Source organism: Paenibacillus silviterrae (assembly GCF_030167925.1).
In the GTDB taxonomy this organism is placed as follows: domain Bacteria; phylum Bacillota; class Bacilli; order Paenibacillales; family NBRC-103111; genus Paenibacillus_G; species Paenibacillus_G silviterrae.
Genome location: NZ_JASKUT010000001.1, coordinates 3,742,501 through 3,799,940, shown reverse-complemented (window position 1 = coordinate 3,799,940; position 57,440 = coordinate 3,742,501). Strand labels below are relative to the sequence as shown.

51 protein-coding genes, 2 rRNA genes, 1 other RNA gene and 1 riboswitch (2 of these 55 only partly in view) are annotated in these 57,440 nt (G+C 54.7%); of the genes, 37 read left to right on the top strand and 17 right to left on the bottom strand.

The window, feature by feature from the left end:
* Positions 1-1,738, bottom strand: partial view of an ATP-binding protein gene (locus QMO62_RS17430; RefSeq protein WP_284642874.1) — the 5' portion only. It extends 1,148 nt beyond the left edge of the window; the window shows 1,738 of its 2,886 coding nt (coding positions 1-1,738); its start codon is at positions 1,736-1,738; its stop codon lies off the left edge, out of view.
* Positions 1,739-1,767: 29 nt separating this feature from the next.
* On the bottom strand, positions 1,768-2,217 hold the full coding sequence (locus QMO62_RS17425) for an Lrp/AsnC family transcriptional regulator (RefSeq protein ID WP_284642873.1): 450 nt from the start codon (positions 2,215-2,217) through the stop codon (positions 1,768-1,770).
* A gap of 118 nt (positions 2,218-2,335) precedes the next feature.
* Here QMO62_RS17425 and QMO62_RS17420 point away from each other — a divergent pair, with 118 nt between their 5' ends.
* Together QMO62_RS17420 and QMO62_RS17415 are read left to right on the top strand one after the other, a co-directional pair.
* The gene (locus QMO62_RS17420) at positions 2,336-3,103 is read left to right on the top strand and encodes an MBL fold metallo-hydrolase (protein ID WP_284642872.1); all 768 of its coding nucleotides are present in this window, start codon (positions 2,336-2,338) and stop codon (positions 3,101-3,103) included.
* Positions 3,104-3,364: 261 nt separating this feature from the next.
* Complete coding sequence (locus QMO62_RS17415) at positions 3,365-4,564, top strand: EAL domain-containing protein (protein ID WP_284642871.1); 1,200 nt, start codon at positions 3,365-3,367, stop codon at positions 4,562-4,564.
* Between the two features lie 14 nt (positions 4,565-4,578).
* Here QMO62_RS17415 and QMO62_RS17410 read toward each other — a convergent pair whose 3' ends face one another.
* Both QMO62_RS17410 and QMO62_RS17400 read right to left on the bottom strand, forming a co-directional pair.
* Positions 4,579-7,482, bottom strand: coding sequence for a DEAD/DEAH box helicase (locus QMO62_RS17410; protein WP_372516683.1), 2,904 nt, complete (start codon positions 7,480-7,482; stop codon positions 4,579-4,581).
* A 23-nt stretch (positions 7,483-7,505) separates the two neighbouring features.
* On the bottom strand, positions 7,506-9,134 hold the full coding sequence (locus QMO62_RS17400) for an SWIM zinc finger family protein (RefSeq protein ID WP_284642868.1): 1,629 nt from the start codon (positions 9,132-9,134) through the stop codon (positions 7,506-7,508).
* 254 nt (positions 9,135-9,388) lie between these two features.
* On the opposite strand from QMO62_RS17400, the gene QMO62_RS17395 reads away from it, so the two are divergent.
* A complete protein-coding gene (locus tag QMO62_RS17395) occupies positions 9,389-9,682 on the top strand; it encodes a hypothetical protein (RefSeq protein WP_284642867.1) in 294 nt (97 codons plus the stop codon).
* Between the two features lie 19 nt (positions 9,683-9,701).
* Positions 9,702-10,043 (top strand): 4a-hydroxytetrahydrobiopterin dehydratase, encoded by a 342-nt coding sequence (locus tag QMO62_RS17390; RefSeq protein WP_284642866.1) that lies wholly within the window; start codon positions 9,702-9,704, stop codon positions 10,041-10,043.
* Here the strand turns inward: QMO62_RS17390 and QMO62_RS17385 are convergent.
* Positions 9,986-10,642, bottom strand: coding sequence for a hypothetical protein (locus QMO62_RS17385; protein ID WP_284642865.1), 657 nt, complete (start codon positions 10,640-10,642; stop codon positions 9,986-9,988). The genes QMO62_RS17390 and QMO62_RS17385 overlap by 58 nt on opposite strands.
* Positions 10,643-10,821: 179 nt before the next feature.
* Here QMO62_RS17385 and QMO62_RS17380 point away from each other — a divergent pair, with 179 nt between their 5' ends.
* A complete protein-coding gene (locus QMO62_RS17380; RefSeq protein WP_284642864.1) occupies positions 10,822-12,969 on the top strand; it encodes a sensor histidine kinase in 2,148 nt (715 codons plus the stop codon).
* Complete coding sequence (locus QMO62_RS17375; protein ID WP_284642863.1) at positions 12,966-13,628, top strand: response regulator transcription factor; 663 nt, start codon at positions 12,966-12,968, stop codon at positions 13,626-13,628. The genes QMO62_RS17380 and QMO62_RS17375 overlap by 4 nt, the downstream gene beginning before the upstream one ends.
* Here QMO62_RS17375 and QMO62_RS33255 read toward each other — a convergent pair.
* Positions 13,596-14,669, bottom strand: coding sequence for a GNAT family N-acetyltransferase (locus tag QMO62_RS33255; protein WP_348651707.1), 1,074 nt, complete (start codon positions 14,667-14,669; stop codon positions 13,596-13,598). The genes QMO62_RS17375 and QMO62_RS33255 overlap by 33 nt on opposite strands.
* 135 nt (positions 14,670-14,804) lie before the next feature.
* On the opposite strand from QMO62_RS33255, the gene QMO62_RS17365 reads away from it, so the two are divergent.
* Positions 14,805-15,644 (top strand): sulfurtransferase, encoded by an 840-nt coding sequence (locus QMO62_RS17365; RefSeq protein ID WP_284642862.1) that lies wholly within the window; start codon positions 14,805-14,807, stop codon positions 15,642-15,644.
* On the top strand, positions 15,641-16,186 hold the full coding sequence (locus QMO62_RS17360; RefSeq protein ID WP_284642861.1) for a DUF1697 domain-containing protein: 546 nt from the start codon (positions 15,641-15,643) through the stop codon (positions 16,184-16,186). The genes QMO62_RS17365 and QMO62_RS17360 overlap by 4 nt, the downstream gene beginning before the upstream one ends.
* A gap of 139 nt (positions 16,187-16,325) precedes the next feature.
* On the opposite strand, the gene QMO62_RS17355 is transcribed toward QMO62_RS17360, so the two are convergent.
* Positions 16,326-16,754: a DUF6157 family protein gene (locus QMO62_RS17355; protein WP_284642860.1), complete on the bottom strand. Its 429-nt coding sequence runs from the start codon at positions 16,752-16,754 to the stop codon at positions 16,326-16,328.
* 211 nt (positions 16,755-16,965) lie between these two features.
* Here QMO62_RS17355 and QMO62_RS17350 point away from each other — a divergent pair, with 211 nt between their 5' ends.
* From QMO62_RS17350 to QMO62_RS17340, 3 genes are all read left to right on the top strand, one after another.
* Positions 16,966-17,184 (top strand): PspC domain-containing protein, encoded by a 219-nt coding sequence (locus QMO62_RS17350; protein WP_284642859.1) that lies wholly within the window; start codon positions 16,966-16,968, stop codon positions 17,182-17,184.
* A gap of 97 nt (positions 17,185-17,281) precedes the next feature.
* The gene (locus tag QMO62_RS17345) at positions 17,282-18,076 is read left to right on the top strand and encodes a stalk domain-containing protein (protein ID WP_284642858.1); all 795 of its coding nucleotides are present in this window, start codon (positions 17,282-17,284) and stop codon (positions 18,074-18,076) included.
* A 155-nt stretch (positions 18,077-18,231) separates the two neighbouring features.
* Positions 18,232-19,773, top strand: coding sequence for an MDR family MFS transporter (locus tag QMO62_RS17340; RefSeq protein ID WP_284642857.1), 1,542 nt, complete (start codon positions 18,232-18,234; stop codon positions 19,771-19,773).
* A 61-nt stretch (positions 19,774-19,834) separates the two neighbouring features.
* Here the strand turns inward: QMO62_RS17340 and QMO62_RS17335 are convergent, their stop codons facing one another.
* A complete protein-coding gene (locus QMO62_RS17335) occupies positions 19,835-21,211 on the bottom strand; it encodes a cryptochrome/photolyase family protein (RefSeq protein WP_284642856.1) in 1,377 nt (458 codons plus the stop codon).
* A 152-nt stretch (positions 21,212-21,363) separates the two neighbouring features.
* Positions 21,364-21,834 carry a C40 family peptidase gene (locus QMO62_RS17330; protein WP_284642855.1) on the bottom strand — a complete coding sequence of 157 codons (471 nt, stop codon included), beginning with the start codon at positions 21,832-21,834 and terminating at the stop codon, positions 21,364-21,366.
* A gap of 4 nt (positions 21,835-21,838) precedes the next feature.
* Positions 21,839-21,975: riboswitch (cyclic di-AMP (ydaO/yuaA leader) on the bottom strand.
* A 259-nt stretch (positions 21,976-22,234) separates the two neighbouring features.
* On the opposite strand from QMO62_RS17330, the gene QMO62_RS17325 reads away from it, so the two are divergent.
* Entirely contained in the window at positions 22,235-22,702 is a 468-nt protein-coding gene (locus QMO62_RS17325) for a hypothetical protein (RefSeq protein ID WP_284642854.1), read from the top strand.
* Between the two features lie 126 nt (positions 22,703-22,828).
* Here the strand turns inward: QMO62_RS17325 and QMO62_RS17320 are convergent, their stop codons facing one another.
* The 3 genes from QMO62_RS17320 to QMO62_RS17310 all read right to left on the bottom strand — a co-directional run bounded on the left by QMO62_RS17320 (position 22,829) and on the right by QMO62_RS17310 (position 27,299).
* Positions 22,829-23,641 carry a hypothetical protein gene (locus tag QMO62_RS17320; protein ID WP_284642853.1) on the bottom strand — a complete coding sequence of 271 codons (813 nt, stop codon included), beginning with the start codon at positions 23,639-23,641 and terminating at the stop codon, positions 22,829-22,831.
* Positions 23,642-23,766: 125 nt separating this feature from the next.
* Positions 23,767-25,965, bottom strand: a complete 2,199-nt coding sequence (locus QMO62_RS17315; RefSeq protein WP_284642852.1) for a M1 family metallopeptidase — start codon at positions 25,963-25,965, stop codon at positions 23,767-23,769.
* A 110-nt stretch (positions 25,966-26,075) separates the two neighbouring features.
* On the bottom strand, positions 26,076-27,299 hold the full coding sequence (locus QMO62_RS17310; RefSeq protein ID WP_284642851.1) for an MFS transporter: 1,224 nt from the start codon (positions 27,297-27,299) through the stop codon (positions 26,076-26,078).
* A gap of 290 nt (positions 27,300-27,589) precedes the next feature.
* On the opposite strand from QMO62_RS17310, the gene QMO62_RS17305 reads away from it, so the two are divergent.
* Positions 27,590-28,111, top strand: a complete 522-nt coding sequence (locus QMO62_RS17305) for a YwhD family protein (protein ID WP_284642850.1) — start codon at positions 27,590-27,592, stop codon at positions 28,109-28,111.
* A gap of 67 nt (positions 28,112-28,178) precedes the next feature.
* Positions 28,179-28,511 carry a YqzG/YhdC family protein gene (locus QMO62_RS17300; protein ID WP_284642849.1) on the top strand — a complete coding sequence of 111 codons (333 nt, stop codon included), beginning with the start codon at positions 28,179-28,181 and terminating at the stop codon, positions 28,509-28,511.
* A 158-nt stretch (positions 28,512-28,669) separates the two neighbouring features.
* Here QMO62_RS17300 and QMO62_RS17295 read toward each other — a convergent pair whose 3' ends face one another.
* On the bottom strand, positions 28,670-29,245 hold the full coding sequence (locus tag QMO62_RS17295) for a GNAT family N-acetyltransferase (RefSeq protein ID WP_284642848.1): 576 nt from the start codon (positions 29,243-29,245) through the stop codon (positions 28,670-28,672).
* A gap of 118 nt (positions 29,246-29,363) precedes the next feature.
* Entirely contained in the window at positions 29,364-31,409 is a 2,046-nt protein-coding gene (locus tag QMO62_RS17290; RefSeq protein ID WP_372516682.1) for a transglycosylase domain-containing protein, read from the bottom strand.
* A gap of 279 nt (positions 31,410-31,688) precedes the next feature.
* On the opposite strand from QMO62_RS17290, the gene speE reads away from it, so the two are divergent.
* The 3 genes from speE to QMO62_RS17275 all read left to right on the top strand — a co-directional run bounded on the left by speE (position 31,689) and on the right by QMO62_RS17275 (position 34,167).
* On the top strand, positions 31,689-32,516 hold the full coding sequence (gene speE / locus QMO62_RS17285; protein WP_284642846.1) for a polyamine aminopropyltransferase: 828 nt from the start codon (positions 31,689-31,691) through the stop codon (positions 32,514-32,516).
* A 15-nt stretch (positions 32,517-32,531) separates the two neighbouring features.
* Positions 32,532-33,401, top strand: coding sequence for an agmatinase (speB, locus tag QMO62_RS17280; RefSeq protein WP_284642845.1), 870 nt, complete (start codon positions 32,532-32,534; stop codon positions 33,399-33,401).
* A 142-nt stretch (positions 33,402-33,543) separates the two neighbouring features.
* The gene (locus QMO62_RS17275) at positions 33,544-34,167 is read left to right on the top strand and encodes a DUF2238 domain-containing protein (RefSeq protein ID WP_284642844.1); all 624 of its coding nucleotides are present in this window, start codon (positions 33,544-33,546) and stop codon (positions 34,165-34,167) included.
* Here the strand turns inward: QMO62_RS17275 and QMO62_RS17270 are convergent.
* The gene (locus QMO62_RS17270) at positions 34,148-34,996 is read right to left on the bottom strand and encodes a metallophosphoesterase (protein WP_284642843.1); all 849 of its coding nucleotides are present in this window, start codon (positions 34,994-34,996) and stop codon (positions 34,148-34,150) included. The genes QMO62_RS17275 and QMO62_RS17270 overlap by 20 nt on opposite strands.
* Positions 34,997-35,055: 59 nt before the next feature.
* Positions 35,056-35,883, bottom strand: a complete 828-nt coding sequence (locus QMO62_RS17265) for an AraC family transcriptional regulator (protein WP_284642842.1) — start codon at positions 35,881-35,883, stop codon at positions 35,056-35,058.
* Between the two features lie 127 nt (positions 35,884-36,010).
* On the opposite strand from QMO62_RS17265, the gene QMO62_RS17260 reads away from it, so the two are divergent.
* Both QMO62_RS17260 and QMO62_RS17255 read left to right on the top strand, forming a co-directional pair.
* Complete coding sequence (locus tag QMO62_RS17260) at positions 36,011-38,035, top strand: beta-galactosidase (RefSeq protein WP_284642841.1); 2,025 nt, start codon at positions 36,011-36,013, stop codon at positions 38,033-38,035.
* A gap of 155 nt (positions 38,036-38,190) precedes the next feature.
* Entirely contained in the window at positions 38,191-38,619 is a 429-nt protein-coding gene (locus QMO62_RS17255; RefSeq protein ID WP_284642840.1) for a YwiB family protein, read from the top strand.
* Here QMO62_RS17255 and QMO62_RS17250 read toward each other — a convergent pair.
* Positions 38,616-39,794, bottom strand: coding sequence for a S8 family peptidase (locus QMO62_RS17250; protein ID WP_284642839.1), 1,179 nt, complete (start codon positions 39,792-39,794; stop codon positions 38,616-38,618). The two genes, QMO62_RS17255 and QMO62_RS17250, sit on opposite strands and share 4 nt — an antisense overlap.
* Positions 39,795-40,205: 411 nt before the next feature.
* Here QMO62_RS17250 and rpoE point away from each other — a divergent pair, with 411 nt between their 5' ends.
* The 18 genes from rpoE to QMO62_RS17160 form a co-directional block, all read left to right on the top strand.
* A complete protein-coding gene (rpoE, locus tag QMO62_RS17245; protein ID WP_284642838.1) occupies positions 40,206-40,790 on the top strand; it encodes a DNA-directed RNA polymerase subunit delta in 585 nt (194 codons plus the stop codon).
* 288 nt (positions 40,791-41,078) lie between these two features.
* Complete coding sequence (pyrG, locus tag QMO62_RS17240) at positions 41,079-42,686, top strand: CTP synthase (protein WP_284642837.1); 1,608 nt, start codon at positions 41,079-41,081, stop codon at positions 42,684-42,686.
* Positions 42,687-42,912: 226 nt separating this feature from the next.
* The gene (locus QMO62_RS17235; protein ID WP_284642836.1) at positions 42,913-43,305 is read left to right on the top strand and encodes a response regulator; all 393 of its coding nucleotides are present in this window, start codon (positions 42,913-42,915) and stop codon (positions 43,303-43,305) included.
* 252 nt (positions 43,306-43,557) lie between these two features.
* Positions 43,558-44,412, top strand: coding sequence for a class II fructose-1,6-bisphosphate aldolase (gene fba / locus QMO62_RS17230; protein ID WP_284642835.1), 855 nt, complete (start codon positions 43,558-43,560; stop codon positions 44,410-44,412).
* A 119-nt stretch (positions 44,413-44,531) separates the two neighbouring features.
* Positions 44,532-45,785 (top strand): UDP-N-acetylglucosamine 1-carboxyvinyltransferase, encoded by a 1,254-nt coding sequence (gene murA, locus QMO62_RS17225; RefSeq protein WP_284642834.1) that lies wholly within the window; start codon positions 44,532-44,534, stop codon positions 45,783-45,785.
* Between the two features lie 113 nt (positions 45,786-45,898).
* Complete coding sequence (gene rho, locus QMO62_RS17220) at positions 45,899-47,206, top strand: transcription termination factor Rho (RefSeq protein ID WP_284642833.1); 1,308 nt, start codon at positions 45,899-45,901, stop codon at positions 47,204-47,206.
* Between the two features lie 40 nt (positions 47,207-47,246).
* On the top strand, positions 47,247-48,512 hold the full coding sequence (locus tag QMO62_RS17215) for a radical SAM family protein (RefSeq protein WP_284642832.1): 1,266 nt from the start codon (positions 47,247-47,249) through the stop codon (positions 48,510-48,512).
* Between the two features lie 86 nt (positions 48,513-48,598).
* Entirely contained in the window at positions 48,599-48,796 is a 198-nt protein-coding gene (gene rpmE / locus QMO62_RS17210; RefSeq protein ID WP_284642831.1) for a 50S ribosomal protein L31, read from the top strand.
* Positions 48,797-48,881: 85 nt separating this feature from the next.
* Complete coding sequence (locus QMO62_RS17205) at positions 48,882-49,274, top strand: hypothetical protein (RefSeq protein WP_284642830.1); 393 nt, start codon at positions 48,882-48,884, stop codon at positions 49,272-49,274.
* A 48-nt stretch (positions 49,275-49,322) separates the two neighbouring features.
* An RNA gene (ffs, locus tag QMO62_RS17200) (signal recognition particle sRNA large type) lies at positions 49,323-49,586 on the top strand.
* Positions 49,587-49,753: 167 nt separating this feature from the next.
* The gene (locus tag QMO62_RS17195; RefSeq protein WP_284642829.1) at positions 49,754-50,815 is read left to right on the top strand and encodes an ATP-binding protein; all 1,062 of its coding nucleotides are present in this window, start codon (positions 49,754-49,756) and stop codon (positions 50,813-50,815) included.
* Between the two features lie 92 nt (positions 50,816-50,907).
* Positions 50,908-52,644 carry a DNA polymerase III subunit gamma/tau gene (dnaX, locus tag QMO62_RS17190; RefSeq protein WP_284642828.1) on the top strand — a complete coding sequence of 579 codons (1,737 nt, stop codon included), beginning with the start codon at positions 50,908-50,910 and terminating at the stop codon, positions 52,642-52,644.
* Positions 52,645-52,668: 24 nt separating this feature from the next.
* Positions 52,669-52,980: a YbaB/EbfC family nucleoid-associated protein gene (locus QMO62_RS17185; protein WP_284642827.1), complete on the top strand. Its 312-nt coding sequence runs from the start codon at positions 52,669-52,671 to the stop codon at positions 52,978-52,980.
* A 75-nt stretch (positions 52,981-53,055) separates the two neighbouring features.
* A complete protein-coding gene (gene recR, locus QMO62_RS17180; protein ID WP_284642826.1) occupies positions 53,056-53,652 on the top strand; it encodes a recombination mediator RecR in 597 nt (198 codons plus the stop codon).
* Between the two features lie 113 nt (positions 53,653-53,765).
* On the top strand, positions 53,766-54,044 hold the full coding sequence (locus QMO62_RS17175; RefSeq protein WP_284642825.1) for a DUF2508 family protein: 279 nt from the start codon (positions 53,766-53,768) through the stop codon (positions 54,042-54,044).
* A gap of 3 nt (positions 54,045-54,047) precedes the next feature.
* Entirely contained in the window at positions 54,048-54,314 is a 267-nt protein-coding gene (locus QMO62_RS17170; protein ID WP_284642824.1) for a pro-sigmaK processing inhibitor BofA family protein, read from the top strand.
* 195 nt (positions 54,315-54,509) lie between these two features.
* Positions 54,510-56,044: ribosomal RNA gene (locus QMO62_RS17165) — 16S ribosomal RNA — on the top strand.
* Positions 56,045-56,233: 189 nt separating this feature from the next.
* Positions 56,234-57,440 (top strand): 23S ribosomal RNA (locus QMO62_RS17160) (it continues 1,703 nt past the right edge of the window).
* The 16S and 23S rRNA genes sit together here, the layout of an rRNA operon.

The following is a 57,440-nucleotide window of genomic DNA, read 5'->3' as shown; positions in this document are numbered from 1 at the left end:
GTGTCCGCAGCTCGTGCGATACGATGCTGATGAATTCATTCTTCATCTCATCGACCTTCTCTTCCTCGGTTCGATCGCGGAACACGAACAGGTAAGAGGGCTCCTCACTTCCACGGTTATTGCCCACCATAGTGGCATACAGCTCGAGATGTCTCAGCTGGCCGTCCTCTTCCCGATTTGTGAAATAGAACCGTTCGGACAATCGTTCCTGCTCGCCGCGCAGCAGTCTGCCGATCGAGGCGGTGACCTGGGATAAGGTTTGATCTTGAATTTGTACATTTTGAATGAGGCTTAGCAGATGCTTCCCATTCTGATCCTGTTTCCCGAAGAAGTCCTTCATGCGCTGATTGGAGTAGAGCAGGTGTCCCCGCGCATCACAGAGCACCATACCTTCATTGGTGGATTCGAGGATGTTTTCTATCACATCGCGTTGTTCCTCGATAAAAAGCTTCTCCTGCTGCAGCTGATGATTCAACTGCTCCAGCCGGATCGATTGCCGCAATCGCTCTTCGTTCACTTGCTGGGCAAGGAAGGCCAGCTCGAATTGACGAATTAATCCCTTCGCAATGCGTTTGGTCTGCTCATTATCTTTCTGAAGATAGCCGGTAAGCAGGAGGAAGCCGATCACCTGTTGATCATTCCCGAATAACGGGAAGTAATGATCCATGACGGAAGTGATCCCTTGATGGAAGCCCTTCTCGTACTCCGTCGCTTCTCGCTTACACTCGATAGGCTGCTTCTCCATAAGGACGCGTCTTGCCGGTCCGAACAATTGTTCTTCGAGTACGGGACCCAGCTTAGTAGGATAACCTACCGCATGCTGGACAGCAAACATCCCGTTCGGCTCCCGGATGACTACCATGATCGCGTCCAGCTGCAACGCTTCAATAAGCCTTGGCAGCGAGGTTTGGAGCAGATCGTTCAGCCCTCCCGCGGAGGTAAGCTTCTCCTGAAAGCCGTTAATTGCCTCAAGCTCGTACTCACGCAAGGAAAGCTTCTCCAGAGTTCGTTCCTGCTCCTCCTGCTGGGCGATGATTTCTTCGTTCTGTGCCTCCAGGCTTTCCGCCAGGAAACGGAACGATTCCTCGCTCTTCCGAAGGGCAGCCTCCGCACGGTTCGTCCGGAAGAACAGAAGGGCGGAGAAGATACTGATGATTAAAGCAAGCGCACCGCCGATGGAGATGATAGTGCGGGCGCTGCGCTCCGCCTCCCGTGCGCTCTTGTTGGCTTCTGCAGTAATCCGGTCGATTTCGGCCGTTAATTTATCGTGCACCTTGCGGAAGGAATCCATGGCGGTTTTCCCGTTGCTGATTCGGTTTCGTGCCGTTTCGATGTTGCCCGTGCGAACGAGACTAAGCTGCGAGGCGTAATGCAAACGCAGACGCTCAATCATGGGACGAGCCTCATACCTCATAATTTTGCCGATTTCCGGATAGTTCGTCTCGAAGGCTTCCATATACTTCAAGTCCGCCTCGAGCGCTGCGCTTCCGTTGTGATACGGCTCAAGATAGGCTTCATCCCCGGTAACCTCGAAGCCGCGAATGCCCGTTTCCTGATTCACCAGGTTAGATAATATATTCTCGGCCAAATGAGAGAGGGGGATAGTTTCACCCACAATCCGGTTCAATTGCCTCTCTGTATTTTTAGAAGCAATGAAGCTGGTGACGCTGACCAGCGCCAGCACGGTGAAAATAAGAATCAAATACATCATGGAGATGCGTGAACGGGTTATTTTCATAGATATCCACCTAGTCGATTAATAGAAGGTCAGCCTTTGATCTGACCGATGCTGATCTGTACCTTGTAATTGCCGTACCGGAGAAGCTCATCCAGCAGTCTATTCAGCTCCTCATGATCTGAGGTGTGCGCGTGAAGCCAGTAGCAGCCTTCTCCGCTGACGCGATGGGCTTCGGCGATGCCCGGCTGCTGCAGCACCCACTGCTGGAAGGAGCTATGGGAGCTGGTGGTTTTCATATATACCGTAATTAAAGCGCTGACGGCAAGCCCCAGCTTAGCGGGGTTCACTTTCAGGGTAACTCCCTCGATGATTCCGGCTTCCTCCAGCTTGCGAATGCGCGCGCCGACCGCCTGGCCGGTCAAATGCACCTGCTCACCGATGTCCTTATGCTGTCTTCGGGCATCCTGCCGGAGAAGCTCAAGGATGCGCCGATCCGTTGCGTCGAGCATGCCAACCGTTCCTTTCCTGCCATAACTCATTCACCGTGAAAGGAATGAGAGGTGTTTTGTTTCATTGAACCATAGGTTGGGGCCTATGCCTAAGCTATCATAAATACATGAAAGTCATGACCTTTATTTGAGGAGGAGAGAGAATATTATGAAGCTGCAATTGATTCGACATGCAACGCTTAGCGTTGTTACGGGTGACAAGACCATGTTGGTGGATCCGATGTTGAGTGAACAGGGCGTAAATCCCCCTATCTCTAATTCGACAGATGAGCGCCGAAATCCTTTAGTGGCGCTGCCGAAATTTGACGAGAAGCTTCTGCAGCCGGACGCTGTGCTGGTAACGCATCTGCACCCGGACCACTGGGATGAGGCCGCGGCGCAAAGCATTGCCAAATCGACAGCCGTCATTTGCCCCGAGGAATGCGAGGCGTCCCTTGCCGCACAAGGCTTTGCTCCTATTCATGTGATCTCGTCAGAGCTGCAATGGAAGGGAATCCGCATCTTCCGTACAGGCGGGGAACACGGCTTTGGGGAAGTGGGAGCGAGAATGGGCAAGGTGTCCGGCTTCGTGCTGCAAGCTCCGGGAGAGCCTGTGATTTATATCGCCGGGGACACCGTTTACTGCGAGGAAGTGGAGAGGGCATTGGACCAATACCGCCCTGACTTGACAGTTCTGAATGCCGGGGGAGCTCAGTTCCGGATAGGAGGGCCGATTACGATGAATGCAGAGGATGTCGAGAAGGTATGCCGTTATGCACCGTATACACAGGTGGCGGCAGTGCATATGGACACACTGAATCATTGCCTCGTTACGCGCAAGGATCTTAAGCATCATCTGCGGCAGGCGGGTTTGGAGAGCCGCGTCTGGATCCCCGAGGATGGCGAAGAACGGGAGTATGTTCAGCCGAGCAGGTAAACGGAGGGGGAGGAGACCGTTAGATGAAGGTGCTTGGATCAAAGTTCGGGGCTATATAAAAAAGTAGGCTTCCTCAGCCTGACACAAAGTGAACATCGGATGGAAGATTTGAATTTGGATTCCGGGCGGAAATAACAACGTGGCTGATTGCCAACACCCCCTTGTTGAATTACAATGAATTCAATTAGTCTGATGTCATGATTCCTTCCATTGTAGTGAATTTTGACGCAGGGCACAGGTGAACATCAAGGGGGAAAAATAATGAAGGAGCTATCGCGTTATACCGTGCCTGTTCCTTTGGAGCACGAGGTGAAGCCGTATTTTCAGCCGATTGTCTCCATGCAAACGCAGCGAATCGTGGCTTATGAATCGTTAGGACGATGGGAGCAGGCCGGCCAAGTCCGCAGCCTGGGACCATTTTTCCAAAATCCGGATATTCCGGATGAGCGTCATTTGGCCATCGATCGGGTACTGAGGGAACGAGCGATCGAATACATGGCACAGGCGGGTTCGGACTCGAAGCTGTTTATTAATCTGAAGCCTTCCTGGATCTACCAACGATTCCAAGCGACAGGCGAGCTGCCTACGCTGCACTATATCGCCAGACACGGCTTGGATCCGTCCCGCGTAGTCGTTGAAATTACGGAGGAAGAGTTTCAAGGAAGATTGGATGAGCTATCCTCGATAATCGAGCTGTACCGGCGGGCAGGCTGTATGATCGCGATCGATGATATCGGCAGCGGCTACAGCAACTATGACCGGATTGCGTCCATAAGACCTCATATCCTGAAGATCGACCTGAAGCTGCTGAAGAAGAGCGCGACGCATGTCGGCTACGAAGCGGTGCTCAATTCCTTTTCGATCCTTGCCTCTCAGATGGGCTCCTCGCTTCTGGTGGAGGGAGTGGAAACGAAGCGGGATCTCCATCAAGCGCTCAAGGTAGGCGCGCGCTATGTGCAGGGCTTTTTATTTTCCGAGGCAAGAGCCGCTCTTCAGCCCTTGACTGCTTATGAAGCGATGCTTCAAGAAGAGCTCTCAGAGTATACAAGGCAGGAGCTCGCCAAACACCGGAGCTTGTTCGCCGTGATGGAAAGCCTGAATGATCTGGTAAGCGGTGAGGCGGTCATTGAAAGTGAAACGGATGCGGATTCGCTGATTGAGGAGCTGCTGGAAAGCGTGGAGGACCATGTGGTCAAAGTGTACATATGCCGCGAGGACGGGCGTCAGATCTCTTCCAATTTCAGCAGGTGCGAGGGGTGCGATTGGGAGATTGACCCGAGCTATCGGGGCGCAAACTGGATCTGGCGTCCCTACTTCATTCCGAACATCCTACAGATGAATCATCAGCGACAAGGAAATTTATCGCAGGTCTACACCGATTTGGACAGCTCCCGCCCGATGCAGACGTACTCGTGCCCGATCGGGGGGAAGCATTATTTGTTCCTTGATTTGGTTGTCTAACAAGCGGTGATTCGTCAGATTGATTGGGCGACCCACTCGGTGCGGAGGGCGAACAGCTCCTTGAGATCTTCGGTGGACAGCTCGGTGATCCACTGTTCTCCCGTTCCGACAATTTGCTGGCTTAGGCCCAGCTTCCTGTCGATCATTTCATCGATCCGCTCCTCCAGCGTCCCCAGCGTAACGAATTTGTGCACCTGCACATGCCGCGTCTGGCCGATCCGGAAGGCGCGGTCCGTCGCTTGATTCTCCACCGCAGGGTTCCACCACCGGTCAAAATGAAATACATGGTTAGCCGCAGTCAGGTTTAAGCCGGTTCCTCCGGCCTTCAGCGAAAGCAGGAAGATGCCGGGCTGCACAGAGGCGGGGAGATTCTCGCTCTGGAACTGCTCGATCATCCGGTCACGGGCGATCTTCGGTGTTCCTCCGTGCAGAAATTGCACCTGGGGACCCAGCTCCTGCTCCAGGATTCGCTGAAGCAGATGGCCGGTTTCCACGAACTGAGTGAAGATGAGGCACTTGTCGCCTTCCTGCCGCAGCTCCTGTACCATTTCAAGCAGCCGCTCAACCTTGTTGGACCTTCCCTGCCAGGGGGCGGTGACCGGCTCCTTGTGGAGCAGCGACGGATGGTTGCAGATCTGCTTCAGCTTGGTCAGCGCGGACAGGATTACCCCCCGACGCTCCATCACGCTGAGGGTATCGAGCTTCTCGAACATATCGCGAATGTAAGTTTCGTACATCGTTGCCTGCTCGGAAGTAAGAGAGACGAACGTTTTGTATTCGTACTTATCGGGCAGGTCAAGCTGAATCGATGGGTCCTTCTTGACGCGGCGCAGCAGGAAGGGGCGAATCAGCCGCTGTACCTTGGCGATCAGCTCGGGGTCCTGCGTCCGCTCAATGGCATTCACATAGTTATGCGTGAAGTCGCGGACCGTCCCGAGATAGCCCGGATTGAGAAAATCAAATATCGACCACAGCTCGGTCAGCCGATTCTCGATAGGGGTTCCCGTCAGGGCAATCCTATGCCGGCCGGTCAGCTTGCGGATAGAGGACGCCTGCTTTGTGTAGGCGTTTTTGATATTTTGGGCTTCGTCGATGCAGATGGACTCCCAGGCGACGGTCGTCAGCTCCGCTTCATCGAGGTGTGACAACGTATAGGTCGTCAGCACCAGATCGTAGCCGCGGATGCTCTCGGCGAACGCCGCACCCTTCGAACGGGCCGGGCCATAGTGCAAATACACCCGCAGCTCAGGGGCGAAGCGCTGCAGCTCCTTCTGCCAGTTGCCGACGACGGAGGTCGGGCAGATGAGAAGAGAAGGGGCAGCGGTTTCTATCCCATCTTCCGCACCCTGCCGAGCCTTCAGATGAAGAAGATACGTGATCATCTGAATCGTTTTGCCAAGACCCATGTCGTCCGCCAGGCAGCCGCCAAGGCCGCATTCCCGCAGGAACAGCAGCCAAGAAATGCCCTCCAGCTGATAGGGCCGCAGCGTCCCCCGGAAGCTGTCCGGCGGCTCGATCATCGGCGGCCGCTTCACATGGTTCAGCAGGTCGACCATGTCCTGCAGCTGCTCGTTCAGCTCGACCTCCATCTGCAGGGCGCGGTGGAAGCCGGATTCCTCCTCGCCCTCGACGGAGCCGAGCAGGTGAAGCTCCAGCACGTCGCGGAAGGAGAGACCCTCCTTCTTCTGCACCTGCTTCATCACCTGCTGGATTTGCGCCAGCTGAGCGGGGTCGAGCTGGATCCACTGGCCGCCGATTTGCACGAGGCGGCGGTTCTGCTCCACCAGCTCGCGGAACTCCGCTTCGGTGAGCTCGATGTCGCCGATGGCGATCTTCCAGTCGAACTGCATCAGCTGCGTGAGACCGAACATGGACTGCGGTCCGGAGCCGACCGAGGACCGGACCCTTGCCTTCAGCCGCGGCTTCCACCGGCGGATGCGCTCCCACCAGGCGGGCAGGAAGACGGAGTAGCCCGCCTCCATTAGCCGCAGGCTGCCCTGCGTGAGCAGCTGCCACGCCTCGTCCGGCGTGAGCTGCCCGCGCAGGCCGTCGCCCTCGGCGGCCAGCCACGGCAGCAGCCGGCGCCACTTGCCGGCGTCGCGCACCGCGCGGCCGAGGTGCTCCCGCCAGGCGGCGGGCAGCGTCTCCGTGCCGGGCACCGCCGCCGGGGCGCTCAGGGCTTCGCCCTCGGCCGCCCACGCGTTCAGCACGGCGGGCTCGAGCTCGTGCAGCACATCCTTGCTGCCCCGATCCTGCAGCACGAGGCGCAGCGGCCAAGCGTTGCCCTGCACCTCAGGCTCCTCCAGCTTAAGGCATGTGCGGAACGGCGTTCCGTCCGTCTGCCAGCCGATGGAGATGAGCCAGTCCTCCTCGTCCATCCACAGGTCGGCCGCATCCCGGCTGCGCCGCAGCAGCGGGAACGAGCGCTCCAGCCGCTCCAGGCTCTCGCGCATGACGCCGTCGACCTCGATCCACATCGGGATCAGCCGGTCCATCCACTGCTGCGCTGCAGGCGCCGCCGCCAAGGCGGAGGCCTCCTCCGGCAGCTGCAGCTTCCAGCCGAGCTCGCCCGCCTTCCACTTGGCGTAGTCCGGCATGCAGCGGCCCTGCGTCAGCGCCTCCTTCACGTGAGGCGCCAGCTGCAGCAGCTCGCGCAGCTCGCGGCTGAGCTCGAGCCGCTGGTGCTGCACCATGCCCGGCCGCACCAGGTAGTCCAGCGCCTCCAGCGGCGGCAGCAGCAGCCCTTCGATGTTCTGTGACTCGACCACGTCGACGAACGTTCCGTAGAACGACGGCTCATGCCAAGCGAACAGCCAGTCGCGCAGATCGTAGGCGTCGCAGATGCCCCCGTTGGGGCGAGCCCCCCAAAGGAAAAAACCGCCCTGCGGCGCCCAGCGCACGTGAACGGCAATGACCATAGAATCCGTTGTATTAACTGCACTCATGGGATCCATTTCCCCTTCTTCAGCTCTTCTTGCAGTGCCCGCAGACGGGAATATTTCATTGAGAGGCGGTGAATGTATTCGTCCCACACCGCTTCCCGTTCCAGCTTCCTGTACAGGGAGTGAAGCTTCTTCAGCAGCCGGACGGCCGTCGCATAGGCAGTCCGGTTCTTCTCGGCAATGCAGCGCTCCACCGCCTGGGAATACAGCGGCAGCAGGAGGAGAGCATCCTCCTTCTCTACCGTTTGCAGGTCCGGTGCGAATAAATCCATCGGCGAAACCCGGTTTGACAGCTGCAGGTCAATCCATGCCTTGTATCGGCGGGCCTTCAATAAATATGCCGTATAAAAGTTGTACGTGCGCGGCAGCAGAGCGATCATCACATCGACCCACTCGCTGTCGTCCTTCTGCCGGCTCGCCGCCTCCATCCAGTAGTGGCAAAACTGCCGAAGCTCCTCCTGCTGCGTCCGTTGAACCGCCGGCAGCAGCCAGCGCAACCAGGCCAGCATGGAGTCCCAAGCCCCTTCCTCATACCGGCGATGCAGGTACAGGAAAAACTCCCGCGCTTCACGCTTGTGCAGCCGCTCCAGCCTTGCCCTTGCCTCCGACTCCCGTCCGTCCATGACGTCGAAGTGTGCATCCGCCAGCAGCAGGGCGTCCCTGCGCCGCGGCATCAGATCCGGGCTGTCGAGCAGCCGCTGCAGGCGACCTCGCTCCTCCCGGATCCAGTCCGCTTGCTTCTCCATCCGCCACCAGAGGCTCCGGTAGACGGTGGACCAGGAGAGCGGCGACTCCTTCCCGGACAGCGCCGAATCCCCGATCAGACTGAGGGTTTCCTTCCAAGCGGCCGCATGCCCTGCCGCCAGCTGCTCCACATCCAGCCTCGGGATCAAGGCCAGCAGCTGGTCGAGGGACTGCCTGCCCACCGTACGGCAGCCGGTTTCTATATAATAGGATAAATAAGATGTTTTCGTATCCTGATAAAATTGCTCGATCTTCCGCATGACGAACAGGAGCACGTGCAGCTCATACAGCTCCGCCATCGGGGAAGGCCATTCGGCAGCGACCGGCAGCAGCTTCTCCCGCACCGAGCTGTGGAACAGCTCGATCGAATGCTGCTGGGACAGCGAGAAGCCGTAGAACTGCTGGTCGAAATAGCGCTGCCATTCTCCCGGCTTCTGCTTCCGCTTCGGGGGGTCCAGCCGATCGGCCGCCTTTTTATCCAGCCGAGCCTGCGTTTTCCTTGCCTGCTGCTGCTTGATTCGGACGAGCATCGCCTTCTTCAGCTGCTGCAGCAGCAGCTCCGGCCGCCCGAACGACATATATAACGAGAAGATAACGGCAGCCATATGTCGGCAGTGAGCGCCTTCCGTGCAGCTGCACTCGCTTTTGCCGAGACTCTCCATGTCCAAAATTACTTCATAAGGCTTCGTATCCTTGACCAGGGCATGGATTTCCAGCCCATGGCGCAGCTCCGTTCCGCTCACACGGCCCTTATGGTAGTCCTCCCAGCCGGGCTCCAGCCGGTCCGGATCGAACTCGTCACGCAGCCAGTGGATGAGCGCTTTCATTCGGTTTTTAGGGATCTGCAGCTTAAGCATGGGAATGAGAACCGCCCTCCGCGCCAATAGTCTATCCTTCTAGTGTACCCCCGCCAGCCTTTGAAAACAATGCCAATATTCTAGTTTGGACGAATTTTTGGCATTTTAAAAGAACGCCACGTCTATTGTATGCAGCAGCGCCCGGCGAAAGACAATGAATTTACTTTTCATGGAAGCTCAGACTGTATCCGCTTTCGAAGAAAGTTGCAGCGCTATCCGATTCCAAGTACAATGGGGCAAAAGGCAAGTTTCCAAATTTACCCGGAAGGGCGGTAATGGTTATGGGCATCAAGTTTGGCCGGGAATATAACGATATCATTACGGATTTCACCGAGGCGCTGATGGGCATTGAGGAGCCTTACTCCATTTTCGAGATGACGCCGGAGGAGTGGGCCGATCTGAACAGCGAGGAGCAGCAGGAATGCGTTAAGACGCTGGCGGACGATCTGTTCTATGGGCTGGGCACGGATCCGCGCATGAACGTCGGAAACTGCACGATCAGCCACGATAAGAAGCGCCATCTCATTCTCGTCAATCAGGGAGAGACGCTGGTGCGCGTGATTCATTTAGTGTAACGATGGAGGGGGAAGGAGCATGAGCGATTCGCGCTTGAAGCTTTCAGAGCGAGAAGTGGAGGCCCGATTGGCCGAAGCGAAGGAATGGAGCCGGGAGGACCAATGGATTGTACGTAAATACCGCTTTCCTGAGTTTCTCACCGGTATCGCCTTCGTGAACGAGGTGGCGCGAATCGCGGAAGAGCTGAACCATCACCCCCTTATGGCTATTGATTATAAAATGGTGACCCTCCGGCTGACCACCTGGTCCTCCGGAGGGCTGACCCTACTCGATTTTGCCTGCGCTGCACGGTTTGATAAGGCTTACTTCTCCGGTTTTTCGAACACCAGCACAGCTCCGAACACACCGAACGCCAAATAAATATACCCGAACGAGATGGCAAATACGCGCAGATGCATGAGGGGGAAGCCGGCGAGGCAGACGGCCAGAATAATGAGCGTCACCAGGCCGACAGCCTTCGGGAACACCTTCGCCTTCAACGTCGCGAGACCCAGCAGCAGCAGTCCGAGCATAAGGAACGGGACGATCGGAATGAAGACCAGCATGCTGAGAGGGTGAGCGGACGGATCCAGGTTCATGATAGCATCGGATACCGTTTTGAGCTGCTCCTCCGTTGTAATCCCTTTGAAGAGAATCGGATACGCAATGATTTGTACCGGTCCATGAAAAATCTCCAGCAGCAGCCCCAGAAATAGGAGCGGAAATGAAGCCCAACCCCACTTGGGCAGTCGAGCCGCTTGCCTCAGGTAAATCGAAATAAGCCCCATAAGAAGAAATGCCGATGCATAGGCGAGCAGCACGTGAGTATTGACAGCCGCTTGCAAAAACTCCGGAATGTGAGCAACGGAATCCGGGACATCCTCCAAATGAACGATTTGACCGGTGAAGCCCATGATGCCTGCGGTAAGCAGCAGCCAGCCGCTTGCTTTAAAATAGCCTTGTGGAACGGAAATCATCATGATCCAAAACCTCCTGAACATTGAGTTGATTGTAGCTTACCAGCGCATGCTTTCCCGAAGGAAGAGCGAGTCATTCCCAGAGACCGGGAAATGATTCGGGAAGCTGCGGAGGCGGGCTTATATGGCGTTTACTGGAGAAAAAACGGCGTTGTATAATACAATCAGTAACGGAGGGAGGGATGCATATCCGGCATGTAAATGTACTGCGACGGTTGGTCATGCTCGTTAGCACGGCAAGTATCGGCCTATTCCTCATCGGTATCCCGGAAGCTTACCGCAACATTCGGGACGAATGCATTGATCAAGCCTGCAAGGCGTTATATAATCCGCCGCCGGGTTCCTTATGGCTGGCAGAGCATGGCTTGACGGCGAGTCAGTATGCGTTGGCGTATGTCGGACTGTACACCTTGGAGGGTACGGTATTTATCACTGCAGGAGCCATTGTATACGCCAAAAGCAATCGAGATCTCATGAGCCTGCTAGGGACCTTCATGCTGGTGGTGCTTGGTGTTACCTTTACTCCGATTTTGGATGGACTTCGAGAGAGCCATTGGCTTATGGATGCGGCTCTTCGTATTCATACGGCGCTAGGGTTTGTGGCGTTTTTGCTGTTTTTCTTTTTGTTTCCGACGGGTCGCTTCAGCCCTGCTTGGACCGTCTATCTGCTGGCCGGCATTGTGACCGCAGGGCTTCCGCACTATTTGTTTCCTCAAACTGCCGTTGATCTTCAATGGAGGTCTCAGGGATGGTTTGCCGGCTGGGTGGTGCTGTGGATGGCGAGCGTCATTTCGCTGCAGGTGTACCGCTACTGCACAGAGCTGAAGCCGGTCGAACGGCAGCAAACCAAATGGGCGGTTTACGGCGTTACATTAGGTGTTTTCGGCCTGCTTGCCTTTACGGTCATGTATCTTGCGCAGCAGGCCGCTTTCGATGCCAACCCGTTGTTATTGTATCTGCTTGAAATCGGGATTCAAGGAAGCATCCTGCTGATTCCCGTGACGCTGAGCATCGCCGTGTTGCGAACCAGACTATGGGATATTGATCCGCTGGTCAACCGGACGTTAGTCTATGGACTTCTTACGATCGGGGTGATCGCGATCTACACCGTCTCGGTTTGGTATGTAGGAACCGCCTTCCGTACCGGCTCTTGGTGGACTTCTCTGATCGCCACGAGCATTGTAGCCGTCTCCTTTGCCCCTCTGAAGGTTCGGCTTCAGCGCTCGGTCAATCAGCTCATGTACGGGGACACAGGCGACCCTTATTCGGTGCTTTGGCGATTAGGTCAAAGCCTCGCGGAGCCGCTGTCCTCGGAGGCTGCCCTGAAGGTAATTGTGGCTACGGTGCGGGCGGCACTTCGCTTGCCCTATGCGGCCATCGTTCTATACCGGGAGGGAGAGCTTGCTGTGGTCATGGAAGAGGGAGACGTACAGGAGGGAACGCCTTATCGGGAGGCGCTCATTCATCGAGGGGAGCTGCTCGGGTATTTGTATGCGGCACCGCGCTCGGCAGGAGAAGCCTTCACCGCCTCCGACCACAAGCTGCTGGGGATGCTGGCCCGTCAGGCGGGTGTTGTCGTGGAGAACCTGAGGGTTACGCTGGATTTGAGGCTGACTGCGGCTGCCCTTCAGGAATCCCGGGAAAAGCTCGTCATGGCGAGAGAGGAAGAACGTAAGCGGCTGCGCCGGGATTTGCACGATGATCTTGCTCCGCGACTCGCCGCGATCGCCCTGACGGCCTCCGCTGCGGAGGACTTGGTGGAGAAGGATGCACAAGCGGCGCAGGCGATTCTTTCCGAGCTGCGCAGCGTCATTCGTTCGACGGTAACCGATATTCGAGAGATGGTTCACCATATGCGTCCTCCGGCGCTGGATGAGCTTGGGCTCATCGGCGCCTTACGCGAACGCGTACAGGAGATAAAGAGGAGCGCTTCGGAAATGGAGATTGTTTTGTCCGTTCCCGCAGAGCTGCCCCAGCTTCCGGCAGCGCTTGAAGTAGCGGCTTACCGGATCGCGACCGAGGCGATGGTCAATGCACTTAGACATGCTGCGGCACAGCACTGCATCGTGAAGCTGTCTGTTGCTTCAGTTGAGCGGGATGAGGCGAAGCCCGCGGGTTCGTTTGGATTGTGGGTTGAAGTTTCCGACAATGGAGAGGGTCTTCGTTCGCGCTCCGAAGAACGCGGTCTTGAGGGGATTGGACTTTCCTCCATGAAGGAACGAGCGGAAGAGGTGGGCGGAAGCTTCTTTCTGGACGCGCAATCGCCTCAAGGAACGGTGATACGCGCCTATCTCCCGATAAGCTTTGGAGGAAAGGAAGGAAGTGTATGAAGAAGCTGCGCATTATGATTGCGGATGACCATCCGCTCTTTCGGCATGGGGTGTGCACCCTTCTGTCTACGGTGTCCGATATGGAGGTGGTAGGCGAGGCGGCTTCGGGTGAAGAAGCGGTCGCCATGGCGGAACTGCTTCAGCCGGACGTGCTTCTGATGGACATTCGCATGCCGGGCCTCAACGGCATCGAGGCGACGCAGCGGATCAGCCGCCTCGGAGGCTCCGTCCCTATTCTGATCCTTACCATGTTCCAGGACGACTCTTCCGTCTTTACGGCGATGCGCAGCGGCGCCAAGGGTTATGTGCTTAAGGATGCGGAAAAGGAGGAGCTTCTGCATGCCATTCGTGCCGTAGGGAGCGGCCAGGCTATCTTCAGCAGCAGCATCGCCTCCCGGATGATGGAGTACTTTGCCGGGAGCCGGCCTGCTGCAAGCGAGGTTTGTTTCCCGGAGCTGTCCGCCAGAGAGCGCGAGGTGCTCTATCTCATGGCGGAGGGGATTAGCAACGCCGATATCGCAGGAAAGCTGGGTCTGAGCGGCAAGACGATCGCCAATTACATCGCGAATATTCTTAATAAGCTTCATGCAGCCGATCGTGAAGAGGCTGTGCGTATAGCCAAGGCTTCAAGCCAGAAGCCGCCTGAGCTTCCTTCGTAAAGATTCGGGAAGCTCCCGCTGAAGCGCCTTGTACAGCAAGTCCGGGCGGGTCATTCCGTTCGCCTGCCAATACTGTTCGATCATCGTCGTCTTCTCCTCGCGCTTCGGCATTAAGCTGTACATGACATACCAATCCTCAAGGGCGGTCAATGGGATGGGAACGCCATCCTCTACGACGATCCGCTCCGCCTGCTCCTGCCGCCAATCGAGTTTGTATACCCCTTCGGCATGCCTAACACCAAACAAGCCCATGAGATCAATCTCCGTATCTTGAATGACATAATGGTAGAAATGCTCTGTGCAAAAGGGCTCCTTCGGCGGAAGGCTGCGGCTTTCTCCTAAGGACGCGAGAAACTGATGGGCCTTTTCCGCATCCTCCGCACTGACTAACAAATCAAGATCGCGTGCAGCGGATACCAGACCGTAATAGGCCAGCATGGCGGAGCCGCCGAGTCCCCAGCTTACGTTGTTCTTGTTCAGCAGCTTGGCGATAGTCCGCAGGACAAGTTGGAGTCGGTCTTTTTCTTGCTTTTGCTCATGCTCTTGCAAAGCAGCCGGCTCCCACACCATGCAGTGAAACTCACCGGGACCGCTCGGCGTTCCCCTTACATAAGTGTCCGTCACAACGAAGCCGGCCTCTCGATAGGTTCGTAAAGCCCGCTCGTTCCAGGTCAGTACCTCCAAATCGATTTCGTTGCCGGGACTTGTTTTCCTTGCGTACTCCGCAATCGCTCGGACGAAGGAAGTCCCGAGACCTTGCCCGCACAGGTCCGGACGCATGCCGAGCCCAAGCCGTGTCACGCCGACAATCGGGAACAGCTGCGCAAAGCCGCAAAGCCGCTCATCCCGGTCCAGTATCGCCCGGTATTGTGTCTCCCGGATGTAGGGATCACCCAGCTCCTCCTGGCGGGAGACTAGCAACTCCCAAGGCTGCCAGTTATAAATGTCGTAAGGCGGAGGATATCGCCACCCGCAAATTTCACGGGCATGAGCCTCGGTTAAGGGAACGAGTCGAAATGGGGGAGCTGCAGGGCTGGACATGTTTCCACTCCTCTTGAACAGGGTAATAGCGTGTGTAATAATTTTCCATGGGGAACCTTTGCTGGCAGGGTCTTCCCGTGTATACTGGTAACTATACAGGATGGAACTCCCCGAAAGGAAGGGATTACAATCGTTATGAAGCATATTGTGAGTCAAGAATGGCTCTTCGAGCATGGGAATGATGCGGATATCGTAATTGTCGATTGCCGGTTTGCTCTGGGACAGCCGAGCTCAGGGAAGGATGCTTACGAGCAGGATCATATCCCGGGAGCTTATTACCTCGATCTGGAGAAGGACATGTCCGGGCCGAAGGAGCCCCACGGAGGACGTCATCCGCTTCCGAATATCGATGAATTTGCAGCAAAGCTGGGCCGTATCGGGATTGACGATCACACCACCGTGGTAGCTTATGATGATCAAGGCGGGGCCATGGCCTCTCGGCTGTGGTGGATGCTGAAATATTTGGGACACGATGACGTATATGTGCTGGACGGAGGATACGCCAAATGGAAGCAAGCGGGCTATCCGACTACGGATGAGCCGCCTCTCGAGCATCCGACTGCCTTCAAGCCGCAGGTCCGTAAGGAGATGCTGGCGCGGATGGAGGATGTCAAAGCGCGCATCGGCCGGGCCGGTACGGTGATCATCGACTCCCGGGAAGCGAAGCGGTATCTCGGTCTGGAGGAGCTCATCGATCCGGTGGCGGGGCATGTACCGAGCGCCCGAAATTATTTTTGGAAGGACAGCTTGGATAGCGACGGAAATTGGCTTCCCGGGGAGCGGCAGGCAGCCAGGTTCTCCGGCTTGAAGGATGCCGAGGAGATCATTGTGTACTGCGGCTCCGGCGTCACGGCTTGTCCTAACGTGCTGGCGCTGAGTGAAGCGGGACTTCAGGGCGTTAAGCTCTACAGCGGGAGCTGGAGCGATTGGATCTCCTACAAGGATAATCCGATTGCGACAGGAGAAGAAAAATGATCTACATCGCCTTGCTGCGCGGCATCAATGTGGGAGGACATAAGAAAATTAAGATGTCGGAGCTGAAGGAGGCGCTGGAACAGGCCGGCCTTGTGCGAGTGCAAACGTACATTCAGAGCGGGAACGTTTTGTTCGAATCGGAAGAGACGGAGGAAGTGTTACAGGCCCGCATGGAGCAGACCATCCGGGAAGCCTTTGGTTTCGAAGTCTCCATAATGGTGCGGACGCTAGAGGAATGGCGCGGTATTCTGGCACAGTGTCCGTTTGATACGGAGAATGAGCTTGCGGGGAAACGTGTCCATGCGGCGCTTCTCACCGCGGCTCCTGCGGCGTCTGCCGTTGAGGCGCTTCCTGCCTGGACGCACCCCATTGAGAAATTCCACATCAACGGACGGGAGATTTATTTCCAATTCGGCGAGCAGATGCAGGACTCCAAGCTCCCGAACCATCTGATGAAGCTAAAACAGCCGATGACTTTGCGTAATTGGAACACTATGAGCAAGCTGGCACAGCTGGCGGAAGGCATGCAGGTGAAGCATTGAGCATATAAGGCAGGTTACCATGGGTAGCCTGCCTTTAGTTTGGGGTTTTAGATAAATAAAAAAGAACGCCCTTAGCCATCACGGCTTAAAAGGACGTTCTTCGTCTAAGCGTAGTGTATCACTGGGTAGGCGCCTACATCTACTTCTTCCTCGTATTCCTCATAGCCGGCACCAGCTTTACCCCATCCATGCGCCCCTCAACGAAACTTGCGTATTCCGGAGATTCCATAGGGACAAGGGCCAGCTTGCCTTCCCGGTTAAAATGGATGCCCCAGCCGTATTTTTTCGGAAGCATGGAGGCTCTCATACAGGGCTTGGGCTTCCCGTAAAATTCCTCGCGAAGTGCAGCATCCCGAAGGGACAGTTCCGATTCTGCAATTTGCTTATGCCGAACATATACCTGGTAGAGCAATTCCTCCTGGGTGTATCTATACGGCCTGTCGGCGGCCAAAGCATATTCGATGCCGGGAATGGTGAGCCCCGACTTCTTAGCGGGCGGGATCATGCCGAATTCGGCAGGGCAGTCCGCCGCAACCGTGATGAAGGTATCGTAATAATTCCATTCCATAACAGCAGCCTCCTTGAACGAAACGAATTTACGCCCATATTTTAGCGCAATCCACAATAGCTTGTCTTGTAAAAACACGACTTGAAAAACTGGACTATGGTCGGGGATGAAGACCGCCGCGGGTCGGTTACGGGGGACTCTTCAAGGTGATATGCTATATCCATCAAGAGATTTTTAATAAATGATCAAACCTTGAAAGGTGGCAACTCAAATGAAAAAATTGTTCCGTTCGAACGCTGACCGCAAGATTACAGGACTGTGCGGAGGCTTATCCCAATATATCGGCCTTGATGCAACACTCATTCGTCTGTTCTTTGTCATACTAACCTTCCTCACCGGGGGCAGCATGATTCTGTTTTACGCCTTGGCTGCGTTGATCGTACCGAAGGACCCCGGATATTACGATATCGAAAAGTACTCGATGTACTAAAGAGCTAAGCGGTGCGGAAACCGGGGCTGCGTATTTTTCCTTCTATAGGCATGGGAATTGTGATATATTGGGGGGAAAAAGGGAGAGTACGTTCAGCATGTCGAAATGGCTTTCTATTCTTTGTTCCTTCGTCCTAGCGATTGTTATCATAAGCTTCATTCCTTCTCCGGTATCGGCAAGCGCAACCTCGGATTGCGATGTCGTAGAAGGGACGGGGGAAGTGCAGTTTTGCGCGCTCTCGGCCGTTTATGAAGGAAGGAATCTGGTCCTCAGAGGGTTGTTCGTCAATACAGGCGTAAGGCCGCATAGTCAGCTGGAAAGGTTGAAGGTCAAAGTTACAGGGGCGGAAGGGGAGGTCCTGTCGGAGGGCGAGTGGGTGAATGACCCGACGCTGCTAGGGTTGAGCTTGAATCCCGGACAGACAGAGCTGGTCGAGCTGCCGTTGACAGGGGCTCTTAGGAGTGCTGATGTCACGCGGTTAAATACGGTAGCCGAGCTGACCTTTCGAGAGCAGGGCGGGCTATATTGGAACTCGGGGATCCAGCTGTTCGCAGGAGGCAAGCAGCTGCTGCCAGAGGTGCCTCCGTTTATTCAAGACGGAAGTACGCTGGTGCCGCTTCGGGCGATTTTCGAGGCGCTCGGGATGGCGGTAGGCTGGGACCAAGCTGCACAAACGGTAACGGCGACCGATCAGGAGCGTAAGCTCGTGCTGAGGGTGGGCGAAAGGAAGCTGACGTTGAATGGCGTAACGAAGGAATTCGAAGTGCCTGCGCAGGTAGTGAACGGATCGACGTTCATCCCGCTTAGAGTGGTGGCGGAATCGCTGGGCTCCGCTGTATTTTACGGAAAATTCAACAACTCTGCGCAAATTGTCATGGTTGAGAAAAAATAGCGAATCGAGAGCCGGGCTGAACCTTTATAGGGGAGGGGGGCTCTTTTTTTATGGACAAGGGAAAGATAGCAAAACATAAGAAATAAGATTCGATCCTGTGTGTTACACTGACGAATAGAATTGAATGGTGCTTCGGCACAAAGGAGGCGTAACGTTTGGCCGATAAGGAAAGTAAGCTGGGTCTGGTGGTGGCGGGACTGCTGTTGGGTATTTTCATTGCTGCGATCGATAACACGATTGTGGCGACGGCGATGGGGACGATTGTCGGAGAGCTGGGAGGGCTGGAACAATTCGTCTGGGTGACATCTGCCTATCTTGTCGCAGAAATGGCGGGGATGCCGATTTTCGGCAAGCTGTCCGATATGTATGGGCGGAAGCGTTTTTTTGTGTTTGGTTTGGCCACCTTCATGGTCGGCTCCATGCTGTGCGGAACGGCAGACAGTATCGTGCAGCTTAGCATTTATCGGGCGATTCAGGGAATTGGCGGCGGAGCACTGATGCCGATCTCCTTCGCCATCATGTTTGATGCCATTCCTCCGGAGAAGCGGGGCAAGATGGGCGGCTTGTTCGGAGCCACCTTCGGTCTTTCCAGTATCTTCGGGCCGCTGCTCGGTGCTTATATCACCGATTATATCGGCTGGCGCTGGATTTTCTACATTAATGTACCGCTGTCGGTGGTTGCCCTGGCTCTGGTGGTATTCTACTACCATGAATCCAAGCGCCATGCCCGTCAGATCATTGATTGGTCGGGAGCGATCACTCTCGTAGGTGCCGTCATATGTCTCATGTTCGGGCTGGAGCTGGCAGGCAGTGAGTATGCGTGGGGCTCACCGCAGATCATATCGTTATTCGCAGGCTTTGCGGTTTTGTTTGCTGCCTTTCTTTATGTTGAGACGAAGGCACTGGAGCCTATAGTTTCGTTCCGTATGTTCGGGTACCGGCTGTTTGCGGCCAGCAATCTGGTTGGTCTCTTCAGCGGTGCGGCCTTTATTACCGCCTCGATCTACATTCCGATACATATTCAAGGGGTGCTTGGGGGTTCTGCAACGAATTCCGGCTTGATCCTGCTGCCGATGATGCTTTCCTCCGTAGTGGCGGCCACGACGGGCGGGATACTGATGAACAAGCTGAGCTACCGGCGGATTATGCTTGCGTTTACCGCCGTCTTCGTCGTAGGGATGGCACTGCTGTCCACGATTACGGCGGAAACCAGCCGCTGGCTGATTACGGTTTATATGATCATCACAGGTCTTGGTATCGGCGCTTCCTTCTCCGTACTGTCCAACGCGGTGATTCATCATTTCGATGAAACGCAGCGCGGCTCGGCAAGCTCTACCTTCTCGTTCCTGCGTTCGCTCGGGATGACGCTGGGCATTTCCGTCTTCGGGATTTTGCAGAGGGAGGAGCTGACGGCACGATTGGCCGAGGCCTTCGCCGGTCAAGGTGCTGCACCGGCGGGGCTGGCCGATCCCCGCAAGCTGCTTCAGCCGGAGGAACGGCTCAAGCTGCCGGAGCCCGTGCTGCATTTGATCAAGGATGCGTTGGCAGGCTCGATCGCCTACACGTTTCTGTGGGCGACCCTCCCCGCCGTACTGTCCCTCGCATTCGTGCTGCTGATGAGCAAGGAAAAGCTGCTGCTTCCCGTCCCGAAGGACGAGGACGTGTCCGGTACGATCCGCCCGGCAAAGGTCCGGTAAGTGAAAACGCCCTGCCTACCTTCACACTAGGCAGCAGGGCGTTTTTGTTTAGCTGATCAAGCTATTCCTCCGTACCTGCGTCCTCTTCGGACCATCGCCGCCCGGCCAGCAGCTCCTTGTATACCTCGATCGCACGGGCTCTGGATGCCCTTAGGTCTACAATGGCATGGGGCTGCGGCTTGTGAATCAGCTTGTCCGGCAGATGCGCCAGCTCCGGCAGCCACCGCCGAATATACGTTCCGCTCGGATCGTGCGTCTCCGATTGCGTCACGGGATTCATGATGCGAAAGTACGGCGCCGCGTCGAAGCCGAGGGAGGCGCACCAGAGCCAGCCCCCGCGGTTCAGCGAGTTATCGTAGTCGCTGAGCTTCCGGCGGAAGTACCGCTCACCATAGGTGAACGGACACAGCAGGTTCTTCGTCAGGAACATGGCGGTGATCATACGGAGCCGGTTCGGCATCCAACCGGTTGTGTTCAGCTCCGTCATCGCGGCATCGATGATGGGAATGCCCGTGCGGGCCTCCGCCCAGGCCGCGAAGTGATGCTCCGACAGCGAGGAGAGGTCATAGGACTTCTCGTAGGTGAAGAAGCGCGGATCGAGCCGCGCCTGGTACAGGTAGAAGTCGCGCCAGGCCAGCTGGCGCCGCCAAGGATCGGCGTCGTCGTCGTCCGACAGCGCCGCATAGACGGCGCGGATGGACAGCGCGCCGACGTTCAGGTGCCGGCTCAGGCGGCTCGTCCGATCGCTCGCGTAGCGATCGCGGCCGCCGGCATAGCCGGCAAGCCGCTCGCCGAGGAACGCGGCGAGCTCCTCCTCGGGCGCGGCCCCCGGCCAAGCCGCGCCCGCCAGCGCCGCTGCCGGCTCAGCAGGCAGCGTTGCCAGCCCTGCCGCGCCCGCGGCCAGCGGCGCGCAGTGCAGCTCCCGCACGTGCGCCGCGAACGGCGGGCGGAAGCGTTCCCGCAAGTAGTCGGACCACTTGCGGTAGAAGGGCGTGAACACCTTGTACGGCTCGCTCCGCCCTGACCAGCGCTGGAAGTCGCGCAGGTCGGCGAGCGGCAGCTCGGGCAGCGCGGTGACGGCCACACCGGCTTCGCTCGCTACCTCACGCAGCGCCCGATCGCGGGCGATCGCATACGGGGTGAAGTCCTCGTGGAACACGAGCTCCTTCACCTCATGCTCCGCCAGCAGCCGGCGCACCACTTCCGCCGGCTCCCCCCAGAGCATATGCAGCCGGGCTCCCGCGGCGGCATACTGCTCCTGCAACCGCCGGGCGTGCTGCAGGAAGTTGATCCCGCTGTGCTCGAGATACCGCTCCTGCCGCAGCAGGAACGGGTCGAGAATCAGCACATGCAGGCTGAGGCAGCGGCGTTCTCGAATATAGTCGAACCCGGGCAGATCATCCACACGCAAATCTTTGCGGTGAAGAAACAGAATCATCCTTCATCCGACTCCTTTCCACATATCATACCGGGTAACGGATCTGTATTTTACTCTACCCTAAAGAGATCAAAGAAAGAAAGCCCTGCTTTTGATCCGCGGTCCGAAGACGGACGGATAAAAAACAAGGCTTTCATTCGATTACATGGGACTTAATTCGCGTCGGTCATCAGCTGCTCGTATTGCTCATCCGATAGAACGCGGCGCGCCGTAACGTAACGCTTAGCGTAGTAGTTGTCGCTCATCTTAGTGATGACGACGCCTTGGTTCGTAGCCGAGTGGTAGAACGAACCCCCTCCGACATACACACCTACGTGAGAGATTCCTTTGCCGTCCGTGTTGAAGAACACAAGATCTCCTGCACGAAGATCATTCTTATCCACCCATGTACCCTTCTCAGCTTGTCCCTTGGACGTGTGAGGAAGATCGATGCCGAACTTATCAAATACGAACGAGGTGTAACCGGAGCAATCGAAGCCTTTCTTCGTTGTGCCGGCCCATTTGTATGGGGAACCCAATCCGTCGTTAACAGCTTGGCTTAGTGGGGTTTCAGCGAAAGCGCTTCCCACCTGAATGGTACAGAACATAGCAATGGAGAGTGCAAAACCGACTAGCTTTTTCAACTGCTGCTTCCCCTTCCGGTGCCTACGAGGTTAGCTTAAGGGTTCGGTTGAAGGTTCCCTATGGTCACTCTGAAGCGAGACCAATTCACCCAAATGTGGTTCCCCCGTTTTCCGCGAACGGAAATTCGGCAAAATTTTCTTTTTTTCTTGCTGTGTACATGTATTCGACTAACATCGAGGTTCTCCTTCCGTTGTCACAATATTGTCAAACTATAAACAAAAATTAAGAAACCGGAAATTTTGTAAGTTGACACTATATGCTGGTACCAAAAAAAGTTCATAAAAAACAGTTGAGAAATGTCGATATTAGTCGAATAAGATAATAAAATGTCGTTCCCACTGTACTGGTTCCTATGGTAAAATAATACTTAGCATGTATCACGATAGGCGGGATGAAGGAATGAGCACAACGATCAATTTTCTGGAGCATTTCTGGGATCAGGTGAAGCGGGGAGAGATTCAAAATTATCCGTTGCCGGTTACGCTGAATCAAGGGTTGGCTTACACTGTGCAGCTGGAGGATCGACAAACCACGCTGCTTTGGATTCCGCAGGAGGCGACGGGACTCGCTTATGTCGAACGGATTCCCGGTGCGGTGGATATTCATCCGTACTATCGCGGTATGATTGTGTATGACTTCGAGATTTCCCACGGTACGGACCTTTATAAACCGAAGATGGAAGAGGAGTTGTTCCAGAAGGTGTATCAGCGGGCATGGGAGCTGCAGCAGGCGATTCAGAATTTGATGCAAGGGGAGCCCTACCCGGGGAATGCTGCCGACTACATTACGAAGCTGCACCAGCTCGCAGATTGGCTTCGCTATTATTTGTCCGCGAAGGCGGTAGGCGGTTCCATCAAGCATAAATAAAGTGAACGGCGGGAATCAGCGACGGAGCTGTCGTCTTTTAAACCGTCATTACTAAAAAAAGGCGTACCGGCGAGAGGGCCAAGCCCTTCGCACCGGAACGCCTTTTTCGTATAGCCCCGAACGTTTTCACGCCTTCTCCTGCCATAGCGAGTACTGCGTCGTGATAGCCCACATTTTACAGAACATATGCAGAAGACGGTAGATCTGAAACCCGATGAGAGCCAAGAAGCCTGCCCACAGGAACGAGGCGGTCATGACGGCAGCGGAGAGCAGCAGGGTCATGAGCAGGAGCGCCCCCCCGAGCAGGACGATCATGCCGATATGGCGGAAGAAGAAGAGCAGCGTGTACATGGTTGACTTGCCGTCAGCCCGGCCGATCTGGAGAAAGAGGAAGAGCAGCTGCAGCAGAAAAACATAAAGCGCATACCCGCCTGCGGAAGGCAGCAGCTCAAGACCCAGATCGGTGTAGGAGCGCGCGTGCCCGAAGATAGACTCGACCTGTGGTACGAGCCAGACAAGCGGCGCCAGTGTTAGCGCCACTTGCAGCACGTAAAGTCCGAAGTAGGGAACCGATAATGTGCGAATGCCTTCCACGAACCGGTAGCCGGCGTTTAAGTTGGTGTGCCGAAGCGAGTAATACACGGCCGCATTCATCAGCGGGCTCAGCACCATGCGAAGCGCCAGCAGGCCCACCCCCCACCAGAGATAAGGCTCCAGGAGATCGGTCTTCATGATTTGAAATTGTCCCTCTACCCAGAATAGATGGATGGCCTCGCGGGAGAGCTCGCCTCCCGGATATCGGTGCAGCAGCGGTACCGCAATCGATTGAATCCACTTATAGAGAGCTAACCCCCACACCAGGTTATAAATAAACAGAGCAAATACCGCGAACGGCTGACGGAGGGCCATCGCCCCGCCGTCACGGATCCGTTTCCACATGTGAATTCCCCCTCCAGTTCGTCATACCGAACGTTAATCGCCAAGGGCTAAGGGCGTTATAGCGCTTCGTACGACCTTGGTAATCGACAGCGTCCTTCAGGGGACGCCGAAGGCGTCGCCCCCGGCTACCAAGCGAGCAAGCCGAATACCGTCTCCAGCAGCTTCGTAACGCCCAGATTCCAACGGACGGACACCTTCGGGTCCACCTCCGTCTTCATAAAGCTGTTGATCCGTTTGTTCTCCAGCACGATGGTGTGCTGCGGATCGATCGCGACCCACTTCAGCGGTGATGTGTAGTTCAGCTTCATGATGACCTCGCTGTCCGTGCCCTCCCATGTCTTATCCAGCTGGGTTCCGTCCGTAAAGTGGAAGCGAATCGGCACGCCGGGATGCGTTCCGCCCAGACGGCGGATTTGCACCGCATTCTCATACAAGGTCTGTCCGTTCTCCGTCACCTTCCGGGTCTGAATACCGGTAACCGCGTAGTCGACCATTTGTCCGTTATAAATGTATTGGTCGAAAAATTCCTTCCAGCTGCTTCCGGTAGACTCCTCGACCACCTTCTGGAAGTCCCCGGTCGACGGGTGTTTAAACTTCCAGCGCTGGAAATAGCTTTTCATGAGCCGGTTCATTTTCTCCTGGCCGACCTGGCGCTCGATGGCTTTCAGCACCAGCTTGGCACGGGTATAAACATTCTCCGCATATTGGCTGTGGCCGTGGTAGCTCCAGGAATTTTTCATCAGGGCATCGGGATCGGTGATGTAGCTGGACTCCACGAGGAGGTTCGACCGGACGCCGTACTCCGCTTCCATGAGCCGATCCTCGGCGTACGAGGTAAAGCCTTCATCCAGCCACGCTTCCTCAAATTCGTTGCTGGCTACCATACCGTAGAAGAACTGGTGTCCGATCTCATGCACGACTACACGCTCGAGCTCCAGCGACGGATCCTCCTCGGCAGCGCCCCAGGCAGTCACTAACGTCGGGTATTCCATCCCTCCCGCGCCATTGCCGTCCGCAGGCGGCACGACAACGCTCAAGGTAGAGTAAGGATAGCTGCCGTACCACTCGGAATAGCGCGCCAGCGCCTTTTTGGCAGCTGTCATGTAACGCGCCTTAAGATGCTCGTGCTTCGGATCGAGATACAGCTTAATCTTTACCCCCGGCAGATGCTGAGTGGCATACGGCTCTTCGTAATAAACGAAGTTAGGGGAAGCGGACCAGGCAAAGTCATGTACGTCATCCGCATAAAAGGCGTACGTCTTGGTTGTCCCGTCATCCACGGCAGGCTTGGTCGGAAATCCGGTAGCCGCAACGGTATAGACGGATGGAACCTTGATCTTCACATCATAGATCCCGAAGTTGGCATAAAATTCGGAGTTGCCGTGATACTGATGGAGATTCCAGCCCTCTTCCGTCCGGCCTCGGGTGCCGGCCGGCTCATAGACGGCGATTTTGGGGAACCATTGACCCGCCATTACGAAATCGCCGGCATACCCCATTCGGGCGAACACAGCGGGCAGCTGCACGGTGAAGGCAGTGTTCAGCGTCGTCTTCTCTCCGGGCATCACCGGCTTCGGCAGCGTGACCTTGATTAAGGTTTTATCATCCTTGTTGTCGTCATCCGGCTGTACGTAGCTGATGCGGGAGGCGAGGTCCGTGCCGTCCTCCAGCTTCATCAAAGCGATTTCCATCCCGCCGAAGCTGCCGGCCTTGCTCTCGTCGCTGCGCAGCTTTCCGCCGGACTCCTTCATGAAGGTGGACTTCTTGGAGGAGAAGGCGTTTGGGTACAGGTGGAAGTAGAGCTCCTGAACCGGCAGCGCCCCCGGGTTTTTCCAGGTTAATGAGGAGGTCCCCGTGATGAGCTTGCCTTCCGCATTTAGCTCTGCGTTCAGGTGATACTCTACAATGCGGGCGGAGAGCGGCTTCGGAGCCGGCTTCTCTACCGGCTTCACCGGCAGACTTGGCGGTGCCGGAGGGGCAATCGGCTCTTCGGCACGGACAGCCGCAGAGACGGGCCGGGCTCCCGCCGTCAAGCCTGTAGAAGAGCCGTCCATCCTTCCATAGGGTCCGGTATCGGGCCATGCCGGCGCTTCAACTACCGTTCTGCCGTTCGAGCTGGTCGGCTTCAGCAGCAGCGGGTTCACGGAGCCGTCCTCACGTACGGCTGTAGCATGGCTGCCGTACGGAAGCTTCCACCCCGCCGCAGGCGTGTCCGATGGAAAGGCGCCGCCGCCGATCCACCGATCCGTCAGGAGGGCGGCCCCACAGGTTATCAGCAGTACGGTGCTCCATGCAATCATACGGCTCTGGAATACGTTTTTCATTACCTTTTCACCCCGCCTAAACAAGCTTCTACAGCATGTATATGTTTGTGGGACGAGGATTATATCTACCGTGCAAAAAGAATCACAAGGCGGTCTTACCTCCGCTATGGTCACGTATTGGCTTGCATCTGCCTCCTATAAAGTAGCAGACGGTGCTGAAGCAGCACACCAGGCCGACGAGAAGAAATACCGGCCCGATTCCGTATCGCATCAGCAGAGGCAGTCCAAGGACGGGCCCGAGGAAACGGCCCAGCTCGCGAAGCTGCTGTGCACCCATATAGGCGCCCTTGAGGGGGGGGCGGAGCAATACGGTCCATCAGGATGCTGCCGGAGGGGAAGCTGAACACCTCCCCCAATGAAAACACGACCATGGCCGAGATCATCGTCCATGAGTTACCGGCAAGAATAAAGCCCAGGCCTCCCAGGGCATAGAGGGAGTTGCCGAGTGCGATGGCGAATAAAGGGCTGCGTTTCTCCAGGAACGCCGAGACGGGAAGCTGGCAAACCGTTACGGTGACCGCATTCGTAGTCATCAGCCATGCGAAGAGAAAGACGCCATTCTCGAATTGTTCGCTAACATACGGCGATAGTGTAGGCATTTGGGCATAGGCGAACTGCATGAGCGCACCGCCGGCTAGAAACCAGAGAAGCCTGCGATCGCTAAGAACGGCCTTCCAGGCAAGAGATAGCGTAATTTGATCGGACTTGACGGGGTTCTTGGAGCCATAAACGCTTTCCGGAAAGGGATAGCTTCGAAACACCAGCAGCAGGACGGCAAGGTAGAGCAGATAGCTTATCCCCGTCAATACAAAAGCGCCGCTACCGCCGGAGAAGCCGATGAGAGCACCCAGAACGGGACCGACGGAAACGCCGATATTGGCTGCCGTATAACGGTAGGAGTAAGCGCGGTATCGCAGCTCGGCAGGCGTCAAGTCACTGATCAAGGCGGCGGAGGCGGGCTCGAAGCCGGCTTTGCATAGTCCGTTAAGCGCGCTCAGCAGGAGAAGCCCCCAGAAGGATTGCGTGAATGGAAACACAAGAAAGACAGCTGACCACATAAGAAGTGAAATCATCATAAGCTTACGCCTCCCCCAGCGGTCGGATAAGGCTCCGCCGGCGAGGCCGAAAATCATCCCGGCAATGGAAGCCGCCCCCACGGTAACCCCGATCTGAAGCGGGCTGGCCTCCGTATGCGCCGTTAAATAAATTGTGAAGAAAGGCACGGTCATGGAGGTAGCGATGCGCGAAAGCGCTGTTCCGATAAATAGACTGACGACGAGAGGATGAAACCCGGTGAAGACTTGTTGTAAACGGTACAGCGTGTGGTGTGACATGTAGATCAGTCCTTCTGTTGGAGTAAGAATGCGTGAAAAGCAGAAAGGGCCGGCTTCACACCCCCTATGTAGGGGTACGAAACCGGCCCAAGAATAACCTCTTGAGAGTGGACCACTGAATCCACGGTTTATCAGTTTGCTTCAATAAATAATTAGGAATTTGCGTTCATTATAATCCAGGAACGCAGCGGTTGTAAACAGACAGGAGGGAGCCTCGCATTTCTTCCGACTTTATTGTACATTAGATTATACGGATAGAAGGAAATTCCCAAGGAAACGGAAGGGTGCTTATGGATACGAACCAAACGAATCAAGCGAATTCGACGGAAAAGTCGAAGAAACTAAACTTAAATATCGTCAGCGGCAAGGTAGAGCATAAGGGCTTCGGTGCGGGCTCCATCGACTTGAGCCAGCTCTCCAGCGTTATCATCGATGGGGAAGAGGCGTACCTCGATATGGGGGCGCTTCATGCCAAGAGCAAGGTGGAGAAGGGGATCAAGTTCACTCCGAACAAGGAGGAGGTTCCGAACGGAAGGCCGTGCTGGATTGTGTGGGTGGCGGTAGACCGCAAGGAGGACGGAACCTATTACGCCGGTGTCACCTCTTGCGAGATGACGATCGATACCGAAGGCCGAAGGGGCTGGAAGTTCCTTCCCGACCATGTGAACCGCATGGATTACGCGTTGAAGCGTCGTGTCATGCTGGAGAATCTGGGACCCGAACAGAAGACGGCCCTACGAGAGCTGTTGAAGACGCACAGTCCGGAGATGTGGGAGCGTTCGGAAGCATACCTGAAGGACGCACTGGCATAAGCAAGCAACATAAACCTCCCGCCTTTAGGGTAAACTTTCCTTATCCTAACAGCGGGAGGTTTCGCTTATGAAGCTGGTACTGGCACTATGTATAGCCGTCGGCCTATGGCTGCCCGGCTCCGCTTATGCTGCGGAACCGGCTTATGCCAAGTGGGGACGCCTTGCGATGAAGGAGACGCAGGAGAAATATCCGAATGCCAAGATCATCGATTATAAGCATCTTATGCGGAGGAAAATTTCCGCTACGGTAATGGAAGAGAAATTCAAGCTCTGGCTAAGGGAAGGCGGAGAGGAATTCGGTGTTCTCGTGGCGATTCGCTTCGATAAGGATACCGAGAGGGTAATGAGCATCCGTTTCCTGGAGGCAGGATATGTTGAAGGGCGATTTATACCGATTTAATGGTTTCAGGGTAAATTTGTACATTATGTGACGAACGTTGTGTGACCGCGGTACCAGCGTGTATACTAATGCCTAGTATATGCATCATATACTAGGACAGCAAGAAGGCAGACCCTATGGTCTGCCTTTTTGTGTTTGGCACGCAGGGAGGAAACTGCCTACTCCATTGCTTCATTGAGCATCGTCATATGCACATGGTCCTCCCAGACGCCGTTGATCTTCAGGTACTTGCGCGCGAGTCCTTCCGGCTGAAACCCCAGCTTCTCCAGCACCCGCAGGGACGGGGCGTTACGAGGCATGACGTTTGCTTCGATCCGGTGCAGTCCCAGCTCTTCGAACGCATACCTCACCGCTTCGCGTATCGCTTCGGTCATATATCCTTTGTTCAAGTAGTCCTGATCCATCCGGTAGCCAAGATGGCAGGACAAGAAAGCTCCGCGCACAATATTGTTCAAGGCGACGCTTCCAATGACCTGTTGCCGCCCGGCATCCTCCCGCAGATAGACCCAAACGCGCCACATGAGGCCGCTTTCCATCTTCTCCTGCTCGAGACGCAGCTCCCTTCGCTGCAGGGCCTCCGTATAATATTCAGGGCTCCGCTTCGGCTCCCATGGCTCCAAAAACCCGCGATTCCGGTGCAGAAACGAAATGATTTGCGGAGCATCGGCTTCACCGGCCGTTCGGAGAGCCAATCTTTCTGTAAGCCATTCCCGGGGGGAATACTCCTTTTGCATGACGGTTACTCCTCATTTCTGGTGTAGTGAAATGAGCTTACATATTATAGCATCAGAAGGGAAGTGTAAAGAAAAGGAGCCCGAGGATCGTTCCCTCGGGCTCAGCTTTTACATCGATCTATTCGCTCCACCAGCGCTTCAGATCGTTCCACCAGCTTCCGCTCGGCTTCGGCTTGTCCGTTTCGGTCCGCGGCTTCGGCGGCTGCTCGGTGCAGTATTCGGTTGGCTCCGTACCGGCAACGAAGGCCTCCAGCCGCGGGTTCGGACATCCGTCGTTGGCCAGCTTGCCTGACGCAGGGTCAACGTAGACATTGACGACGCCCTCCGGAATCTCGAATAGCTTCGGAGGAACCGCCTCCAGCGTCCGCTCCGTAAACTCGGCGAAAATCGGCGCGGCCAAATGGGATTCCACGGCATTGATGTTACGGTCCTTGTCATATCCGACCCATACGGCTGTGGACAGCTCCGGTGTGAAGCCGACCAGCCACGCATCGGCATCGGTGGAGCCGGTTTTGCCCGCTACGGGCCGCTTCATGATGCTGGCTACGCGGCTTCCTGTCCCGCCGGATTCGAATACGCTCTCCATCATATGGGTCAGAACGTAAGTATAGGCGGGCTCAATGATGGTTTCCTTCTGCGGCTCCGCCTCGTAGAGCACTCTGCCGCGGCTGTCCTCAATTCGCACGATGGCGATTGGGTTGACCCGAACCCCTTGGTTGGCGAATATACTATAAGCGGAAGCCATTTCCAGCGGGCTGACGGGAAAGGTGCCAAGAGCCAGGGACGGCACCGGCTTCATCGGGCTGTGAATGCCCATCCGCTTCGCCATTTCGATCACACGCTCGGGACCGGTCTCCAGCACCGTGTGCACGGCGAAAATATTGTCTGACTTCGCAATGGCCGTCCGCATATCGATCCAGTCGAAGTAAGTGTTGCCGAAGTTATTCGGCGTGTACGTTTGTCTGCCATTATCGTAGGTGAACGTGGTCGGCTCGCTCTTGTAGCGCTTCAGCGGCGTAAACTGCTTTTCCTTCAATGCCGTCAAGTAGACGATAGGCTTGAAGGAGGAACCGGGCTGCCTGCTTCCGGCAACGGCGCGGTTAAACTGATTTTCCTTGTAGCTGCGTCCGCCGACCATCGCTTTAATATATCCGTTCCGCGGGTCGATAGCTACGAGGGCCGTCTGCAGCTGAGGGTATTTGGCCAGCTGTGTGGCGACGACCTCCTCCGCAACCTTCTGTGCGTGAAGGTCAAGGGAGGTATGGATTCGGAGGCCGCCCTCCTCGAACTGCTCTTCCGGGATGCCGAGCTCGTCAATCGCTACGCTGCGGATATAATCGCTGAAGTAAGGAGCCGTCGTGCCCTGCTTTTTCTGATCCAGGGGTTTAATGTCAAGCTTCTCCCGGGCTGCCTGATCGGCCTCCCGCTGCGTGATATAGCCGACCTCGACCATGGTCTGCAGCACCGTTTCTTGGCGCTCCTTGGCATTCTTTGCATCGTAGTAAGGGGAGAAATACCTCGGCCCCTTCGGCACACCGGCAAGCATTGCACTTTCGGCAAGGGAGAGATTCTTGGCGTCTTTCCCGAAGAACAGCTGCGCGGCCGCCTGAATGCCGTATGTGGAATGTCCGTAATAAATTTGGTTCAAATATTGCTCCAGGATTTGATCCTTGGACATCTGCAGCTCCATTTGAACGGCATAATACGTTTCCTTGATTTTGCGGCTCCAGGTACGCTCGTGGTTCAAGTACAGATTTCTGGCCAGCTGCTGGGTGATGGTGCCGGCCCCCTGCACCTTGGCCATATGCTGGATATTGACAACAGCGGCGCGGGCGATCCCCTTCAGATCGAAGCCGTAATGCTCATAAAACTTCCGGTCCTCGATGGCCAGCGTAGCCTCCACCAGCTGCGGGGAAATGTCCGTGAGCGGGATGATCTCCCGGCTTTGGTTGCTTCCGTAAGCCTCGATCAGCTGACCGTTGATATCGTAAAGCGCGGAGGCGGCGGCCATTTTGCTGACGGGAAGCGCCTGAGATCGCATATACAGCAGTCCGACGATCATGACCGCCGAACCGAGAATCAGGCTGGTGAACATAAAGGACAGAGTACGCCGGAAGCGTCCTCTTCTGCGATGGGTTTGGTCTTTGGCCTCGGTCATGTGCATCCGTCCTTTCAAATAAGAAAAGAAAGAGAATCAGTGCATAGTAACCAGTATGGAAAAACATAACAAGCCCTATTCATGCGATTATGAAAGATTTGCAAATTTTTTTATTGTAAATGTAAGGCTGTTTTCCGGCAGAGAGTTGCATTTTAGATAGGATACTCTATAATACAATTTGACGCGAAAGACGTGGGTAAAATGAAACGGGAAAAGCCAAGCGGCTGAGAGCTATAATGAGATTTTGTCGACGTTGATCGAATAGAAGAAAGGGTGAGTGTAAACATGGAATTGTGGTACACAGAGAAGCAAACCGAAAACTATGGCATCACCATGAAAATTCGCGAAACCTTGGTTACGGAAAAGACGGATTTCCAAGACCTGGCGATGATCGATACAGTAGAATGGGGTCGCATGCTGGTTCTTGACGGCATGGTTATGACCTCCGTTAAGGATGAATTCGTATATCATGAAATGGTGGCGCACCCTGCGCTGTACACGCATCCGAATCCGAAGCACGTCCTCGTTGTGGGCGGCGGCGACGGCGGTGTTATTCGCGAAGTGCTGAAGCACCCGGAAGTGGAGAAGGCCGTTCTCGTCGAAATCGACGGTAAGGTCATCGAGTACTCCAAGAAGTATTTGCCTGAAATCGCAGGCGAGCTCGACAACCCGCGTGTGGAAGTGATTGTGAACGACGGCTATATGCACATTCATGACTTCAAGAATACATATGACGTTATCATGGTGGATTCAACCGAGCCGGTAGGACCTGCGGTCAACTTGTTTACGCAAGGCTTCTATAAAGCGATTGCCGACGCGTTGAAGGAAGACGGCATCTTCGTAGCCCAAACCGACAACCCTTGGTTCAAAGCGGATTTGATCCAAAGCGTGAACCGCGACGTGAAGGAAATATTCCCGATCGTGCGTGTGTACTGTGCGAACATCCCGACCTACCCAAGCGGTCTGTGGACCTTCACTATGGGCAGCAAGAAGTATGATCCGCTTGCTGTCGACGAGACGAAGATTCCGGATATCGACACCAAATACTATTCTCCTCGCCTGCACAAGGCTGCGTTCGCGCTGCCGAAGTTTGTCGAGGATTTAACGAAGTAAGGAGCCTGTGAACCGATGCGTATCGATCAAAAATATTCCGGCAACGTCTTTATCCTGAGCTCCGAGGACTATGCGGCCTCCAAGGCGGTCATCTACGGCATGCCGATGGACTTCACGGTCAGCTTCCGTCCGGGCTCGCGTTTCGGCCCTCCGCGCATCCGCGAGGTGTCCATCGGACTGGAGGAATACAGCCCTTATCTGGATAAGAGCCTGGAAGACATCACGTATTTCGACGCGGGCGACCTGCTGCTGCCGTTCGGTAACGCAGGACGCAGCCTCGAGATCATCGGCGAATATGTACGCGGCTTGCTGGCCGACGGCAAGTTCCCGATCGGTCTTGGCGGCGAGCATCTGTGCTCGTGGCCTGTGTTCCAGGAGGTATATGCGAAGTACCCGGATCTGGCGATCATTCACTTCGACGCTCACGCCGACCTGCGCGAGAGCTATGAAGGAGAGCCTCTGTCGCACTCCACGCCGCTGCGGAAGGCAGCCGCGCTGATGGGCGGCAAGAACATTTACCAATTCGGTATCCGTTCCGGCTCCCGTGAAGAGTTCCAATTTGGACGAGAGAATGTGAACTTCTATCCGTTCGAAGTGCTGGAGCCGCTGAAGAAGGTGCTGCCGGAGCTGGCAGGTCGTCCGGTATACTTAACGATCGACATCGACGTGCTTGATCCGAGCTGCGCTCCGGGTACCGGTACGGCGGAAGCGGGCGGCATTACCTCGAAGGAGCTGCTCGCAGCCATCCATGCGCTTGCCGCTTCCGATATTAACTTCGTCGGTGCCGACGTGGTGGAGGTAGCTCCTGCGTATGACCCGACGGAGCAAACCCAGATTGTCGCCGCGAAGCTCATTCGCGAGATATTGCTAGGCTTAGTGAAATAAGCCTTTGCTTGAGAGCCTGTCCTCCCGCCTGTTGAAGGCGGAAGGGCAGGCTTTTTCATCGTGCTGCCAGGTACTACGCGAAGTTAGTACTCCTCCGGCGTAATGGATCGTATTACAATCTATACCAAAAGGGGGAATTGCCATGAGGAGTACTATATCCGTTCGTACCCGTCGGCTGCTTCAAGGGGTATGGTTGGGCTACGCGATATTTTGGGGATGGATGGCCATCCGGCCGCTCAATCGGACAGACTGGCTTCTGGAAAATTTGCTGGTATTCGCTGTGGTAGCCGCCCTCGCGGCAGGCTATCGTAAGCTGCCGTTATCAGGGGCTTCCTACCTCTCAATCGCGCTCTTTCTCACCCTGCATACGTGGGGATCTCATTACAGCTATAACGCTACGCCCTTGGGCGGCTGGCTTCAAGAGTGGTGGGGGCTGGAGCGCAATCCCTACGACCGGCTCGTTCACTTGGCCTACGGCCTGCTTTTTGCCTACCCGGTGTGGGAGCTTGTTTGTGCCTGGATAAAGCCGAGCCCCCGCTGGTCGTACGGCATTGCGGTCATGGCGATTCTGGCCACGGGAGCCTTCTACGAGCTGATCGAGATGTGGGTCGTCCTGCTGGCTGCCCCGGAGCTCGGCATGCTGTTCCTCGGTTCCCAAGGCGATCCGTGGGATGCCCATCATGACATGGAGCTGGAGACGCTGGGAGCTGCTGTGATCATGGCGATCGCCGCGCTCCGCCATAAGCTCAGCCCCTCCTCATCGTAAACAGGGTCAGCTCCGGTCGGCATAGGAACCGAATAGGGTACACCGATACGCCGATCCCCCGGTTGACGTAGACCTGCAGCTTTCCGGCCTCCAGCGAGTAGTGCCCTTGAATATACTTTTTGCTGTAAGCCGGGGTCACAACCGAGCCGACGAAGGGGAGGCGAACCTGTCCGCCGTGGCTATGGCCGGATAGCTGGAGGTCCACGTTGTGCTGAACGGCCAGATCGGCATAATCCGGGCAATGCGACAACAGCAGCACGAACTCCTCCGGCTTGACGCCGTTCAGCGCCTTGTCCAGGTCCGGCTTGCCCTCCCACTGATCCTCTACGCCGGCCACCCGAAACGCTGCGCCGTTCAGCTCCAGCCTGGCCGACTGATTGCGGAGCAGCGTAACTCCTCCTTCAGCCAGTACCTTCACTACATCCTCCGTCAGGCCTCCGTAATAATCATGGTTGCCGAGCACTGCATACACGCCGAGGCGGGACTTCAGTCCGCGCAATAGGTGCGAGGCCGCCGGTCCCTCCGGACCTACGCCGTAATCGACCAAATCCCCTGTGAAGCACACGAGATCCGGCTCCAGGCCGTTGATTCGGTCGACCAGCCGGCGCAGTGCCTCAACCCCGAAATGATAGCCGAAATGCAAATCGCTGAACTGTACGACACGCAAGCCGTTTAGCGCCTCGGGCCAGCGCGTGAAGCTGAGCGACAGCTTCTCCGTATCCAGCCAGCGGGGCTCCGCATACCGGGCATAAGCAAGGCCTCCCGGCGGTATAAGCATGACGCCGCCGGCAGCCAGGGCCGCCTTTTTCAAAAAGGAACGGCGTGTCAATTTAACCGGGGGCTGGTGCCTGGGCTCCTCTATCCTCATACGTGAACCTGCCTTCCTCGTTAGGGTAGGCCGTGAAGTTTCCGAAACCGGATCGGAGTCACGCCTTCCTGCCGCTTAAACAGCTTAATAAAATAGCTGGTATCTTCATAGCCGACGCGTTTTGCGATTTCCCGTACCTCCAGCTGCTCCTGCAGCAGAAGCTCCTTTGCCTTGCGCAGTCGGTATCGGGTCAAATAGGCAAAGGGGCGCATCCCCAGCGTTTGCTGAAACAGCAGACACGTGTGCTGGGGCGTCACACCTAGCTGCTGTGCCATCTCCTCTAGGGTGACGGTCTTGTCATAATTCTCGGCAATATAAGTAAAGACAGGTCCGAGCTGTTCAAAATGCTGCTGCTTCGACCGCACCTCGGAAGTGGAGGCGTAAAGAAACAGGTCCAGCAATAATTGATACGTCAGGGAAGAGCATTCGATGCTTCCCAGCGGATCCTGTGCGCGAAGCACTGTTTGAATATCGTGCAGCTTGTTCCATAAGGAGCCGGGGTTGGTCAAATACAGCACCTGTGACGCTTCGAAGCGGAAGGAAGCGAGCATGCTCGCAGCCTGCGCTCCGTTGAAGGATACCCATCGCACCGTCCACGGCTCGCGTACCGGATGGTAGCGGTGAGCCTCCCTGGCATACAGCAGCATGCCTTGTCCCGGTCCGACGGTATATGTCTTGTCTTTCAGCTCCAGCTGTCCGGTGCCGCTCCAGGTTTGAATCCATTGATAGTCGGGAAAGCCGTCCGGCCGATCCATCGCCTCCTGATTGTTCCAGCCTCCGGCGCTGGTGACGTACAGCGGGAGCTTGAGCTCGAGATCCGTTATCACCCGAAAGATATTGCTGTCCATGGTGAACCTCCCTGCATCTTCATTTTCTCATATTAACAAGAATATTGTTCGATTGAAAGGGATCCCCCGGGCAATTATGATACTCATATCAACCCATTTGTATAGATGAAAGGTGGATTCGACATCGATGAGCATCAGCAAAAATGCAAGACTGCCTCACATGTTCTACGGCGGTGACTATAATCCGGAGCAATGGCCTGAAGAGGTGTGGCTCGAAGATATGCGTTTAATGAAAAAGGCAGGCGTCAACATCGTCAGTATCGGTATTTTCAGCTGGTCGCTGCTGCAGCCGGGCCCGGATACCTACGATTTCGGCTGGATGGACCGGCTGATGGACCTCCTTCATGAGAACGGCATTAAGGCGGATTTGGCAACGGCCACCGCATCTCCTCCGGCATGGCTGGCCAAGCTGCATCCGGAATCGCTTCCCGTGGACCAGGACGGGGCTCGCTATATGCAGGGCTCCCGCCAGCACTACTGCCCGAACAGCAAGGCCTTCCGCCTCTACGGCCAACGTCTTGTAAGGAGGCTGGCCGAGCGGTACAAGGATCATCCGGCCCTTGCCATGTGGCATATCAATAACGAGTACGGCTGCCACATTTCGCGCTGCTACTGCGAGGTGTGCACCTCGGAGTTCCAGATATGGCTCAAGAAGCGCTACGGTACATTGGATGAGCTTAACGCCCGTTGGGGAACCAATTTCTGGAGCCAGAAATATTATGCTTGGGAAGAAATCGGTCTGCCGGGCAAAACGCCTACCTATGCCAACCCGGGGCAGCAGCTGGATTATGCCCGCTTTATGTCGGACAGCCTGCTGGACGCTTATTTGGGCGAGCATCGTATCCTGAGGGAGATTACGCCGGACCTGCCGATCATGACTAACCTCATGGGTGTATTCAAGCCGCTGGATGAATTCGAGTGGGCGAAGCACATGGACGTAGTCACTTGGGACAGCTATCCGGAGCCGACGGGCGGCATCCCTTACGGGGCGGCCATGGCGCACGATCTCATGCGCAGCCTGAAGGGCGGGGAACCGTTCATCCTTATGGAACAGGTTACCAGCCAGGTGAACTGGAGAGATCATAATCCGCTCAAGCGTCCGGGGGTAATGAGGCTGTGGAGCTACCAGACGGTCGCGCGCGGCGGCGACGGGGTCATGTTCTTCCAGTGGAGGCAATCGAAGGCCGGGGCGGAGAAATTCCATGGCGCCATGGTGACGCACACCGGTGATGAGAACAGCCGGGTCTACCGGGAGGTCGAGCAGCTCGGCAATGAGCTGAAGCTGCTGGATGCCGTCGTGAACACGAGAGTGGAGGCGAAGGTGGCAATCGTCTTCGATTGGCACAACTGGTGGGCGCTGGAGCTGGATTCGAAGCCGAGCCGGGACGTCCGTTACGTCGAGCAGGTGATGCACTATTACAAGCAGCTGTTCAAGCTTAACGTAGGCGTAGATTTCGTGCAGCCGGATGCGGATCTCAGCAAGTATAAGCTTGTCGTCGCACCGGCGCTCTACATGGTAAAGCCGGGTGAAGCGGACAATTTGAAGCAATATGTACAAGCCGGCGGCACCGTCGTCATGACGTTCTTCAGCGGCATTGTAGATGAGAACGATCGTATACATCTAGGCGGTTATCCGGCGCCGTTCCGCGAGATGCTGGGTCTGACAGTGGAGGAGTTCGATCCGATGCTGCCCGACCAGACGAACCGAGTGGCCGTGAAGGGGCTGAAGGAAGCCGACGGGGAATACGGCTGCAGGCTGTGGGCCGACCTGATCCGCCTGGAGGGCGCCGAGGCGCTGGCAGCCTTCACCTCCGACTTCTATGCCGGCTCTCCGGCGGTCACCAAGAACTCTTTCGGCTCAGGGAAAGCTTATTATGTCGGCACGCATGCGGAAGAAGCTTTGGTCTACGGCCTGCTGAGCCGCATACTCGGTGACCTGGGTGTTGCAGCGCCGCTTCAGGCGCCCGAGGGTGTCGAGCTCTCCGTGCGGAGTCTGGAGGATCGTCGCTTTGTATTCGCGCTTAATCACAATACGGCACCGGTTACGATACCGCTTGGCGGCGCGGACGGGTTTGATCTCCTGTCCGGCAGGCAGGTCGGCGGAGAACTGGAGCTGGCTCCGAACGGCGTTGCCATCGTGCAGCTGAAGTAGCGTTTCCCCATGTGAAAATCACCTTACCCTGCGGATGATTGTCATCGTCCGCAAGGGAAGGTGATTTTTAGTTATGGGGCTCTGCAGTTGGCTTCTTGCTGCAAAACTATATACAATATAAGCACGATCTTGAACAAGGAGCGTCGTGAAGCCTTATGTCCCATTCAGATAAAATTCCCGTGCAGCTTACTATTGAAAGCACCCCGGAGGGCGGGGAGCCCATCGTGCAGCGGGTGCAGGCGGACCTTTATCCCAAGGAGGGCTGCTGGTACCTGCGTTATACCGAGCCGGAATCGGCTCAGCTGGGGAGAACGGCTACTACGATGCGCATCGACCGTGAGCAGGTCCGCATCCTTCGCCAAGGCGATGTACGTTCCGAGCAGATCTTCGTGCCCGGCGGGAAGCGCCTCGGCTATTACGATACACCCCAGGGCAAGCTGGAGCTGGAGACGGCGACCGGCGAATTGACCATCGGTCTGCAAGGAGCTGCCGGGCTGGGCGAAGTCCGGTGGAGCTACGACCTTACCGTCGCCGGCGAGAGCGCAGGCCGGTACCGGCTGCGCCTCTCCGTCGCTGCTCTCTAGTCTCCGGCTGCCGCGGCGGAGACCACGCGCACCGCGTGAATCTCCCTGGCGCTGCCCACCTTGCCGGGCTTAAGAATCATGCGCCCATGGCGCTTCAGCAGCGCTTTGATCTGGCGCGGCCGCATGCCCGGCTGCTTGGCAAGCAGCAGCGCGATGACGCCTGTCACATGGGACGTGGCCATCGAGGTGCCGCTGAGTACATGATACCTCCCCCTTAACCAGGTGGAATAAATTTTTTCTCCCGGCGCGTAGATGTCAATCTGCCTGCCGATGTTGCTGAAGCTGGCCACTTGCCCTTTGCGGTTGGTAGCCCCTACGGCAATCACCTGGCTCAGCCGCGCGGGATAATCGACCTCGGTTTTTCTCCCGTCGTTGCCCGAAGAGGCGACGATGATCACACCGGCCTGGTAAGCGTTCTTTACGGCGGCCTCCAGCGCCTTACTGTACGTTTTCATGCCGAAGCTCATGTTGATGATGTCCATACCGTTTCTTACGCACCACTCGATGCCGCTGATGATGTCCGACACGTAGGCGCTGCCTTGGTGGTCGAAGGCTTTGACCGGATGTATATACGCCTGCGGCGCTACGCCGATAATCCCGCCGCTCCTCGTATACCCGGCAATCGTTCCGGCGATATGCGTGCCGTGTCCGTTGTCGTCGATAGGCAGCAGCTGCCGGTTCAATACATTGAAGCCTCCTGCCAGACAATGCCTAAGGTTGGGATGCGAATAATCGGCTCCCGTGTCCACCACGCCGATATGGATCCGCTCCCCTTGCGATTTGCTCCATACCTCCGGTGCCCGAATATGCTTGATTCCCCAAGGGATGACAGTTTGCTCCTCTCCGAGGGTGGGCACTCCCTGCTGCAGTGAGGCCGTTTTCTTGCTTAAACGATGAACCTTCATTCGGATGTTGGCTTCAATCGAGCGGATAAACGGAAAAGCGGCCGGTTTGGCGGGGATGCGGAGCGTGCAGGCCATCCCCTGGATCAAGGGGAGCGGCTGCACGCGGCGCAGCTGCGGAAAGGACTTGCGGCGCTGCCTGAGCAGGCGGGAGCAGGCCCGAAACTCTTGCACGCTGTCAAAGCGGATGATGTGCCGTTTATCGGCATGCTCCGAGACTCCCTCCATGGCACCGAGGAGCCAGGATAAGAATGTTGAAGGTAACACCAGCATCCCTCCACTCCTGTAGAATCACTTTTTGTATCCTATGTGGAAAGCCTCTCCTACGCCTGAGCACATGGCCCTTTCTAAAATAATTGGGTGCGTAGCCGTGTCAAGATTCCGCAGCCTACATACGATACAAGAGGAGGACATCATACTGTTCTCTTCCTATCAGGTTGGGGGAGGGCATCCTTTGTCCCGTAAGACTCGCCTGGGGGATACAGTCGGAGCGAAGGAACGGACGAATGCAAAGCGCGCTTAGGTTAGCCTGAGGGCGTCGACGCTGCCGGCCGTTCCTTCGCTTCTTTCTGCGGAAGCGGCGGGGACGCCTTGCATTTTTACCTAAAATAAGGTTTACTTATTGAAGATAGTGGATATTTTAGATGATGTCGTTATCAATGTCTGAAGGGATGTGCCCTGGGAATGAGTTCACAGTACCAACTGAAGATAGGCAGCGAGCAGGCCAAAGAAATGCCGATGGTGGACCTTGCTTTTGAGCTGCTGAAGTCGGCGAATACGCCGTTTTATTACAGGGATTTGATGGCGGAGATCGCCAGAATCAAGGGTTTGTCTGATGATGAAGTGATGCAGGTGATTGCTCAACTATATACGGAAATCAATATTGACGGTCGTTTCGCTTGCGTAGGCACGAATCTTTGGGGTCTGAAGCGCTGGTATCCGGTGGAGAAGTCCGAGGATGCGGTAGGCACCGGCAAGCGTCCGCGCATTATCAACGACGAGGACGACGATCTCGACGACGAGGATCTGTTCGCCGAAGAAGAAGACACTTACGTGGAAGAGGAGGATTACGACTCCTTCGATAAGGTGCGTGACGACTTCGACGAGGTAGAGGAAGCCGAGGAAGAGACGGAATTCTTCGAGGATGAGGAAGCGGAGGAAGAGATCGAGGACGTCGGCATTGAGGGTGAAGAGGGCGAAGCGGAGGAAGATTTCGAGGATGAAGCCGCCGATGATGAATTCGAAGATGAGGAAGAGGACGACAAGTAAGGCCGTTTCGAGAAAACCATGGCCGGTTGTCTTGACAGGCACAGGTGGATAAGAGTAAACTATTTTTTGGGCTTTAGATAGACGATTCGGACTATGAAAGTGCCCCGTTTGCCAACGGGGGACTTTTTTCTTTTTCAAGTCATAATGAAGCGGCAGGTCTTGACCTAGGCTCTGCATCGTATGACTTCGGTAAACGAGCCGTCTTTGGACGGCATGCTTGTTTACTAAGGATGGTTGGAATTCGGATTCGGACGCGCTCTGTTCATCAAATTCGGGAGGTATAGCATAATGACGAAGTATATTTTCGTGACGGGGGGCGTTGTATCCTCGCTTGGGAAGGGGATTACGGCGGCATCGCTTGGGAGGTTGCTGAAGAACCGCGGGCTGAAGGTAACGATCCAGAAGTTTGACCCGTACATTAACGTGGATCCCGGAACCATGAGTCCTTATCAGCATGGTGAGGTTTTCGTAACGGACGACGGAGCCGAAACGGACTTGGATTTGGGCCATTACGAGCGGTTTATTGACATCAACCTGTCCAAGAACAGCAATGTGACGACAGGTAAAGTATACTCTTCGGTCATAGCCAAGGAGCGCCGCGGTGAATATTTGGGCGGAACGGTTCAGGTCATTCCTCATATCACCAACGAGATCAAAGAACGCGTATTCCGGGCAGGCAGGGAAGCTCACTCGGACGTGGTCATCACGGAAATCGGCGGTACGGTCGGCGATATCGAGAGTTTGCCGTTCCTGGAGGCCATTCGTCAAATCAAGAGCGATATCGGCCGGGATAACGTCATGTATATTCATGTAACTTTAATTCCGTATTTAAAGGCAGCAGGCGAAGTCAAAACGAAGCCGACACAGCATAGTGTCAAGGAGCTTCGCAGCATCGGGATCCAGCCGAACGTGGTCGTATGCCGTACGGAGCACTCGCTTTCGGAAGATATGAAGCGCAAGCTGGCGCTGTTCTGCGATATTGATCCTAATGCTGTGGTAGAGTGCCGCGATGCCGAGACGCTGTACGAGGTGCCGATGATGCTTCGCGAGCAGGGGCTGGATGACATCGTGGTGAACCACCTGAAGCTGAGCTCGCCGAAGCCGGCGCCGGATATGACGGAGTGGGAAGCGATGGTCGACCGTGTCAAATCCTTGCAGCATACGACCGAGATCGCGATTGTGGGCAAATACGTCGCCCTGCACGACGCCTACCTGAGTATCGTGGAGGCGCTTGGCCATGCAGGGATCGATTGCAATACGGAAGTGAAGATCCGCTGGGTGAACGCGGAGGAAGTATACGATCATAACGTGGCGGAATTGCTCGCCGGCGTTCAAGGAATTCTGGTACCGGGCGGTTTCGGCGACCGGGGGATCGAAGGTAAGGTTAGCGCGATTCGATATGCGCGGGAGAACAACATTCCGTTCTTCGGCATTTGCCTTGGCATGCAGGTCGCTGTAGTCGAATACGCGCGTTCCGTAGTGAAGCTTGACGGCGCGAACAGCTCCGAAATTAATCCTACGACACCTTACCCGGTCATCGACCTCCTGCCGGAGCAGAAGGACGTAGAGGACCTGGGCGGTACGATGCGACTTGGATTGTATCCTTGCAAGCTTAAGGAAGGCTCCTTGGCGATGCAATGCTATAACGATGAGCTTGTTTATGAAAGACACCGTCATCGTTATGAATTTAACAATGTGTACCGCGAGATGATCGAGAACGCAGGCCTCGTGATTTCCGGTACAAGTCCGGACGGCCGATTGGTGGAAATTATCGAGTGCCCGAACCATCCTTGGTTCCTCGCGGTACAATTCCATCCCGAGTTTATTTCCAGACCGAACCGTCCTCAGCCGCTTTTCAAGCATTTCGTACAAGCAGCATTCCAGCTGTCCCGTTAATCCGGGTTTTTGCGCCGCATACTCTCCAGGGTATGCGGCGCTGTTGCCTCATCCGGTAACTGCTTAAATTGTAAAAAGTTTCATTTTTCTTGTTGCAGCTAGAAGGATTTGGGCTTCGAGTATCGAATAGTTTGTTTTAACCATAAACATCGGTCACTTTGATGTTGCACCTTACATCCAATGCTTTCATTACTGTCGGAATTTACTGACTTGGGAGGGTACCGCAATGAAGAAGAAGCTGCTTATCGTTGACGACCAGAACGGGATCCGCATTTTGCTGATGGAAGTGTTCAGCAGTGAAGGGTATGAAACGTATCAGGCTTCGAACGGGAAGCTTGCGCTCGAGATCGTCCGTAATGTCTCGCCGGATCTCGTCCTGTTGGATATGAAGATTCCCGGAATGGACGGCTTGGATATTCTTAAGCATATCAAGAGCATCGACGCTTCGATCAAGGTCATTATGATGACGGCATACGGTGAACTGGATATGATTAAGGAGGCAACCGATCTTGGCGCCATCATGCACTTTACGAAGCCTTTCGACATCGATGAGCTGAGACAAGCCGTGAATCATCATTTGAAAACACCGAAGAACAATTCCTTCGCTGTAGGTTCCTGACAATAGTGCCGGGGAACAGCCACTTGTTTAGAGTGCCGGTTCTCCGGTTTTTCTTTTTATCGTTAATCCGCTCTTTCCTGTCCATTCGATAAGCCAAGCATGCCGGTGCTTCCTCCATAAAGCCCGTCGGACCGGCTTTTTTTGGCGTGTTGTTAACCTTTGAAAACATATATGCTATAATGGGTCAGTATGACATAAAGAGCGGTACGTTCCACTCGGATAGGTCAACTATACATAGGAGGAATCGAAACCATGCCACTTGTTTCAATGAATGAGTTTTTGCCGAAGGCGAAGGCTAATAAGTTTGCCGTAGGTCAGTTTAACATGAACAACCTGGAGTTTGCCCAAGCTATTACGGAAGCTGCAATGGAGCTGAACTCTCCATTCATCTTCGGTGTTTCCGAAGGCGCCCTGAAGTACATGGGTATGGAGTACACGGTAGCTATCGCAGAAGCGGCTGCTAAGAAATCCGGTTTGCCGATTGCACTTCACCTTGACCACGGCAGCAGCTTTGAGGTTGCCATGAAGTGTATCCGTGCCGGCTTCAGCTCCGTTATGTTCGATGGTTCTCACTACTCCTTCGAAGAGAACATTCGCTTGACGAAGGAAGTTGTTAAGGCAGCTCGTGCCATGGGCGTGTCCGTTGAGGGCGAGCTCGGAACGATCGGCGGGGTGGAAGACGACATCAGCGTGGACGAGTCCGATGCGAACCTGGCTAAGCCGGAGGAAGCAATCCGCTTCTACGAAGAAACCGGTGTAGATTGCCTTGCTATCGCAGTAGGAACGGCTCATGGTATGTATGCCGGCGAACCGAACATCCGTTTCGATATCATTGAGAAGGTATCCAGCGCGATTCCTGTTCCTGTTGTATTGCACGGCGGCTCCGGCGTTCCTGATGAAATGATTCGTCAGTCGATCGCTGCAGGTGTTGGCAAAATCAACGTGAACACAGAGAACCAAGTGGCTTGTACGCAAACCATCCGCGAAGTTCTGAACAAAGACGCGAAAGTATACGATCCTCGTAAATACCTCACTCCAGCCCGCAACGCCATGGTAGACGTAGTTAAGTCCAAAATCCAATTGTTCGGCAGCGCAAACCAAGCTTAATTATAAAGGAATGGGGAAGTGCACCTGCAAAGGTGTATTTCCCTCTCTTACTTCAATTCGGAATGATTGCTTCAGTTTGTTAACGCTTTAAAGCAGCGATGTGGGAGGAAGAACAGCGAATGGAGAAATTGATGGTGACCGGCGGACGTCCTCTGCGGGGAACGGTGACGATCAGCGGTGCGAAGAACAGTGCTATAGCCCTGATTCCAGCCGCTATTATGGCAGAGACGGCGGTAACACTGGACAACTTGCCCCACTTAAGTGATGTGGTGATTTATACGGAAATTTTGGAGGAGCTTGGTGCTACGGTATCCTGGAACGAAGATCAGATGGTCATCGATCCGAGCCGGTTAACCTCCAAGCCGATGCCTAACGGCAACGTCAAGAAGCTTAGAGCTTCGTATTATTTAATGGGTGCGCTTCTTGGGCGTTTTGGAGAAGCGGTTATCGGTCTTCCCGGCGGCTGCAACTTTGAACCGCGTCCGATCGATCAGCATGTGAAGGGTTTTGAAGCGCTGGGTGCGCAGGTTACCAATGAACATGGAGCATTGCATATTAAGGCCAAGCAATTGCGCGGGGCCAAGATTTATCTGGATGTCGTCAGTGTAGGTGCGACGATTAATATTATGCTGGCGGCTTCAAGAGCCAAAGGCGTCACAATTATCGAAAATGCGGCAAAAGAGCCTGAAATTATAGATGTAGCAACCTTGCTTAACTCCATGGGAGCCAAGATTAAAGGAGCCGGCACCGAAACGATTCGGATCGAAGGCGTTGACAGTATGCATGGCTGCCGCCATTCCATTATCCCTGACCGTATTCAAGCGGGCACATACATGATCGCCGCTGCGGCAACTCGCGGAGACGTTGTGGTAGACAATGTAATCCCGAAGCATATGGAGGCGATGACGGCCAAGCTGCAAGAAATGGGCGTTCATATTTATGAAATGGACGAATCGATCCGAGTCGTCGGTCAAGCCCTCTATGAGCCGGTGGATGTAAAAGCTCTGGTATATCCCGGTTTCGCAACCGATCTTCAATCCCCAATGACCAGTCTGCTGACCCAAGCGAAGGGTGTCAGCGTCTTGACGGACTTCGTATACAGCAATCGTTTCAAGCATATCCCTGAATTAACTAGAATGGGTGCGCGCATTAAGGTAGAAGGCCGATCCGCTGTGATCGAAGGCGGGCCGCTTACGGCTGCGAAGGTAAAGGCTACGGATTTGCGGGCCGGCGCGGCGCTTGTCATTGCAGGCTTGACCGTAACGGATGGAATCACCGAGATCACCGGCGTTGAATATATTGACCGGGGATATGACCATCTGGTTATGAATCTATCAAACCTGGGTGCGGAAGTTTGGCGCGAAGAAGAATAGAGTTTGGTATAGATTGTAACCCGTTTGGGCAATGCTAGAGAGTATATTTGCCGAAAATCGATGAATAGGGCTTACTATGCCATGAAAATTTAATAGTTTGGTGGTTATAAACAATGGATATGCATCTAGCTCAACTAGAGGCACTGAAACTTACGGAATTATACAAGCTGGCCAAAAAGCATCAAATTGCGAATTACGGTCAGCTTCGTAAAAAAGAACTTATTTTTGCTATTTTACGAGCGCAAGCAGAGCAAGGCGGCCTAATGTTTATGCAGGGCGTCCTGGATATTCTGCCGGAGGGCTTCGGCTTCCTTCGTCCGATCAACTATTTGCCAAGCTCCGAGGACATCTACATCTCCGCTTCGCAAATTCGCAGATTCGATCTTCGCTCCGGAGACATTGTATCCGGGAAGTGCCGTCCTCCGAAGGAGAACGAACGATATTTCGGATTGCTTCATGTGGAGGCCGTCAACGGCGAAGATCCGGAAACGGCCGCAGAACGACTTCATTTTGCCGCACTAACTCCGCTATACCCGCAGAAAAAGCTTGGCTTGGAAACCACTCCAACCCGTTACTCCACTCGATTGATGGACTTGTTGGCCCCAGTAGGCTTCGGACAGCGCGGATTGATTGTAGCTCCACCCAAAGCGGGTAAAACGCTCCTGCTGAAAGAAATCGCTAACAGCATTTCTGAGAACTATCCCGATGCCCATCTGTTTGTGCTGCTGATTGATGAGCGGCCGGAGGAAGTAACGGATATGCAGCGTTCCGTCAAGGGCGAGGTGGTGGCTTCCACCTTCGACGAGCTGCCGGAGAACCATATCAAGGTTGCGGAGCTTGTGCTTGAGCGGGCACAGCGTCTGGTGGAGCATAAGAAGGACGTCATCATTCTTCTCGATAGCATCACTCGTTTGGCGCGTGCGTACAACTTGGTTGTTCCTCCGACAGGCCGAACCTTATCCGGCGGTATTGACCCTGGAGCGTTCCATCGTCCGAAGCGGTTCTTCGGAGCGGCCAGGAACATTGAAGAGGGCGGCAGCTTAACGATCCTTGCAACGGCCCTGATTGAAACAGGTTCCCGCATGGACGATGTTATTTACGAAGAATTCAAGGGAACCGGTAATCTGGAGCTGCATCTGGACCGCAAGCTGGCGGAAAGACGGATTTTCCCTGCCATCGATATTCGCCGCTCCGGTACTCGTCGTGAGGAGATGCTGCTCACGAAGGAAGAGCTTGATAAGGTATGGGCGATCCGCAAGAGCATGAACGACTCTCATGAATATGTAGAAGCTTTCATCAAGAAGCTGGCGGATTCCAAAACGAACCAAGAGTTTCTGGATAACCTCGATACTCCGGGCGGGAACGGGAATCAATCCGGAGGCGGCGGTTCCTCGCGGCGCGTGAAGCATTCCGTTTCGTAATTTCGCTTCGCTGAATCTAAGCGGCAGAAGGAGTCACATCATGAATTTGGTTTATGCCGATAAAGACGGCAATGTATACGATCACCCCGAGTACTCCGGTCTCGGACGAAGCGGGGAAATGGTCATAGATATTATGGAAGAGGAGCTGATTCCGCTTCCTGAGGGTGCTACGCTGGTAAGCCTTCCGCACACCCGCCCCGTAGGGATCCATAATCGTACCGGAGAAATGCAGGTGGTTCCCGGTGAAGTAACCGCCGTAGGTGCGCTCCTGCCACAGGGCTTTACTCGCTTGATGCTGCCGGGCTATGCGAAATCCGATTCCACTCAGGTGCTTCCGCTCTTCGGCTATACGGCTGTCGTATGGAAGGATGGCGGCTTCTACGTAGCTGCGGAGCAAAGTGATGAGCCGGAGCGCTGGAACCCCCGTAACTGCGATCCCGATGAGCTTGAGCTGAAGGTGGGCGAGCTCCGGAATAAATATAGCGAGAATCGGTTGTACGAGCATCTCTCCAATTGTGCTCTGGGCTATGAGTGTCTCACTGCCTCGAACACATTCCTGGGACGCTGGGAAGGAGCGGTTCCGGTATCGTTCTCCTGTAATGCCGGATGCTTCGGTTGTATTTCCGAGCAGCCGGAGGACAGCGGATTTCCTGCGCCGCAGACGCGGATGAACTTCCGTCCGACGGTACAAGAGGTCGTTGAAGTCATGATGGAGCATCTGCGTACCCCCGAGAGCATCATCAGCTTCGGCCAGGGCTGTGAAGGCGAGCCTTCGACGCAAGCGCCAATTATCATCGAAGCGATCCGGGAAGTCCGCCGTCGTACGAATACGGGATATATTAATATCAACACGAATGCCGGCCTGACGGATCATATTCGCGGCATTGTGGATGCGGGATTAAATTTGATGCGGGTCAGTACGATCAGTGCATTGGACGAGCACTATAACGCCTATTATAAGCCTCGCGGCTATACGCTCAAGAATGTGGAGAAATCGCTTCGTTATGCGGCGGACAAGGGAGTGTTCACTTCGATTAATTACTTGATCTTCCCGGGAGTAACAGACCGTGAGGAAGAGATAGAGGCGATGATCGAGTTTGCACGCCGAACAGACCTGAAACTGATTCAACTCCGCAATCTGAACATCGATCCCGAAAGCTATTTGAAGCTTATCCCTCCTGCACAAGGCGAAATCTATGGCATGAAGCAAATGCTCGAGATTTTCCGTCAGGAGCTGCCGAATGTGGTGCTTGGCTCCTATACGCACATCCCGGATGATCTGATGAAGAAACACTTGCAACGGTAACTCAGGCCGTGATATAATCCGTTCGTGTGTGTTCTAACGATAACTCTGATTCACATGGTGTTTCAGGGCATAAAGAGGTGAAAGAAATGAAAACTGAGATTCAACCGAAATATCACCTGACAACAGTTACTTGCGCTTGCGGTAACGTGTTCGAATCAGGCTCCGTTAAGCAAAACCTTCGTGTTGAAATTTGCTCCAACTGCCATCCGTTCTTCACTGGGAAGCAAAAATTCCTGGATGCCGGCGGCCGTGTGGACAAGTTCAAGAAGAAATACGGTATCTAATAGTTGTCAATGCCATCTCGGCATAATCGCACCTTCTCGGGTCATCCTAAGATTGATATCTTAGCGACCCGTAGGAGGTGTTTTTATGTTCATCAAGAAGATAGGACTGATCCTCAGCCTGTGTGCCCTTAGCGCCGGACTTGTCGGCTGCGGAGCCCGTTCGGACAACGGTTCACGGATGCAATCGTATCCTCAGGACGGATATTTGGGGATTACCGATGTGAACCCGAACCATCCGCTCAGCCCGACGTATCACCATTACCAGGATGATCTTGCCATGATTGATCGGACCGCGAGGCAGGTATCCGGCGTTACGGGCGTTTCCATTCAGGCGGACGGATTGGATGCCCGTGTGCGTATTTCCGTATTAACGACGGACCGGGCTGAAGCCGAACGGATTCGCGCCGAAGTCTACCAGCGTATCATCGAGAATGTGCCGCGATACAATCTGGAGGTTACAACCGTAACTGCTAAATAAATCCCCCAGGTTGCTATTTCGAATCGAATGTTCTATACTCTATCTATGCCGTGCTAGACGGGGAGGTAGCGGTGCCCTGTAACCCGCAATCCGCTACAGCGGGGTTGATCGCCTAACAGCGGTATTACGATGTGAGGCTTGGGTCTTAAAGTTGGTGTTGAGAGTCGGGTCCTCCGCAATGGATGCCTGCGAATCTGGTCAGGTCCGGAAGGAAGCAGCCATAAGCAGGATGTTCCATGTGCCGGAGGGTGGCCTAACTTGAGCTGACGATAAGAATTCCACTTGGATCGTAATATCCATGTAGGTGCACGGTTTACATAATGAATCCGGTAACGTCGAGATGCAGCTCTTGCATCATCGACGTTTTTTGCTTTTTGCGAATTCAACCTTAAGTTTTCTTTTGTTAACCTATAGAAGGAAAATGAAAATTTTAGGAGAATTCCTATACTAAAGTTTACCCAACCGGAGGAGGGAACCCCTTGCATCAAGAATTGACTGTGCTGCAGCGATTTGCCGGTACGTTTCTTAAGGATGTCAACTTGGGCGTGATCCTTTTGAATACGGACTTTGAATTGATCGACATTAGTGATATGGCCTGCAAAGTGCTTGGAGTGCAGAAAAGCAAGGTCATGAACCGTCCGATGGAGCAAATTTTTATATCCCTTCCCCCTGAGCACCAGTTGATACAGCGGCAAATTCTGGACGGCATGATCATTCGGAATCACGCCTTGTCTTGGACGAACAATCAGCAGCGCTACGAGCTTCTGCTGGATTCGAATGTGCTTAGAGATGATGAAGACCGCATTGTGGGAGCCTACATCATTTTCAAGGACGTGACGAATCTTCGTTCCCTGGAGGAGCAGGTACAACGAAGCGACCGCCTGGCGATGATTGGCCAGATTGCAGCGGGCACGGCCCATGAGATTCGTAATCCGCTGACTTCGATTAAAGGCTTTTTGCAGGTGCTGCGGAAAACCTTTGAGGAAAATGGGATGGATCGTGAGAGCGGTTACACGGATGTGATGCTGTCGGAGATTAAACGAATCAATGAGTTAGTCAATGAATTTCTTTTGTTAAGCAAGCCGAAGCATGTTTCGTTCGAGGCTATCGATTTGTCTCAAGTGCTGAAGGATATACTCCCCATTATTAACAACGAAGCGCTTCTTCACGGGATAACGGTGGAATATGAAGCTTTGTACGGACTTCCTCATGTCATTGCCGACAAAGAGCTGCTGAAGCAGGTATTTATTAATATTTGCAAAAATGGTATCGAAGCCATGGGTGACGCAGGACGTCTTACCATTATTGAACGGGTGGATCAGGAGGAAAGAAAGGTCAATATCGACATTCGCGATACCGGTCCGGGCATACCTCTGTTCGTCATCGATAAGATTTTCGATCCGTTCTTTACGACTAAGGCGGAAGGAACCGGGCTCGGTCTTTCGGTCTGTCAGCGCATTGTACACGACGTGGGCGGGAACATACGGGTATCCTCAAAGGGCTTCGGCACGACCTTCACGGTTAGCATTCCTTACTCTTGAAGGGCGCGGCGGCGCATCTTCGATCCTGATCTTCAAACCTTCCCCCAAGTGTAGTATAATATATGGGATAAACAATCATTGGAGAGGGCAAGATGGCACATATCGCGCTTTACCGTACGTGGCGGCCGCAGACATTCCAAGACATGGTCGGCCAGAAACATATTGTCCAAACTCTGCAAAATTCGCTTCGCGAAGGACGCTATAGTCATGCTTATTTGTTCAATGGCCCGAGGGGAACCGGGAAGACCAGTGCGGCGAAAATTTTAGCCAAAGCGGTTAACTGTCAGAACGGGCCGGGAATTGAACCTTGTAATCGCTGTGATGCTTGTCTTCGAATTACCGAGGGTTCCGTCATGGATGTCGTTGAAATCGATGCGGCTTCGAACCGTGGCGTCGAAGAGATTCGGGATATTCGGGACAAGGTGAAATATGCACCTACTGAGGTGCGCCAGAAGGTGTACATCATCGACGAGGTGCACATGTTGACCACGGAGGCGTTCAATGCGCTTCTGAAGACGCTGGAGGAACCGCCTGCGCATGTCATGTTTATTCTTGCAACGACGGAGCCGCACAAGCTGCCGGCCACGATCATCTCGCGTTGTCAGCGCTTCGATTTCCGCCGCGTCGCGCTGGAAGAGCAGGTCGAGCGAATTCAGCAGGTCTGCCGGGCGGAGCAAATCGAGATTGAGGATGAGGCGGCATCATTTATTGCCCGGCTATCGGACGGAGGGATGCGGGATGCTCTAAGTCTCCTTGATCAGATTATTGCATTCTCGGGTAAACGGGTCACTTATGAGGATGTACTGTCCATTACCGGCGGCATGGCCTCCGACCAGTTCGAGCGGCTGGTAGAAGCTATTACGAATAAAGACGTCGGCGCTGTCCTTCAGCTGATCGAGGCCTTTATGCAGGAGGGCAAGAGTGCAGACAAATGCATGGAAAGCCTGATTTATTATTTCCGGGACTTGCTTCTTGTCAAAATGGTTCCGAATTCCGGGGCCGTGACGGAACGGATTACCGACGTGCAGCGATTCGTAGCGGTAGCCCAGCGCTTCTCGAGCGATGCGCTCATTGCTATGATCGACACGCTGAACTATTATCAGACGGAGATGAAGTATTCCGTTCAGCCGCAAACCCTGCTTGAGGTAGCGTTAATGAAGCTGTGCAGCCAGGCTGGCGCAGCTCCTATTGCTGCAACGACTGCCGGAGCTTCAACCGGTAGCCAGGACGGTCTTGTCAGTCAGCTGATGGGCCGGATCCAGCGGCTTGAAGATCAGTTGGCCCAGGTGATTAAGAACGGTGTCGCACCGGCGAATGCTGCACCTGCGGCTTCCTCGTCGCCAGCTCGCTCAGCCCCGGCGCCTGCGGTATCCAAGAATACCATTGCAAAGCTCGACGGCTATTTGAAGGGGCGGGACGATCCTGCATTCAAAACGATTCTGTCCGGATGGAGCCAAGTGCTCAGTCGCGTGAAGGAGCAGAAGATCACGGTTCATGCCTGGTTGGTCGATGGAGAACCCGTATCAATAAACGAAGGCAATATATTGGTAGCCTTCAAGAGCGCCATGCACCGAGAGACCACGGAGAAGCCAGCCAACAAGCAGCTGATCGAACAAGTGATCGGGGAACAGCTTGGGCAGCCTTACCGCTTGGTTACGGTAATGATCCGGGACTGGAGAGCCGCTGCAGACCAGCAGTCCTCCGAGGCGCCAAAGGAAGAGCTTAAGCTTGTGCCTGAGGACACGCAGGTGAGCGACACGAAGAAGGAATGGATTAGTGAAGCCATCCAATTGTTTGGCGAAGATTTGGTGAAAATAAAAGAAGACTGATTCGGTAGAGGAGTGCTAATCGCGATGAACAATATGAACCAAATGATGAAGCAGGTTAAGAAAATGCAGGAGCAAATGCTCAAGGCTCAGGAAGAGCTTGGGCAAAAGACATTTGAAGGGACTGCGGGCGGCGGCGTCGTTGCGGTTACCGTGAATGGTCACAAGAAGGTAACCGGTGTAGTAATTAAACCGGAAGCGGTAGATCCCGACGATGTCGAAATGCTGCAGGATCTTGTTCTGACTGCGATCAACGATGCCATGACCAAGGCAGAAGAAACAGCCGGTAAAGAAATGTCCAAATTGACAGGCGGTATGAATATCCCTGGGTTGTTCTAAGGTTTAAGGCAGAAGGCGGCTGTACAGTCGCCTCTTTTTCTTTGTACGATTTTATTTACGTAAGGAGATACGTCCTTGTTTTATCCTGAACCCATATCAAAACTAATCGACGCGTTCTCCCGCTTACCCGGAGTCGGACCCAAAACGGCCGGACGCCTGGCGTTTCATGTGCTTCGTATGAAGGAGGAAGACGTGATTGATTTTGCCAAGGCTCTGGTGAATGTCAAAAGAAATTTGCATTACTGCTCGGTTTGCTGCAATATTACCGATACGGATCCCTGCCGGATTTGTCAGGATAAAAGCCGCGATGCCTCCATCATTTGTGTTGTGCAGGAGCCTAAGGATTTGGTTGCAATGGAGCGGACCCGGGAGTTTCAAGGCTACTACCATGTACTTCATGGGGCTATCTCACCGATGGAAGGAATCGGGCCCGACGAAATTCGAATTGCCGACCTGCTCAAGAGACTCAGTGATGAACGGGTACAGGAGCTGATCTTGGCTACCAACCCGAATATCGAAGGCGAAGCAACGGCGATGTATTTATCCCGGCTGGTACGTCCGTTCGGCCTCAAAGTTACCCGGATTGCCCATGGACTGCCGGTAGGCGGCGATTTGGAATATGCGGACGAAGTTACGCTGACTAAGGCGCTGGAAGGCCGGCGCGAACTATAACATTAATAAAAGGAGCCCTTGAGGCTTCTTTTTTTTGGTTCTAAGTGAGAGGTGCTTCTTATATGTATAAAAGTGTGGACAAACACTTTCGGATACGTAGGAGGAGACGAGCTATGAGAAGCTGGCTGAAGAATTGGAACAGGAAGGAAAGCAAAAGGAACGAGGAAATTCGGCAGGACCGCCTGCTCCTGCTTCAGGAGATCCGCCAGGCTCATATGGATTGGGTAACGGCACAACGGCGCTTCGATTACGTGGTGGAGAAGGAACAGATCGACTATGCCGTTTATGCTTTGGAAGCTGCGGAAAAGCGATTTGAGATGCTGATTAAGCAAGCCAAGGATATAAAGCTCGTTGCAGGCGAAGTGGCGGTCAGCAGAGCGATGGGGGAATAAAGGATGAACTATGTACTGTGGGGAATATTGCTCGGTTCGGCGCTGCTTTTGATTATAACGCTGCTTCGCAACCCGTTTGCTTTCCGATGGATCGGTATGGTTTGTCTGCAGGTTGCATTAGCCGCATTTATGCTGTATATTCTAAATCTGTTCAGCAGCTACACCAACTTGGAGCTTCCGTTGAATGCAGTAACCGTTGGGACCGTAAGCGTTCTTGGCGTGCCGGGACTGGCTATGCTGGCAGCACTCAAGCTTTGGGTGGTTGTATAGATGGGCGTTGGATAAAATTTGTTTTAGAAAAAGCTTGCATCTATATTGTTATCTGTGTTATATTAATCAAGTCGCCGCTGAAAAGGGTGACAAGATACGACAGCAATTGCCCTTTGAAAACTGAACAACGAGAGAGTGAAATATAACGAATCTTCGGATTCGTGCTAGCTTTGAACATGAGCAAGTCAAACTACTTTATTGGAGAGTTTGATCCTGGCTCAGGACGAACGCTGGCGGCGTGCCTAATACATGCAAGTCGAGCGAGGGTCTTCGGACCCTAGCGGCGGACGGGTGAGTAACACGTAGGCAACCTGCCTGTAAGACTGGGATAACTACCGGAAACGGTAGCTAAGACCGGATAGATGGCTTCTTCGCATGGAGGAGCTTGGAAACACGGCGCAAGCTGTGGCTTACAGATGGGCCTGCGGCGCATTAGCTAGTTGGTGAGGTAACGGCTCACCAAGGCGACGATGCGTAGCCGACCTGAGAGGGTGATCGGCCACACTGGGACTGAGACACGGCCCAGACTCCTACGGGAGGCAGCAGTAGGGAATCTTCCGCAATGGACGAAAGTCTGACGGAGCAACGCCGCGTGAGTGATGAAGGTTTTCGGATCGTAAAGCTCTGTTGCCAGGGAAGAACGTTCCGGGGAGTAACTGCCCTGGAAATGACGGTACCTGAGAAGAAAGCCCCGGCTAACTACGTGCCAGCAGCCGCGGTAATACGTAGGGGGCAAGCGTTGTCCGGAATTATTGGGCGTAAAGCGCGCGCAGGCGGTCTGTTAAGTTTGGTGTTTAAGCCCAGGGCTCAACCCTGGTTCGCACTGAAAACTGGGAGACTTGAGTGCAGGAGAGGAAAGTGGAATTCCACGTGTAGCGGTGAAATGCGTAGAGATGTGGAGGAACACCAGTGGCGAAGGCGACTTTCTGGACTGTAACTGACGCTGAGGCGCGAAAGCGTGGGGAGCAAACAGGATTAGATACCCTGGTAGTCCACGCCGTAAACGATGAGTGCTAGGTGTTAGGGGTTTCGATACCCTTGGTGCCGAAGTAAACACAGTAAGCACTCCGCCTGGGGAGTACGCTCGCAAGAGTGAAACTCAAAGGAATTGACGGGGACCCGCACAAGCAGTGGAGTATGTGGTTTAATTCGAAGCAACGCGAAGAACCTTACCAGGTCTTGACATCCCTCTGAATGTCCTAGAGATAGGGCAGGCCTTCGGGACAGAGGAGACAGGTGGTGCATGGTTGTCGTCAGCTCGTGTCGTGAGATGTTGGGTTAAGTCCCGCAACGAGCGCAACCCTTGATTTCAGTTGCCAGCATTGAGTTGGGCACTCTGAAGTGACTGCCGGTGACAAACCGGAGGAAGGTGGGGATGACGTCAAATCATCATGCCCCTTATGACCTGGGCTACACACGTACTACAATGGCCGGTACAACGGGCAGCGAAGGAGCGATCCGGAGCGAATCCTTAGAAGCCGGTCTCAGTTCGGATTGCAGGCTGCAACTCGCCTGCATGAAGTCGGAATTGCTAGTAATCGCGGATCAGCATGCCGCGGTGAATACGTTCCCGGGTCTTGTACACACCGCCCGTCACACCACGAGAGTTTACAACACCCGAAGTCGGTGGGGTAACCGCAAGGGGCCAGCCGCCGAAGGTGGGGTAGATGATTGGGGTGAAGTCGTAACAAGGTAGCCGTATCGGAAGGTGCGGCTGGATCACCTCCTTTCTATGGAGTCCATGATGGCTGTAGGCCATCGGACATAAAATTTACTCTCTTCGTTGTTCAGTTTTGAAAGGCGCAATGCCTTTCAGAACTCTTGTTCCTTGAAAACTGGATATCGAAACAAAGCAAAATGTCGAAACATCTATACGATGGTTTATTGAGCGAATGCGAGATGAACAATCTTTTAGCTGAGGTTAAGCTAATAAGAGCGCACGGAGGATGCCTAGGCACCAGGAGCCGAAGAAGGACGTGGCGAACGACGAAATGCCTCGGGGAGCCGTAAGCAGGCTTTGATCCGGGGATGTCCGAATGGGGGAACCCGCGTGAGGTAATACTCACGTACCACACAGTGAATACATAGCTGTGTAGGAGGCAGACGAGGGGAACTGAAACATCTAAGTACCCTCAGGAAAAGAAAACAAAAGTGATTCCGTCAGTAGCGGCGAGCGAAAGCGGAACAGCCCAAACCAAGGGGCTTGCCCCTTGGGGTTGTAGGACGTCAATGTGAGTGCAGGTTGGTAGGCGAACAGGTCTGGAAAGGCCGGCCAAAGTGGGTAACAGCCCCGTAACCGAAAGCAACCGAGACTCTAGACGGATCCTGAGTACGGCGGGACACGTGAAACCCCGTCGGAATCCGGCAGGACCATCTGCCAAGGCTAAATACTCCCTGGTGACCGATAGTGAAGCAGTACCGTGAGGGAAAGGTGAAAAGAACCGCGGGAGCGGAGTGAAAAAGAACCTGAAACCGTGTGCTTACAAGAAGTCAGAGCTCGTTAATGAGTGATGGCGTGCCTTTTGTAGAATGAACCGGCGAGTTACGTTTACGCGCAAGGTTAAGGTGAGAAGCCGGAGCCGCAGCGAAAGCGAGTCTGAATAGGGCGAATAAGTACGTAGACGTAGACCCGAAACCGTGTGATCTACCCCTGTCCAGGGTGAAGGTGCGGTAACACGCACTGGAGGCCCGAACCCACGAATGTTGAAAAATTCGGGGATGAGGTGGGGGTAGCGGAGAAATTCCAATCGAACTCGGAGATAGCTGGTTCTCCCCGAAATAGCTTTAGGGCTAGCCTCGGGTGATGAGTCGCGGAGGTAAAGCACTGATTGGGTGCGGGGCCCGCCAAGGGTTACCAAGTCCAGTCAAACTCTGAATGCCGCAGACTTTAACCCGGGAGTCAGACAGTGAGTGCTAAGATCCATTGTCAAGAGGGAAACAGCCCAGATCATCAGCTAAGGTCCCCAAGTGTGTGTTAAGTGGGAAAGGATGTGGAGTTGCAAAGACAACCAGGATGTTGGCTTAGAAGCAGCCACCATTGAAAGAGTGCGTAATAGCTCACTGGTCGAGTGACTCTGCGCCGAAAATGTAACGGGGCTAAATACACCACCGAAGCTATGAGTCCAT

Bases quoted from the DNA above. Each gene is read 5' to 3' on its own strand.
- QMO62_RS17425 (WP_284642873.1), bottom strand. From the start codon at position 2,217: ATGAGTTATGGCAGGAAAGGAACGGTTGGCATGCTCGACGCAACGGAT.
- QMO62_RS17420 (WP_284642872.1), top strand. From the start codon at position 2,336: ATGAAGCTGCAATTGATTCGACATGCAACGCTTAGCGTTGTTACGGGT.
- QMO62_RS17415 (WP_284642871.1), top strand. From the start codon at position 3,365: ATGAAGGAGCTATCGCGTTATACCGTGCCTGTTCCTTTGGAGCACGAG.
- QMO62_RS17410 (WP_372516683.1), bottom strand. From the start codon at position 7,482: ATGGTCATTGCCGTTCACGTGCGCTGGGCGCCGCAGGGCGGTTTTTTC.
- QMO62_RS17395 (WP_284642867.1), top strand. From the start codon at position 9,389: ATGGGCATCAAGTTTGGCCGGGAATATAACGATATCATTACGGATTTC.
- QMO62_RS17390 (WP_284642866.1), top strand. From the start codon at position 9,702: ATGAGCGATTCGCGCTTGAAGCTTTCAGAGCGAGAAGTGGAGGCCCGA.
- QMO62_RS17385 (WP_284642865.1), bottom strand. From the start codon at position 10,642: ATGATGATTTCCGTTCCACAAGGCTATTTTAAAGCAAGCGGCTGGCTG.
- QMO62_RS17380 (WP_284642864.1), top strand. From the start codon at position 10,822: ATGCATATCCGGCATGTAAATGTACTGCGACGGTTGGTCATGCTCGTT.
- QMO62_RS17375 (WP_284642863.1), top strand. From the start codon at position 12,966: ATGAAGAAGCTGCGCATTATGATTGCGGATGACCATCCGCTCTTTCGG.
- QMO62_RS33255 (WP_348651707.1), bottom strand. From the start codon at position 14,669: ATGTCCAGCCCTGCAGCTCCCCCATTTCGACTCGTTCCCTTAACCGAG.
- QMO62_RS17365 (WP_284642862.1), top strand. From the start codon at position 14,805: ATGAAGCATATTGTGAGTCAAGAATGGCTCTTCGAGCATGGGAATGAT.
- QMO62_RS17360 (WP_284642861.1), top strand. From the start codon at position 15,641: ATGATCTACATCGCCTTGCTGCGCGGCATCAATGTGGGAGGACATAAG.
- QMO62_RS17355 (WP_284642860.1), bottom strand. From the start codon at position 16,754: ATGGAATGGAATTATTACGATACCTTCATCACGGTTGCGGCGGACTGC.
- QMO62_RS17350 (WP_284642859.1), top strand. From the start codon at position 16,966: ATGAAAAAATTGTTCCGTTCGAACGCTGACCGCAAGATTACAGGACTG.
- QMO62_RS17345 (WP_284642858.1), top strand. From the start codon at position 17,282: ATGTCGAAATGGCTTTCTATTCTTTGTTCCTTCGTCCTAGCGATTGTT.
- QMO62_RS17335 (WP_284642856.1), bottom strand. From the start codon at position 21,211: ATGATTCTGTTTCTTCACCGCAAAGATTTGCGTGTGGATGATCTGCCC.
- QMO62_RS17325 (WP_284642854.1), top strand. From the start codon at position 22,235: ATGAGCACAACGATCAATTTTCTGGAGCATTTCTGGGATCAGGTGAAG.
- QMO62_RS17320 (WP_284642853.1), bottom strand. From the start codon at position 23,641: ATGTGGAAACGGATCCGTGACGGCGGGGCGATGGCCCTCCGTCAGCCG.
- QMO62_RS17315 (WP_284642852.1), bottom strand. From the start codon at position 25,965: ATGAAAAACGTATTCCAGAGCCGTATGATTGCATGGAGCACCGTACTG.
- QMO62_RS17310 (WP_284642851.1), bottom strand. From the start codon at position 27,299: ATGTCACACCACACGCTGTACCGTTTACAACAAGTCTTCACCGGGTTT.
- QMO62_RS17305 (WP_284642850.1), top strand. From the start codon at position 27,590: ATGGATACGAACCAAACGAATCAAGCGAATTCGACGGAAAAGTCGAAG.
- QMO62_RS17300 (WP_284642849.1), top strand. From the start codon at position 28,179: ATGAAGCTGGTACTGGCACTATGTATAGCCGTCGGCCTATGGCTGCCC.
- QMO62_RS17295 (WP_284642848.1), bottom strand. From the start codon at position 29,245: ATGCAAAAGGAGTATTCCCCCCGGGAATGGCTTACAGAAAGATTGGCT.
- QMO62_RS17290 (WP_372516682.1), bottom strand. From the start codon at position 31,409: ATGCACATGACCGAGGCCAAAGACCAAACCCATCGCAGAAGAGGACGC.
- speE (WP_284642846.1), top strand. From the start codon at position 31,689: ATGGAATTGTGGTACACAGAGAAGCAAACCGAAAACTATGGCATCACC.
- speB (WP_284642845.1), top strand. From the start codon at position 32,532: ATGCGTATCGATCAAAAATATTCCGGCAACGTCTTTATCCTGAGCTCC.
- QMO62_RS17275 (WP_284642844.1), top strand. From the start codon at position 33,544: ATGAGGAGTACTATATCCGTTCGTACCCGTCGGCTGCTTCAAGGGGTA.
- QMO62_RS17265 (WP_284642842.1), bottom strand. From the start codon at position 35,883: ATGGACAGCAATATCTTTCGGGTGATAACGGATCTCGAGCTCAAGCTC.
- QMO62_RS17260 (WP_284642841.1), top strand. From the start codon at position 36,011: ATGAGCATCAGCAAAAATGCAAGACTGCCTCACATGTTCTACGGCGGT.
- QMO62_RS17255 (WP_284642840.1), top strand. From the start codon at position 38,191: ATGTCCCATTCAGATAAAATTCCCGTGCAGCTTACTATTGAAAGCACC.
- QMO62_RS17250 (WP_284642839.1), bottom strand. From the start codon at position 39,794: ATGCTGGTGTTACCTTCAACATTCTTATCCTGGCTCCTCGGTGCCATG.
- rpoE (WP_284642838.1), top strand. From the start codon at position 40,206: ATGAGTTCACAGTACCAACTGAAGATAGGCAGCGAGCAGGCCAAAGAA.
- pyrG (WP_284642837.1), top strand. From the start codon at position 41,079: ATGACGAAGTATATTTTCGTGACGGGGGGCGTTGTATCCTCGCTTGGG.
- QMO62_RS17235 (WP_284642836.1), top strand. From the start codon at position 42,913: ATGAAGAAGAAGCTGCTTATCGTTGACGACCAGAACGGGATCCGCATT.
- fba (WP_284642835.1), top strand. From the start codon at position 43,558: ATGCCACTTGTTTCAATGAATGAGTTTTTGCCGAAGGCGAAGGCTAAT.
- murA (WP_284642834.1), top strand. From the start codon at position 44,532: ATGGAGAAATTGATGGTGACCGGCGGACGTCCTCTGCGGGGAACGGTG.
- rho (WP_284642833.1), top strand. From the start codon at position 45,899: ATGGATATGCATCTAGCTCAACTAGAGGCACTGAAACTTACGGAATTA.
- QMO62_RS17215 (WP_284642832.1), top strand. From the start codon at position 47,247: ATGAATTTGGTTTATGCCGATAAAGACGGCAATGTATACGATCACCCC.
- rpmE (WP_284642831.1), top strand. From the start codon at position 48,599: ATGAAAACTGAGATTCAACCGAAATATCACCTGACAACAGTTACTTGC.
- QMO62_RS17205 (WP_284642830.1), top strand. From the start codon at position 48,882: ATGTTCATCAAGAAGATAGGACTGATCCTCAGCCTGTGTGCCCTTAGC.
- dnaX (WP_284642828.1), top strand. From the start codon at position 50,908: ATGGCACATATCGCGCTTTACCGTACGTGGCGGCCGCAGACATTCCAA.
- QMO62_RS17185 (WP_284642827.1), top strand. From the start codon at position 52,669: ATGAACAATATGAACCAAATGATGAAGCAGGTTAAGAAAATGCAGGAG.
- QMO62_RS17175 (WP_284642825.1), top strand. From the start codon at position 53,766: ATGAGAAGCTGGCTGAAGAATTGGAACAGGAAGGAAAGCAAAAGGAAC.
- QMO62_RS17170 (WP_284642824.1), top strand. From the start codon at position 54,048: ATGAACTATGTACTGTGGGGAATATTGCTCGGTTCGGCGCTGCTTTTG.